Genomic DNA, 46118 nt, shown 5'->3' with positions numbered 1-46118 from the left:
TCTTCTGCCATTTGTTTTCATCTAAAAAAACCAACTTCATCCTCTTTCCTCTATAAATTATTCTCTCTATCCTAACATAAGATCAACACGACCTAGCACAACGGGACACGGTGCGCGCCCTGATTTTAGACAAAATTCCCCTGGTCAAGGACCTTTTTAGCTTTCATCTCTTTCAAACGCCCCTGGGCATTGATGGGGTCTTGTATGCGGCCAACAGCCAAATCGCCAGCGACCACGCCGCCATCCTCCTGGAAAATCTGGTGATCCAGGTCGCCAACGGGGTGGTGCAACCCCTGCTCAACTGCTTTCCCCACCATGAATCGGTGAAGCAACGGTTTTATCGCCGCAACCTGCTCTCTACCCGGGAAACCGAACGGCTCCGCAACCAACTTTCCCAACGCTACCGCTGGCAACGCTACTGGGACGAACCCCGGGCGATTTTTGAGAGTTGTTATCAACTTTTGCGTATCCAAGACCAGGCGATTGTCCTGTACCCGGTGTATGCGGGGCGCACGGCGGAACTGGCCCAACTCCGGGGCATTCCCTGGCTGGTCACCCTCTGGTTGGAGTTTCAAGATGCGGTGGCACCCATACTGCGGGCGGTGGCAAATTACATTGGCCGTACCAGCGCCTATCTGCTCACCCGGATCATTGGGCGGGGTTTGGGCTTGATTGGGCGGGGGATTTTGCAGGGCATTGGCAGTACCTTGCAAAACAATCGCTCCCAAGAATCCTCCCAGTTATAATCCATCCCATCCGTAATATTTGATAACAATTTGGCGTCCTGAGCATTAAAACTTGCTTAAGGCAGGGGCGCCGTCGGGTTGCCTTTGCGTTTTAATTTAATTGAATTGAGAATAATATTTATTATGTTCAGGTCTAAAGTTATTACAAACGCCACTAATAATCAAGGAGGTTCTGGTGCCACATTCAGGGAGTCAGCCGGGAAATAACGGTCAAAAACTGGGTTTTACCTATGTCAACGAGGCGGCAGTGAGCCGGGCTAAGCCGGGAATTGCTAGTGAAGGTAATTTGCAAATAATGCCCCTATCTCAAATGCGGGCAGGGGAACGGGTGCGGGTGGTGCGGGTGGATTGTGATGATGCCAATCCCCGGTTGGTGGGCATGGGCATTACCCAGGGGGCGGTGCTGACGGTGCTGAGCCATCTGGATTCCGGGTCGGTGCTGGTGGAATGTCAAGGTCAGCGGTGGGGGTTGGGGGCGGGTATGGCGGAACGGATTGGTGTCGAGCGATGGGAGGCGGCAATGCCCAGGATGACCTTGGGGGAGGCGACTATTGGCAGTCGGGTGCGGGTGGTGGGCTATGCGCCGGGAGCGGGGGATTACAAGCGGAAATTGCTGGGGATGGGCTTAACGCCGGGGACGATCCTGCAGGTGAAACGCCATGCGCCCTTGGGAGACCCGACGGAAATTGAGGTGCGGGGGTTTGCCCTGAGTCTGCGCAAAGGGGAAGCAGCGGCATTACAGGTAGTGCCGGTGGAGGGAGAAGCAAATTTAGGGAGCGATGGGCAATGAGCAAGCGGACGATTGCCTTACTGGGAAATCCCAACTGTGGGAAAACGACCCTATTCAATGCCTTGACGGGGGCGCGCCAACGGGTGGGGAATTGGCCCGGGGTGACGGTGGAACGCAAGGAGGGCACCTACCGGGATCAGGGGCAAACGGTGACGGTGGTGGATTTGCCGGGGATTTATTCCCTGGATGTGGCAGCGGGGGGCACGGGGCTGGATGAACAGGTGGCACGGGATTACCTGCTCAGCGGTGAAGCCAACCTGGTGGTGAATATCCTGGATGCCAGCAATCTGGAGCGGAATCTTTACCTGACGACCCAGCTTTTGGAAATGGGGGTGCCGCTGGTAATTGCCCTGAACATGATGGATCAAGCGGAAGGGCGGGGGATACGGATTGACGTGGCTGGTTTGCAACAGCGGTTGGGCTGTCCGGTCGTGCCTTTGTGTGCCCATCGGGGGCGGGGGGTGGCAGAACTTAAGGCAGTCATCCGGCAGGCATTGACCCAGCCGCAGGGGGCGGGGGTGCGCCCTGTTTATCCCCCGGTGATCGAGCAAGCCTTTACCGAACTTTCCTATACAGCAGGTCTGGGTTCCCCTTGGGCGGTGCTGTACGGGTTGCAAGCGGTGGATGGGGCGAACGTTGCACCGGTGTTAGAAACCCATCGGCAGGAGATTTTTCAAACCTTGGGGGAAGACATTGACCTCTTGGTTGCCGATGTCCGTTACACCTGGATTCGGGAGGTGATGGGGGCGACGGTCACTTTCGCTGGGCAGGTTAGCCAAACGCTTTCGGATCGGATTGACCGCTGGGTGCTGCACCGGTGGCTGGGGATTCCCATCTTCCTCGGGGTGATGTACCTCATGTTCTTCGTGGCGATGAATGTGGGGGGAGCCTTTGTGGATTTTTTTGATATAGGGGTGGGCACGATTGCGGTGAAGGGCACGGCGCATCTGTTGACCCAACTCCATGCACCCGGCTGGTTGATTGGGCTGTTGGCGGACGGGGTGGGGGGTGGCATTCAAACGACGGCGACCTTCATTCCCCAAATTGGCTTATTGTTTGTCTTTTTATCAGTGTTGGAGGATTCCGGGTATTTGGCGCGGGCGGCGTTTGTGATGGACCGGCTGATGCGGTGGATTGGCTTGCCGGGGAAGTCCTTTGTGCCGATGCTGGTGGGGTTTGGGTGCAATATCCCCGCCATTATGGCGACCCGTACCCTGGAAAATCGGCGGGATCGGTTGATGACGATTCTGATGAACCCGTTTATGTCCTGCGGGGCGCGGCTGTCCGTGTATGCCCTGTTTGGGGCGGCGTTTTTTCCGAAAAATGCCCAAAATGTGGTGTTTCTGCTTTACCTGATTGGTATTGGGGCGGCGGTGTTTACGGGTTTGGTGATGAAAAGCACCCTGCTACAGGGGATAGCGGCTCCCTTCATTATGGAATTGCCGCCCTACCATTTGCCCACGCTCAAGGGGGTAGCCATCCACGCCTGGGGACGGTTGCAAGCGTTTATTACCAAAGCGGGGCGGATGATTATCGTGATGGTGGTGATTTTGGGCTTTTTAAATTCGGTGGGAACGGATGGTTCCTTTGGGAAACAGGACAGTACCGATTCCCTGCTCAGTGCGGTTGGGCGGCAGATTACGCCGGTATTTGCACCGATGGGCGTGCGACCGGAGAATTGGCCCGCAACGGTGGGGATATTTACCGGGACGTTTGCCAAGGAGGTGATGGTGGGAACCATGAATTCCCTCTATGGGCAGTTGGCGCAGGCGGAAGCGGCAGATAGTGGGGAACCACCGGCGGCATTTGACCTGTGGGGTGGTCTCCAGGAAGCAGTTGCCAGCATTCCCCAAAATTTTGCCGCCCTAGGGGAGCAGTTGCTGGACCCGCTGGGGATGGGGGTAGTCCGCAGGAGTGGGGATGAGGAGGCAGTGGCGGAGGAGTTGGGGGTGCAGACGACTACCTTTGGGCAGATGGCTTCCCGCTTTGGCAGTACTACGGCGGCGATTGCGTTTCTGCTGTTTGTCCTGCTGTATTTCCCCTGTGTATCAGCGACGGCGGCGGTTTATCGGGAAACCAATCTAGGCTGGACGGTGTTTATCGCTTGTTGGACAACCGGGCTGGCCTATTGGGTTGCCACCTTTTATTACCAGTTCATGACTTTTAATGAACACCCCGCACGTTCCCTGTTGTGGGTATTGGGACTCATGCTGGTACAGTTGGGGGTTTTGTGGGGATTGCGTGCCGTCAGTAGCCCCCGTTTGCGGCGGGTACCCTCCGGGAGGTAAGGGATGCTCTTGCAAGACCTACAACGTTATCTGCAAACGCACCGGCAAGTTTCGTTGACCAAATTATGTCAACACTGGCAAATGGATGCCGATGCCCTCCGTCCGATCCTGGATGTATTAATTCGCAAAGGGCGGGTGCGCCCCGTACAACAGCGGAAGTGTGGGGGCTGTCACTCCTGCGCCTCAACGGATTTAGAACTGTATGAGTGGGTAGAAAAACCACCTTAATGGGGGATCAATTTTAGGGATAAGTCGTGTTGTTCAGAACGTTTTTCAGAATAAATTACGAGCCAACCGAATGTACCAATTAAGTGAATTGTTGGAATTTCTGAGTAATTTCTAAGTCAGCAAAACGGCGAATAAACCGCACAGCGCAATACCATCAAAAACCCCAGCCCCACCAATACTAAGAATGCCTGGAGTCATCCGCTCAATTTGGGGCAGGTGTAACAGGTCAGCCCCAATTAGTGTTCCCAATACACCGCCAGCAAAGGCAATCGGTGCTGCCACAACATCAGACCCCGCCGTTAATAGCACAGAAGTCATCGCCGCCGTTAGGGGAGCAATCAAGGCATTCATTTGAATCCCAATCCCCGGCACCACCTGGGCAGAATAATAACTAACTATTGTCACCACAGCCGTGACAAGCACAATCAAAATTGGCGAAACACAGGTAAACTGATAAATGGCCAATAGGGTTGGAATCAGACCACCCCCGACATTCAACGCCACAATCGTTTTCTGTTCAATTCGCCTTAAGGGAATACCTCAAAAGAAGCGCATCGTCCACAATCGATCCAAATCAGGTACCATAGCTACTTTGGAAACTCTCTCATAAAGGGGGATATTAATCGTACTCCCAATAATTACTAGGGTCAGCAGCACAAGAGATAGGTTAGGAGAAAATCCGAGCTTTGCAACAGCAACTTGAACCGCATCTAGGGTAACCACCAACCAGAGAAACGGGAAGGCTAAGAGCAGGAGTAAAAAGAGTAGATAGGCAGTCGCTTCCCTTCGGGGAAGTGGAATTAATGGAAACTCCCCATCACTTGGCCTACGTAAGCAGAGATTGGGTAGTCGCTTCCCTTCGGGGAAGTGGAATTAATGAAAACAAACAAACTATGGCAGCCAGGGAAACTGGCGAAAGTTAGGTGGGCGCTTTTCCAAAAAGGCGCGTTTGCCCTCAGCAGCTTCCTCGGTCATGTAGAACAGCAACGTCGCATCTCCGGCCAGCTCCTGCAGCCCCATCTGCCCATCGCAATCGGCATTGAAGGCGGCTTTGAGGCAGCGGATGGCCAAGGGGCTGTGCTGGAGAATCTCTTGCGCCCAGCGGATCCCTTCAGCTTCCAGCTCTTCCACCGGCACCACCGCATTCACCAGACCCATCTCCAGGGCTTGGGCTGCGGTGTATTGGCGGCAGAGGAACCAAATCTCGCGGGCTTTTTTTTGCCCCACCACTCGCGCCAGGTAGGCGGCCCCAAAGCCCCCATCGAAGCTGCCCACCCTAGGGCCGGTTTGCCCAAAGATGGCATTATCGGCGGCAATGGTCAGGTCGCAGATGAGATGCAAAACATGGCCACCCCCAATGGCGTAGCCTGCCACTAGGGCAATCACCACCTTGGGCAAAGAGCGGATGATGCGCTGCAGATCCAGCACATTGAGACGAGGGATCCCGGCCTCATCCAGGTAACCGGCCTCGCCCCGTACGCTTTGATCCCCGCCGGCGCAGAAGGCATACTTCCCATCGGTATGGGGCCCGGCGCCTGTTAAGAGCACTACTCCAATCCTGGGATCCTCTCGCACATCGGCAAACGCATCAATCAGCTCGGCAATGGTCTTGGGGCGGAAGGCGTTGCGCTTGTGGGGACGGTTGATGGTGATCTTGGCAATGCCATCCGTTTTTTCGTAAAGAATGTCTTCGTAGAGCTTGGCCGTCTGCCACATGGTGTCTGGGTGTATCTATTGGGATGCCGGGCCAGGAGAGTTCCGTTTGGCTGATGGGGGCTCACTATGAGGAGCACCTGGGTACTCTGCACCGCTACCGCGAACGGCCTGAAAAGGCTAGGTAGAACGGTTGGTCGCTTGGATGAGGGCTTCCACCAATCCTTCCAAAGTATACTCCTGGGCTGCGATGTCCACTCGACCAAATGCAGCCTTGCAGGTTGCGGCCGTCTTGGGGCCAATGGCGGCAATCTGCACGGGTGGATCCCAGATCTCAGGGCCTAGCCCTGCCTGCTGGATCAAGTGGGCAAAATGCTGTACTGTCTTGGAGCTGGCAAAGGTGAGGATGTCCACCTGGTGGGCTTTAAGAGCTTCCAGGACTTGGGGATCCGCTGTCGCCGGACAGGCGGACTGATAGGCGGCCACCTCCACCACCTCTGCTCCTCGCTGCCGCAACCCCTGTACCAGCTCCTCCCGCCCTCCTGACTCAACGCGGGGAAAGAGGATGCGCTGCCCCTGCACTGGCTGTGGCCAAATGGGTAGCAGGGCTTCGGCCACAAACTCGGAGGGCATCAGATCCGGGCGAATGCCGTACTGGGCCAGCACGGAAGCGGTTTTGGATCCCACCACCGCCACTTGCAGGGAGTGGAGTGCTCGGCTATCTCGCCCCTGCCGCTGCAGCCGCTCAAAGAAAGCCTGCACTCCATTGGCAGAGGTCAGCAGCAGCCAGTCGAATTGTTCCAGGTTGGCAATGGCTGTATCCAAGGGATCCCAGCTCGTGGGCGGCTGGATCACCAGGGTGGGCATTTCCAGCACCCGCGCTCCCTGGGCCTGCAGCAACTCACAAAAAGCTGGTGATTGCCCCTCAGAACGGGTAACCAGCACCGTCTTGCCTGCCAAAGGAGCCGGTGGCGGCAAGGGTGGGATCCCCGGCAAAAAGTCCTGCCGCAGCCGCACCACCTCCCCAACCACCAGTAGGCCCGGCAACTTTGCCTGACTCTCCCCCTGCTGCAGCTCCGCCAAGGTGCCTACCCACACCTGCTGCTCTGCTTGCCCCGCCCCCCAGATCAAGGCCACCCGTCGGTCTGCCGGGATCCCAGACTCCACCAGCCGTGCGCCAATGTGCTGTCGCTGCCGGGATCCCATCAAAATCACCAAAGTATCCAACTGGGCCAGGGCGCTCCAGGGCAAGGCCTCTAGATCGTGGGCAGTCAGCACGGCAAAAACGCGGCTTAAGTGCTTATCGGTCAGGGGGATCCCTGCCCAGAGGGGGCCAGCCAGCGCCGAAGACAGCCCCGGCCAAATCTCAAACGGACAGCCCGCCTCCCTGAGGGCTTGGATCTCTTCGCGGGCGCGGCCAAAAATCAGCGGATCCCCCGACTTAAGGTGAACCACCTGTTTGCCTTCTCGGCAGCGCTGGATGAGCCAGTGGATGCCCTCCTGGAGGCTTCCTGGCCCAGAGCGTCGCCACACCTGCGCCTGCGGCGGCAACTCTGCCAACAAGCGCTCATCCACCAGCTCGTCGATCCAGATAGCCTCAGCCTGCCGTAGGATCTCCAGTGCTCCCTGCGTCAGGCCCGCCCGCCCGCCCAGCCCTGCCCCCACTAGATACACCTTGCCCATGCCCTACCCCTTGGAATGTCGATCTTGCCCCTTGTAAGAAGGGGATCCCGCTTGCTTTGCAAATATAAATCGAAGACGCCTCCCAACAGCTCCTCTTCCAAGGGGTGGCCAGCCTGAGGAAAAACTGGTCTACTTGCGAGATACTGAAAGCGTGGCCGCCTGAGGATCCCTGCCTATGTCCGGTGTAACTCCAGAGCCTTGGCCGCGTCGGCGTTTTTTGGCCAGTGGAGCTGCTCTGCTAGCAGTAGGAGCGAGCTCCCGCCCCTCTTCGGCCAGATCCCGGCCCTTGCGACTGGTCACCAACTGGTACGCCCAGGCCGAACACGGCGGCTTTTACCAAGCCCTGGCCACCGGCATCTACGCCGACTACGGTCTGCAGGTGGAAATCCGCATGGGGGGAACGGCGGTTAACGTGCTGCAACTGCTAGCCGGGGGAGCGGCAGATTTTGTGCTCGGCGGCAGCCCCGACGCTCTGGCGGCTCTGCAAGCTGGGATCCCTGTTCTCACCGTGGCCGCCTTTTTCCAGAAGGATCCCCAGTGTCTCTTGGCCCATCCAGGGGTGGGCATCGAGCGCCTGGAAGACCTGCGGGGCAAGCCCATCTGGGTGTCACCGGGGGCCAACCTCACCTACTGGCCTTTTTTGCGGGCCAAATTTGGCTTTACCGACGAGCAGAAGCGCCCCTACAACCTCAGCCTCACGCCCTTCTTGCTGGACAAGTCTTCTGCCCAGCAGGGCTATGTGACCTCCGAGCCCTTCCGCGTGCGCCAGGAGGGGGGCTTTGATCCCGTCGTTTTTCTGCTGGCCGACTACGGCTATTCCCCCTACGCCACCACCCTGGAGACCACCCGCCCCTTTGCCGAACAGCACCCGGAGCAGGTGCGAAAATTTGTAGCTGCCTCCATCCAGGGCTGGCAGAGCTACCTAGAGGATCCCCGCCCCGGCAATCGCCTCATCCGCCAAGACAACCCCAACATGAGCGAGGCCCTCCTGGCCTACGCCCACCAAGCCCTAAAAGACTACGGCCTTCTCACCAGTGGAGATGCCGCCACGCTGGGGATCGGCGCCATGACCCACCAGCGCTGGCAAACCTACTTTCAGGAGATGGTGGCCCTGGGGATCGGCGCAGCGGGTCTGGAGGTTCGCCAAGCCTATACCCTCGACTTCCTCCCCGGCCCCACTGCCTAAGGGATCCCCACTTCCATCGCCGCCAAACTGTGCAAAAGCGGGGATCCCTGCATCCCCAGCTCATGGCGCCGGTGCATTTGGTTTGTCAGCAAGTAGGCCAAAGGTGGGTGGCCGCTCAGCCGTTGGCGGGGGTGGGGCAGATGGTCGTTGCCGAACTGGTGGCGGTACTCCTCCGAGTCGATAAAGGCATTGACCATGGCCTGCAAGCCCTGGTGCACCAAAATGTCGTGGTAGGCGGCCACCTCCTCCTTGCTGGCCGGGGCCCGTCCCAAAAAGTGCTTGAAGCCCTGCTCTACACAGCGGGTGTTGCAGCCGGCACTGAAAAACAGCCGCTGATAAAGACGGGATCCCCCAATCTGGCGAACCAAGCGCTTAATCCCGATCCGCCCCCGCAAGAAGTCCTGCTCGATTTTCTCCAGTTCTCCCGCTTTCTCGTGCTGGTAGGGCTGGCGTTCCAAAAGCTGCTGATAGGCAGCCCGCAACAGGTTTTGCAACGTTTGCGGATCCCGCTGGCGTGGTTCCATGGCAATAGCTCCCAATCGACAGAACTGACAAAAACAGACAAAACGAGGGGCTACTTTAAAGAAATGGCCAAGAGAGTAGCGAATGGCTCAATACGCTTTTACGGCAAACTTCAGCACATCCTTCTGTAACAAAATTGCCAATAAAAGACCGTGAAGGTTCTACTTAAGATTTACCTTGCCGACAGAACGACCGGGGGAGATCTGCGATAAATATTTACGAAAGGATTGTCATTTTCTCCAATTTACGTGATTTCACTTTGTAACTTTCTAGCCGATAAAAAAAATTCCGTGTTTATTCGTAGTTAAGTATTATGACACTTCCATCCAGAATAACCTGCTCCAGATCCAGAATAAATATAAGTTAAGTAAAGAATGCAGCCTCTCCCAGGGTCACAGGTGCAGGGCTCATCATTTGAAGTGCTCTGGTTTGATTGACTGGGGACTCAGGTGTTGCTGTAGACCTGCAAGGGGGCTGCAGGGGAAGGGAGTTAATTGTTGTGATTTGTTTGCGTTGCTTTTGCAGTAGATCTTGCCCGCCGGGGTTTCTTGCCTGCCCTTAGCGTTTGGATCCCATCTATGGTTAAACAAATCCGGCTAGAGCCTTTATCTCGTGTCTCGGAGGTCGATACCTACAGCAATCTGCTGTCGGCCATTTTGTCGGAGGAGCTGCAGGTTTCGCGGGAATGTAACGGTCGCGGCCTCTGCGCCACCTGTCATGTTTACGTCAAAGAGGGAATGGAAAGCCTCACTCCCATCACCCCCCGCGAGGCCAAGACTCTGGAGACCATTACCAGCGCCCGCAGCAATTCCCGGCTGGCCTGTCAGGCGCGGGTGGTTTCCGATGGCGTGGTGGTGGAGCTGCCGCCGGGGATGTACGTGAACTCGCTGAGGGATATCGAAGTGCTCATCGGTCGGCGGGCCGAACAAGACCTGCTGCACCCACGGACGGGGAAGGTTTTGGTGGAGCAGGGCAAGATCATCACTCGCTCTACTGTTAAGCAGCTAGAAAATGAGGACTTCCGCATCATTGGCAATACGCTGGCCCAAACTCGGGAAGTTTGATGGATTGTCGATATTCAGGGATCCCTTGGGCTCAGCGGGCATTGTCTTATAGACAATCAACCAAGATTGAACAATGTTGGATCCCTCAGATAGCTGACCAAGTTTATCGAATGCTTAGCCATTCATTTTGTTGACTCATTGGCATTGTCTGGCCCAGTTGATCCCTACAAATCCCACCAAATCCTGTTGCTTTGCAATCTAGAATTATCCATTTTTTATCAGGAGAGCGCCATGGCCACCACATCTCGACCGGATCCCCGTCCTGCAGTCACCCTGCCTGTGGGCCGCGACAAGCATGCCCACTACAGTTACCGCGATTTCTTCCGCTTCAACCGAGATCAGGGCACGATTATCGATTGGAACAACACCCAAAATCTGCTGTTGAGCGAAGACTTTATTGTGGGCTTGCAAACAGGCCTGGAACGGGAAGTGGGAGATGCTTCGGCGGCGGTGATGTACACCATTGGCAGAGATTGGGGCATCCGCGATGCCAAGCACTTCTCCGAGTGGTACGAGCGGGAGTATGGGATTGGCGTAAAACAGTCCAACCTTTTGTTTTTGCTGGAGACTTGGTGGTGGCCTTTTACGGCTCAGGGCTGGGGCAAGTGGGAGGTGGAAACCGAATCCAAACAAAAAGGCTTCCTGTTTATCAACTTGTTTGACTCGATGGTGGCTCGCACCCTTGGGGATGTGGGCAAGCCGGTTTGTCATCTCTATGCCGGGCTATTTGCCGGGTTTTTCACCGCTATGACTTCCCGCGAGCTGGCCTGCATCGAGATCCAGTGCTACGCCATGGGGGAAACCTACTGCAAGTTCCTGTTGGGCGGGCAAGAACGCATTGATGCCGCCAATTTTTGGATCACCGAAGGGGCCAGCGCCCGCGAGATCGAGCAGCGTTTGCACCAGTTGTGAGGCTTGCTTGTGGCTTTTGAAGGCTCTCTGGGATCCCTCGACACTTTGGAGAAACGCCCATGGTCACCTTCAACTTAGACACCGATCTGGACTTAACCCAGCCGCTGGCGGTCTTTTTGCAGGGGTTGAACTGGGATAACCGACCCCCGGCCAAGGCTCCCTTTGCTCAAGAGCCGCCGCCGCAGTCCCCCATGCTCTTTGCCCAATCGGTGGGACAGTTTTTTGCCGGCTTCAATTGGTCGGGCATCCGCCCATGGGTGGAGCCGGTGCCGGAATTGCTAGCGGAGGATCCCTTTACTCTTGAGGATTTTGCCGCTTTGTTTGGCGGAGCTTTGCTCTAGCTCTGGTTTGTTCAGGGATCTCGGTTTTGTTTTGCCCTCTGTTTTTAAGGAGACTTCACCCATGGATGACCTTCACTCTTGGCCGGAGCGCATTGCCGATCGAGAAGGGGGTTACCTAACACCCGACGATCTGCAAGACCTGATTCGTTACTCGCTCTCTTTTGAAGAACGGCTGGAGCTCTACCAAGTCTTACAACAGCAAGAGCTGACCTGGATCCAAAAGGTTTTGCAACAGCAGGGGCCAACCCCCGTCGCGACAGCGTTGCCCAGCAGCAATCCCGCCAGAGAGGGGGCAGAACCTTCTCTAACCCCGGCTCAGCGCCTCTTGGCTCGTCAATTGGCCTTTTGTTTGCGCTCCCTGGGCCTGAGTCTGTTGCTGGGGGATCCCACCCCTGTGCAGCAGGTAACTCTTGGTGCGATGGAACAGTACCTAGGGTTGCCGCAAGCGCTCGCTCAGCTACGGGCAGTGGTTCAGGGATCCCTGCCAGCGGATCAGCAGGGTTTGCTTGCCCCCTACTGGCAAGAGCTACAAGCTGTCTGCGCAACTTCTCAGGCCCAATCTCCTTCCCCTTCTTCTTCTGAGATGGAGGTTGACCTGCCCACAGTTCCGCCGGAGAGGGCTCTCACCTTGGCGGAAATGTTTGTGTGAAGCCCACTGAAGGAGGCTCTATCTATGAATTCAAGGGTTGCCGAGCTGATGCAACAAAGCGAAGGCCGCTATCTGCGCCCGGACGAGTTGAAAACTCTACACGCCTACGTGGAAGGGATCCCGAAGCGGGTCCGCCTTTACCAGGTTCTCCAGGCCAAAGAACAAGAGTTGCTGGATCGGGTGATGGAGAAGTTTCAGCCGATGATGCCGAATTTGACCCGCCAGCATGGTCACCTGGCCTGGGAGCGCTGCCGCCGGGATCTGAGCATGGTGTGGCGCTACTGCTGCATGGCTATGCTGCTCAACGACGAAGACTACCTGAGGGATAAATTGCTCTACTGGCTGGAGACGATCCTGAAATCGTTCAAGATGCGCGACCAATGCCAGCCTGCCTACAAGTTAATGCTCGACTCCCTGACCTACATCTTTGGGGCAGAAGAGAGCGAGATGATCCGTCCTTATCTGCTTTTGGCCAAATCCATGCTGGTTAACTGAGTCCATTCGCCCTCAATGGATTCCCTAGTTTTGCCAATCCACCGGACATTCATCCCTTCACTCCAAAAGGCCAAGTTCCAGCCGCCCTCAAATCCGTCCATCCCCCTGTGAGATAGCCATGACTACCCTGCAAGAGATTCTGCAAGACCAGATCTTGCCTGGGCACTGCTTTAGCCCCGCCCACTACATCCGCCCTGACATCCACACCGGACTGCTCTACAGCCGCGGAGGATACCGCTTGGCGGCCTTTCCCATGCCCCTGCTGGAAGCTCTCTACTCCGGCCTGCGCTACGAAACCGGCCAAGCCACCCGCGTCATTCTCTACAACTGTGGCCGCGATTGGGGAGAGGCGTTTTTCCGCCGTGTTGAAGACGAGCTTTCCGGCTACTACCAGCAGCCGCTGCAGGAATTGCCGATGGGGATCTTCCTGGATGCCCTCAGCGACCTCTGGGCCACCCACGGTTGGGGACGCCTGGAGCTGGATTTTTCCGCCGCCGACCACGGCTTGGTTCAGGCCGGGATCCGCAATTCCGGGTTTGCCCTTGCCGCTCGCGCCAGCTTCAACCCGGAGGAACCTTCTGCACGGCGAGAGCCTGCCGGATATTTGGAGGCGGGAATGCTGGCCAGCCTCTTCTCCTTGCTTTCGGGGCGGGATCTCATCTGCGTGCAGACCACCTGCGAATCCCTAGGGGCCGACCTCAACCGCTTCCTCATCGGCACGGCTCAGCGGCTGCACCACTGCGAGGAATGGGTGCGCAAGGGCCTCTCCCACGACGAGATTTTGGATCGGCTCACGGCCAGTCCCTAGAAAGGGATCCCTGGCCAGAGCTGTTTTCAGGGGCTCGCTAGGGCAGGTAGGGCTGAAAATCTTGGGTGACCGTCAGAGTCAAGTTGGCATTGGCGTCGATCACCGCCACTTCCGGCGCCGTTACATTGCCGATGACAGCCCCTGCCGCCGCTCCACCCAGCACTTTCTCCGTCGAGATCACGCGGTCGCCGAAGAGGCCCCCCAAAATCGCTCCTGCGGCTGCCCCGATCAAGGCATCCTGCACAATCGCTTCCCCGGAAGTGTGGCGGGGATCCTTGCGCAGCGGGATAACCTGGCTCTGAGCGTAGAGGGGGTAGGATTGGCCGTTGAAAATCAAAGCCCGCGAAACAAACTGGGTGCCGCCGCTCACCGGCTGAAATTGGCCTTCCAAAACGGCCCCCGCCGGGACGACCGTGTTGCCGTAGATGTCCCGCAGAGGAGTATCCAGGCTGAGGCTGACGGCACGGGTTTCCCCAGGGGCAATCAAGAGGGTTTCTGGGGAGCGATGCACCGCCTGGATCAGATCCCCAGAGCGCAATAGCAACGTGGTTTGCAGTTGAAAGGGCTGGCCAGGTTGCAGGGGTTGAGGGCCAGGGGGAAGGGGGCGAGGATTCACAGGACGCCATCCCTCACCGGCAGGCGGTGGTGGCAAGGGCCCCATTTGGGCCAAAACTGGGGCGGCCATCTGCGCTGAGAGCAATCCGCCAAGCAGAGGAGCCAACAGGCGGCTGGCTGGGTTGGTCATGGTCTTACCCCCATTCATTATTCCTACGTTAGCTGCAAACCGGACAAAACCGGGAGCCTTTCGGGCCTTACCTATCTTTTACCTATCTTGATCAAAGCCAACTGAATGGAAATGGGCTACCTCAGGTGAGCAGATTCCGCTGCTCTTCGCTCCAGATAGAAGTACGGAAAAACGCTAGGGTTGCCCACTCTGGGATCCCTGCTGTCCATGTTAGATTAGGCTCTAGGTTTCTTCCCCTGCGTGGGGCCGAAGTCTTGCAGCATCCCAACCCTCTTCTTGTAGCTATGAAGCGCAGCACATCCATACCGGGCCAGCCCTCTCCCGGGTCAGAAGCTTCCGCCCAACCTGCTCAATCCTCTTTCCAGCCTTTTGCCATCTCCACTTGGAAGTCTCTTCTCTCGTCAGTGCTGCTGGTGCTGCTGGGCATTGGGCTGGGAGCGGCTCTAGTGGGGGGCAAGGGGGTATCTGCCCAGACGACGGCAACCCCGCCCCAACTGAACCTGAATTTCATCGCCGATGTGGCGCAAAAGGTGGGGCCGGCGGTGGTTCGCATTGATTCGGAGCGGACGGTGCGCGCCCCTGCCCCTTTTCCGGAGGAGTTTTTCAGCGATCCCTTTTTCCGGGATTTCTTTGGCCAAGCGATCCCTTCCATCCCTCGGCAGCGGCGACAGCAGGGAACCGGCTCTGGGTTCATCATCAGCCCAGACGGCCAGATCATCACCAATGCCCATGTGGTCGAGGGATCCGACAAGGTAACGGTGACGCTCAAGGATACCCGCAGCTTTGATGGGCAGGTAATCGGTTCGGATCCGGTTACGGACATCGCCGTGGTGAAGATCAACGCCCAGAACCTGCCGACCGTGAAGCTGGGGCGCTCGGAAACCCTGGAGCCGGGCCAGTGGGCCATTGCCATCGGCAACCCCCTGGGTTTGGATAACACCGTTACGGCTGGGATCATCAGCGCTTTGGGCCGTTCCAGCGGGGAGATTCGGGTGCCTGACAAGCGGGTATCTTTTATCCAAACGGATGCGGCCATTAACCCCGGCAACTCCGGCGGCCCGCTGCTCAACGCTCAAGGGGAGGTGATCGGGGTGAACACCGCCATCATCCAGGGAGCGCAAGGGTTGGGCTTCGCCATCCCCATTGAGACGGCCCAGCGGGTGGCCAATCAGTTGATCACTCGCGGCAAGGTGGATCACCCCTACCTGGGCATCCGCATGCTCACGCTGACTCCAGAGCTGAAGGAGCGCCTCAACCAGGATCCCAATAGCCGCATTTTGATAACGGTGGATCAGGGTGTACTGATTGGCGAAGTCATCCAGGGATCCCCGGCGGAACGGGCAGGGCTGCGGTCTGGGGATGTCATTCTCTCCATCAATGGTCGTGCCGTAACCACAGCCGATCAGGTGCAACAGGAGGTGGAGCGCACTGAGGTGGGCAGCACCCTGGAGCTGGAGATCGAGCGAGCCGGGCGGCGACAGAAGATCCGCGCGGTAACAGGCTCTTTCCCGGCCCCCAGCGGAGGCTGATCGCCCCAGCGGGACGGAGTCCTTTCGCGCTACTCGGACGGAGTCCTTACACTTGGGCTATTTCAAACCAACTTGCAGTGACCGTACTGGCGATCTCTACGGTTGGTTCTTGCAGTTACGGCTCAGGGAAAATAATGGTTTAATGGTGACTTAACAGTCGAAACTTCTTGACCCAGGCCGGAACGCTCTCGGCAGGGCCTCTTGTCATTAGCCTGGGATCCCTTCTCACCTTGTCTATGCTGAAAACCACTCGTCGCTTGGCTTTGCTGGCCCTGTCGGGGCTGGCGGTTCTTGTTCTCGCTCCCCAGAGGGGCCTCGCCAAGCCCATTACCGTCGGCTCCAAGGACTTTACCGAGCAGTTTATTTTGGGGGAAATGTACGCCTTAGCCCTGGAGGCGGCAGGGTTCACGGTGGAGCGCAAGCTCAACCTGGGCGGAACACCGGTAGCCCATGCGGGCTTGTTGAGCGGCGAGATCGATCTCTACCCCGAGTACACCGGCACTGGCCTGCTGACAGTGCTCAAGTTGCCCAGCAGCGGCGACCCGGCAGAGGTGTACGCGACGGTGGCCCGCGAGTACGAGAGCCAGTTCCAACTGATTTGGCTGGATCCCGCCCCCCTGAACAACACCCAGGCCCTGGCCATGACCCGAACTAGAGCGGCTGAGCTGGGCATCGCCACCATCTCGGACATGGTGGCCAAAGCGGGCGAGCTGGTGATGATCGGGCCGCCAGAGTTTCAAGCCCGCGAGGATGGCCTACCTGGGATCCAAGCCGTCTACGGTAATTTCCGGCTCAAGGCCTACAAAGCAGTGGATCCCGGCCTCCGCTACCAGGGCTTGGTCAATGGGGAAGCGGATGTGGCAGTGGCCTTCGGCACCGATGGAGAAATTGCCGCCTTTGACCTGGTGCTGCTGGAGGATGACAAGCAGCTTTTCCCCCCCTACCAGGTGGCGCCGGTGGTGCGCAAGGACACCCTAGAGGCCAACCCCGGCATTGCCGCTGCCTTAAATGCCCTTTCCCCCCTGCTGACGGACGAGGTGATGCAGCGGTTGAACTACGAGGTGAGCGGCAACCGCAAGGAGCCGGCGGAGGTGGCCAGAACTTTCTTGGTGGAAGCCGGCATTCTCAAGAAATAACCTTGCCTGTTGCATGAGACCCTGAGGTGAGCACCGTCGAGTTCGAGCGGGTATCGCTGCGCTTTCCCCACAGTTCCCAGCCGGCTGTGGAGGAGTGCAGTTTTTCCATAGAATCGGGCCAGTTGGTGGTCATCCTGGGGCCTTCTGGCTGCGGCAAAACCACCCTTCTGAAAATGGTGAATCGCTTGCTGGATCCCACCCAGGGGCAGATTCGCTTGGACGGGCGGGATATCCGCCAGTTTCCCATCACGGCTCTGCGGCAGCGGATCGGCTATGTTATCCAGCAATCGGGGCTGTTTCCCCACATGACGGTGGCCCAGAATGTGGCGGTAGTGCCGCGACTTTTGGGGTGGCCGAAGGAGCGCATCCGCGAGCGGGTGGACGAGCTGCTCAGCTTGGTTAATTTGCCCCCCCACGAGTACCGCCACCGCTACCCTGCCCAACTGTCGGGTGGACAACAGCAGCGGGTGGGGCTGGCGCGGGCCCTGGCCGGGGATCCAGGGCTGCTGCTGATGGACGAGCCTTTTGGGGCCATCGATGCCATTACCCGCAGCAAGCTGCAAGAGGAGATCCTGCGCCTGCAACGGCAATTGAAAAAAACCATCCTGTTCGTCTCCCACGATGTGGAAGAGGCGCTGCGCCTGGCGGATCGCATTTTGGTGATGCAGAAGGGGCGGGTGGTGCAGTTCGACACTCCCTTTCGGCTGCTCACCCAGCCGGCTACTCCCTTTGTCAGGGAACTGCTGGGGGCAGATGACATGGTACGGCAGTTGAGTGTGCTGCGGGTGGAAACGGCGATGGCCGGGATCCCGCACAACCACAAAATCCAAGAGGGAGCGATGGTGAGGCCCCAGGCCACTTTGCGGCAAGCCTTGTCCCTGCTGTTGCGCACAGGGGCGGCAGCCCTGACGGTGTGGGAGGACGGGCGGGCCATCGGCGTCTTGACCTTGGATCACATTCGCAGCTTGGCCATGCTGGAGGGGGGATCCGCGTGAGCTATCTCCTCAACCACCCCGGCCTGATGTGGCAGCTCACCCAAGAGCATCTGGCGATGGTGGGGATGACCTTGGGCATGGCGGTGGTGCTGGCGGTGCCGCTGGCTCTGCTGGTTCACCACGTGCGCTGGTTGGCCCTGCCGGTCATGGGGATCCTCAGCATCCTGTACACAGTGCCCAGCCTGGCTTTGATCATTTTGTTGGTGCCCTGGCTTGGCCTCAATGCCCGCTCGGTGGTGGTGGCGATGGTGATCTACACGCAGGTGATCTTGGTGCGCCATTTTTGCGTGGGCCTGCGCTCGGTCGAGCCTGCCATCCTGGAAGCTGCCAAGGGCATGGGGATGAACCTCTGGCAACGGTGGTGGCAGGTGCAGGTGCCGCTCATGCTGCCCATTGTTTTGGCAGGGCTGCGGCTGGCGGCAATTGTGGCCATTGCCATTGCCACCGTGGGCGCCAAGTTTGGGGCAGGGGGACTGGGAACCCTGCTGTTCGATGGCATTGCCCAGGCCGGTCGCTACGACAAGATCTGGGCCGGATCCCTGGCGGTGGGATCCCTGGCCTTGCTGGTGAACACGGCCTTGCTCAGCCTGGAATGGGCGGCCCGTCGTGGCTGAGGGGGTAGACTTAAGGACTCCGTCCCGCTGGCGCGATCGGGCAGGTTTATCCTCTAGTTGTGTGGGGCGAAACTGGGTGTAGCATGGGTGAGCAACCAGGGACTCCGTCCCGCTGGCGTGAGCGGGTGAGAGATTGGTCATCCCGCGCCGATTGGGAGCTGATGGAAGCGCTCAAGGCGGGGCAACCTGCTGCTCTGGCTGCGCTCTACGATCGCTATGCCGGCTTGGTCTATGGGCTGGCCTTCAAGATCCTGGGCCACGTGGCCGAGGCAGAAGACCTGACTCAGGAGGTGTTTGTCGAGCTGTGGCGCAAGGTTGGCTGTGATCCAAGGACTCCGTCCCGCTGGCGCGAGCGGCGGGGATCCCTGAGCAGTTTTTTGTGCATCCTGACCCGCTCGCGGGCCATTGACCGTCTGCGTTCTCAGGGCAGCCATCAACTTCTGTTGAAACGCTGGCAAACCCTTCTCAGCGCCGTTCGTGTTGACGGAACGGAGTCCCATAGCAAGATCCCGCTCCCTTTTGAGCAGGTTTCCATCGAGGAGCGGCGGCAAGCAGTGCAAGCGGCCCTCGGCCAACTGCCCGAAAGCCAGCGGCAGATCCTGGAGTTGCTCTATTACCAAGGGTTGAGCCAGGCGGACATTGCTCGCCAATTGGGGATCCCGTTGGGGACGGTTAAGACCCGCTCTCGCCAAGCTCTCTGCAAATTGCGGGGATCCCTGCGCGCCCTTCTGGGTTTCTGCTCGCGTTAGCGGGACCGCGTCCTTTCGCGTTAGCGGGACGGAGTCCTAGGTTTGGAGTTGAGTTCTGGTGTCGGGATGGCCATGTCTGATCGCGTCAGCGGGACGGAGTCCTTTCGCGTCGGCGGGACGGAGTCCTTATCCACCTCGCCCCCTTTAACAGAGGAACGGGAAGAACTGGCCGGCTATCTGCTGGGGGACTTATCTCCTGAACAGGTGAGTGCTCTAGAGGCACGCCTAACTCAAGACCCTCGGCTGGTGGCCGAACTGCAAGCCTTGCAAGAAACCTTGGAATTGTTGCCCTACGGATTGCCAGGAGTACTCCCGCCTGCCAGCTTGCGCGACCAGGTGATGGCAGAGGTGGGGGCTATCGGCTTACGCGAGCAGGAGATGGCAGTCCCCCTTCACTCTCCACTGCCTGCTTTTGGGGTGGGGTGGCGCTGGTTGGGAGGCTTGGTGGCGGCAATTTTGGTTCTGCTCAGCTTGGACAACTGGCGACTGCGGCAAGCTCTGCAACTGGCCCAGCTAGAATCGGTGCGGGCATTATCCCATCTCCTGCAACAGCCGGGATCCCGTCTGGTGCATTTGCAGGGGGAGGTGGGGACGGCCAATGTGCTGTTTCGCCCAGGAGACTGGCAGGAGGTTATCTTGGCCGCACGGGATCTGCCCCAACCGGTGGCGGGGGAGCGCTACTCCCTCTGGCTCAAGCTGGATAATGGCGAGTTCCTCCACTGTGGTGACTTTCAGGTGGATGCCCAAGGCTCTGCCCTGGTGGCCCTACGCCCATCCCGCACGTTGCCGGCAGGTACCCGCGCCCAAGAGCTGGTGATTGCGACCGGCTCCCGCCAACTGCCCGCTCGCGCTACTCGGACGGAGTCCTTGAAACCCCTTCTGACGGGCAAAGTGTGAGGTGAGAGGAAGGGTTGACCTGCGGAGGTTGGCTGTGCTGGTGGGGGCGCTACTGGCCCTTCTGGCCTTGTGGTGGACGGATCCCACGCCAACAACCCTAAGCCAATACGTTACTTCTTTGCAGGAGCGCACTCCTTCTCAACTCCACAACATTCGCCGAGCCGTCCAAAGCCTGGATGGAGTTTACATCATGCCTGCGACACGCTCACAGGAACAGGCAGAAGTGATTTTTTCCTTCAACCAAGTGGTGGGGCCGCGCAGCCTGGAACGAGGCTATGTGCCCGCGCCGGTGTTTATGGTGGCCGAAACCCTGGATTCGGTTGGGGGAGGAATCTGTCAGGTGTCCTCTAGCCTTTACAATGCCGCTCTGTTGGCAGGGCTGGAGGTGGTGGAGAGGCACCCCCATTACCGGCAGGTAGAGTCGGTGCCCCCTGGCTTAGATGCCACCGTTTGGTACGGCTTGGCCGACCTCAAGCTGCGCAACCCTTTCCCCTGGCCGGTGCGCCTACGAGTTCAGATCCGCGGCCAAAACCTGATTGTGTCCGTGCTGGGACGGGGATCCCGCCACGCCCTGAGGATCCCACCCATCCGTGTAGAGGGGCACCGGCTGGATCCCCAGCATTTGCAGGTGAGCGTGTATCGGGGCAACGAGCGCCTCTCCCAGGATCGCTATGTCGTCGCTCCCTAGCCTCTCATCGCGCCAGCGGGACGGAGTCCTTTGTCGCTACGCGACGCTAACGCGAACGCGCCAGCGGGACGGAGTCCTTTTTTCGCCCCATTGGCCCCCTACTTCAGCGTCTCAGGAGCAGCTCCCCAGCAACCTCCACACAGGGATCCATGTTAATTTCTACACCAACATGGTTAGCGACAGGGTCGGCGACAAGCCTCAAACCCTGATTCTTCCGTTGACCCGGTCGATCCCGCTCTGGGCAAGGGTTTCAGGCCCCTCGGCGGAGAAAAATAAGGGGAAATTGCAGCCGTTCGCGCCAGCGGGACGGAGTCCTTTCGCGCCAGCGGGACGGAGTCCTTAAACGAGACCCTGTCGATCTAGGCCCCTGGATCCCGCTCTGGGCAAGGGTTATAATCGGGGGGAGTCGCTTCCCTTCGGGGAAGTGGAATTAATGGAAACAATGGAAACAAAAACAACTAAACGGAAACAGACGAAACATAAAGCTGCAGCTCTGCCTGGGCTTCCCGAGCCATCTGTTCCCGGTAGGCCAGGGGAGCGATGACCTCGCCGTTGGGCCGCCAGTCGCGCAAACGCATGGTGAAATTGGTATCTCCCACCCGCACCCAGGCCCGAAAATAGCGGTCGCTGGCCGGCCTTTGCCGGACAATGTTCAAAATCTGTTGGCGTTCCCGCACATCCGCCACTGCCTGCTGCACCAAAGCCGGGATCCGCTCGTAGGCAATGGGCTGGAAGGTGGGATGTCGCACTGTGCTTTCCACATAGCGACGGGCAAACTCCGGGGAAAATCGAAGGATCAACAATGCCTTGGGCAGGTAAAAATCGGATCCCCAGGCCTCTTCCCATGCCGCCTGGACTTCTTCCGGGCTGGGCAGCTTCCTCTGCCGTTTGCGGGTTGCCAGCTCTGCCGGGATAGAAGGATCGCCCCAGGGGATCACCGCCAAGCGCTTAGACTGGATCCGATCCAGCCGAAAATTGTGCCAGCCCAGGGATCCTTCGGGGGTGGGAAGCTGGCCAAAGGCTGCCAAATACTTGGCGCGGCGGGCATAGAACAAACAGACTGGGTAAGTGAGAACGTGTCGGATCCCATGTTGGCGGGTGGCGTAGTCAAAACCGATCACCCCTGCTTCTGGGTTGGCCCAAAGGGCTTCTAGCTGGCTTTGATATTCATCCACCCGTTCTTGCTGTTCGTCTGAGAGGATGTACTCAAACCAGACAAACAGCCGCCGCTGCGAGTGCTGATCGCGCCAGCGGGACGGAGTCCTTTGGTTGGCCCAGATTTCATCCAGCAAAACCTGGACATCTGGATGCACAAAGGCTACATCGCTGAGGATGTGATAAATCTGCTCAAGCTGCTTGCCCGATAGAGTCCAAGTGGATGAAGGTGCCGGCAACTGGGGATGAGCCCCTGGGGCGCAGCAGCGGAAGTTGTCTCTTCGCTTGGGGTTGGCCTGAATTTGCTGCAGCCAACCCTGGGCGGCCAGGTAGTCCAGCTCTTTGCGCAGGGTGCGGTGGGTCTTGTGAAAGGGTCGGGCAGCTAGCAGCGTTTCCAGATCGGGAACTTCTGCTTTTAAGGCGGTCAATAGGTTGGCATCCTTCAGCCAAAAACTCAAGGGTTTCCAGCAAATGCAGTTAGAATCGCTACAGTCAGAATCGCCATAGGGTGAAGGGATCCCTTGTGCCAGATCCTGCTTGGGGTGCCGTGGTGAGAGCAAGCGATCCCGAATGTGGGTATAGCCAAAGGTTTCCGGCAGGTCTGGCCAGCGGTTTTCGCCATAGAGGCAGTGGAGCAGTACCCACAGGCGCACGGCCCGCTCCAGGCGCTCGGCCAACTGACCGCCCGCTAACCAACGCAACACTTCCACCGTCAAAGGCAGCTCAAATCCGCTCATCCGACAGTTCCCTCGGTTCTTAGGTCAACCAGTTGATGGCACTCCAGGCCAGGGATTTTTTTGAAGTAAGGCGCAAACGAGAGCCTGACCACTCTGCCACGATTTGGAATCCCCCACTTCCAATCTCTTCCATACTGAAGTCAACCTGTCTCGTCAAATCTGCCCATGGCTGCTGTGGCACTGCATTTGCTTTCCGGCTGTCTGGCCGCTCGCGCCAGCGGGACGGAGTCCTTTCGCGCCAGCGGGACGGAGTCCTTGGACCCTCGAAGATCCCATTCTTCGGAACTGTCTTTTCAGGTCATCGAAATTGAGCTGACCCGACCGGATCGCCTGGTTTTTCCAGAGGATTTGGCTCAGCTTCAGCTGCCTGCCGGGATCAATGCCCAGCTGGGGGTGGTTCTGACGGGGCGGGCCCCCATTTGGCTGTATGGCTGGCTGGTGCATGAGTGCCACTTCACCCGTTGGGTGGCCTGTTATGACCCACGCTTGGGCGCGGTGGTGGTCTCCAGCCATACCCCCGAAGTGCGGGTGGGCCAGGTCATCCCCTGGGTGCAGGGAAGGCCGGGCAAGGCCTACGGCCCGCTGACGCGAACAGAATTGGCAGCGGCGGTGATGGTGGTGGGCCCCCCCGACAGTGGCAAAAGCCGTCTTGCCCGCGCCCTCTTCGAAGCTCTGCTGCCGGAGCATCCCGATATTTATCTGCAACGGGCCCATTGGGATGGGGAAGGCAATTGGACTTTAGACTTGCCACCAGAAGAGGCGAAGATCCTCAAGCACCAGTACCGGGGCTCTTTTACCCCCGAATTTTTCAGCTTCCATGCCCAGGCCATTCTGGCTTTGCGCCGGCAAAAGAGTTTGGTGATTGTGGATGTGGGCGGCAAGGTGGATCCGCAAAAGCAGCCGATCCTGGAAGCCTGCTCCCACTACCTGGTGGTCAGCCGGGATCCCGAGGCTATCCCTCTCTGGCACGAGTTTTGTCGAGACCGGGGCAATTTGCGCTGTGTGGCCATCCTGCACACCTCGCCCGGCCCTCCTCAAGTGCTCAAAGACTCACCTGAGTTGGAAATTCGCTGGGATCCCAACTCTCCTCCCCCCGCGGAGCTGCTTCGGGCGGTGCGCCGCTTGATTGCCTAGGGGTGCGGATTCAGAATTGGATGGGCGGGCGAGCCTTTTCGGAAACGGCGAGATTGAGAACCGGGAGATTGAGAACTGGGAAAAGAAAAAGGAGAGGGTACTGATGCTGGGAGCCATTGCCGGGGATGTTATCGGCTCTGTCCATGAGCACTCGGGCACCAAAACGAAGAACTTTCCGCTGTTCGTCGAGGCCAGCCAATTTACCGATGACACGGTTCTGACGGTCGCTGTGGCCGAGCGGCTGCTGCGGGGCGGTAGCTACGTCGATTGGTACCATGAGTACTTCCACGCCTACCCAGAGGCTGGGTACGGGAGCAGCTTCATCCACTGGGCCGAGCATCGCTGCCGTGAGCCGTACTACAGTTGGGGCAACGGAGCCGCCATGCGGGTTAGCCCCATTGGCATCGCCTGCAACACGCTGGAAGAAGTGCTGGCCCAGGCGCGGGCCAGTGCCGAGGTAACCCACAACCACCCGGAGGGCATCCGCGGCGCTCAGGCTACGGCAGCCGCCGTGTTTCTCGCCCGGTCAGGGTACACCAAGGCCGACATCAAGACGTACATCGAGCAAGAGTTCGGATACTGCCTATCCGAGCGGCTGGACGATATCCGGGAGCACTACTGCTTCGATGTCTCCTGTCAGGGCTCGGTGCCCCAGTCGATCATCGCGTTCCTAGAGGCAGACGGTTTTGAAGACGCGGTGCGCAACGCCATCTCCCTTGGTGGAGACGCAGACACCATGGCCTGCATTGCCGGGGGCATTGCGGAGGCGTTTTTCGGCGGCGTGCCGGACGAGATCGCATCCCAGACGCTGGCCGTTTTGGACGAGCGGTTGCGCAATGTTGTGGGCGAGTTCCAAGAGAGGTTTGCGGATCGCCTGCCCAAGCGCTGCCCCTGACGGCCAAGGGGTTCCGGCTGCCCGGTCACCCTCTCGCTCCGCCAACTGCTCTAGGTTTGATTTATCGGCTCATCGGCAAGCCGCCTCTGGGTTGGCTTCATGGCCGTAGAGATAGCTGAGAACCGAGTTGCGCAGGCGGTAGTACTGCGGATCTTCAAGAATCCGCTCGCGATCCCGAGGGCGCGGGAAGGGAATGGTCACGATCTGCCCGATGGTGGCTGCAGGGCCATTGGTCAAAGGACTCCGTCCCGCTGGCGCGATCAGCACCAGGCGGTCGGCCAAAAACAGCGCCTCATCAATGTCGTGGGTAATCATCAAAACCGTGCAGCGATGTTCATCCCAAATGCGTAACAGCTCCTCTTGCAGCTCCTCTTTGGTGATGGCATCCAAGGCTCCGAAAGGTTCATCCAAAATCAGCACTTCCGGGCGGATGGCCAGTGCACGGGCAATGGCTACTCGTTGTTTCATCCCTCCCGAAATTTGCGAGGGATATTTCTGAGCAGCTTCCCCCAGCCCCACCAAATCCAAATGTTCTTCCACAATTCGATGCTTTTCCGACTGGCTCTTGTGGGGAAATACCGACCGAACGGCCAAATAAACATTTTCATAAACCGTGAGCCAAGGCAACAGGGCATACCCTTGAAACACCACCATGCGCTCCGGGCCAGGAGCTGTAATCGGCTGCCCTTTCAGCTTCACCGAGCCACTGGTGGGCTGGGCAAATCCGGAAACCATATTCAGCAGGGTGGTTTTGCCACAGCCGGAATGCCCAACCAAGCAGACAAACTCTCCCTCGTTCACACTGAGGTTGATATCTCGCAAGACGGGATAATCCCCCTTGGGAGTTGAGTAGGTCTTGCTGACATTCTCAAGGCTTAGGTAGGGTTCTGCGGCTACGTTCGCTGGGGTAGAGGTTGTCAAGAGGGCAGTCATCGTAGGGTGCTCCAACTCATGATTTTCTCACAACGGGGAATGTGCTTTTGCAAGGGCGCCCAAGTGGGTATCTAGAGCAACACAGGACGACGATCTAAGGCAACCTCGGCTACATAAATATCGTGCTTAATCGCCAAACTGTTGAGGTAGGCCAGGGGATCCTCGCCATTAAAAGGGATCCCGTCGAACAACTGAATGGGCTGCCTTTGGTAGGAGACATCCAGTCCCAGCTCGCGGGCTGCCGTACTGAATACCCCCACCTGACACACCCGCTCCACGATCTCCACCCAGTTGCGAGGGAAGGGCAGCTCCCCCCAGCGGGCCATTTGGCTCATCATCCACAGATGCTCGGTGCGGCTGGGACGGTTGCCGGCGCCCAGAAAGAAGCGGTGGTGGGCATATTCCCGCATCGGCCTGTCCAAGTCACAGATCAGACGCTGGGGATCCCCCAGATGAATGTAGGATGGGTCGGTGCTCAGGTAGGCGCGGCGGCTGAGCAGCTCGCGAATCTCGTCGTGATGGGCCGGATCTTCGCAGTAGCGGCAGGCTTCCAACAGCGCTTTCACCAAGGCAATGTGGGTGTTGGGGTAGGCCCTGGCCCAATCTTCTCGCACCCCCAACACTTTGCCGGGATGGCCCAGCCAAATCTCCAGATCCGTAGCCACCGTAAAGCCACTGCCCTCCAGGGCGGCCCGCAGATTCCAAGGCTCTCCCACACAGTACCCATCGATGTTGCCGGCTGTCAGGTTGGCCACCATCTGAGCCGGGGGCAGCGTTTTCAGTACCACATCGTGATCCGGGTGGATCCCACCGGCTGCCAGCCAATAGCGCAACAGCAAATTGTGCATAGAGCTGGGATGCACCACCCCAAAGGTAAGCCGACGGCTGGGACTATCCAGAATGTAAGCCTTCAACTGGCTGAGGGTGTGGATCCCTTGCTCGTAGAACCGCTTATGCAAGGTGATGGCATTGCCGTTGCGGGTCAAGGTGAGGGCCGTAACCACCGGCTGAGGCGGGTTATCCCCTCCGCCCAAAGACATCCACACCGGCATACCGGCGGGCATTTGGGCCGCATCCAGATAACCTCCCTGAATGCCGTCTTGGATCCCTCGCCAACTGGTTTCCCGCACCAAGTTCACTTCTTCCAAGCCGTGTTTGGCAAAGAACCCTTTTTCTTTGGCCACAGCCAACGGAGCGCAGGCAGTGAGGGGCACAAAGCCGATCTCCAAGTTGATCTTTTCCAAGCCATGCCTGGCCACCACAGTGCTGCGGCGAGCACGCCATTGCTTGATGCGTTTTTGTTGGTTCAAAAAGTAGATGATCTCGCTGCGGTAGCTGTAGTAGCTGGGATGGTTGACCACCTCCAGCCGACGGCGGGGGCGGGGAATATCGATGGTTAAAATGTTGCCAATTCGGGATCCCGGCCCGTTGGTCAGCATCACCACCCGATCCGAGAGCAGGACGGCTTCGTCCACGTCGTGGGTGACCATGAGGGTGGTCATCTGGTGTTCTTCGCAGATGCGCATCAACTGCTCCTGCAAATTCCCGCGCGTGAGCGCGTCCAAAGCGCCAAATGGCTCATCCAACAACAACACTTTGGGCCGCAAAGCCAGGGCACGGGCAATGGCCACCCGCTGCTTCATACCCCCGGACAATTGGGCTGGGAGCTTATCTGCTGCGTGGCGCAAACCCACCAGATCAATGTGCTCTTCCACGATCTGCTGACGCTCAGCCGGAGAATGGTTTTTAAGAACGGCATTCACCGCCAGCGCAATGTTTTGCCGAACCGTTAGCCAGGGCAAAAGCGAGTAATGCTGAAACACCACCATGCGATCGGGGCCGGGAGCCGTAATGGTATGTCCATCCAAAGCCACGATCCCTCCGGTAGGCAGAGACAACCCCGCCACCATGTTCAGTAGGGTGGACTTGCCGCAGCCGGAGTGGCCGATTAAGGAGACAAACTCCCCGCGGTGAATTTGGAGATCGATCCCTTTGAGGGCTAGATATTCTTGGCCTCCAGGCAGACCAAACGCTTTTTCCACTTGCTCTACACTGACCAATACAGACACAGAAGACCTCCCCACCTGTAGATATTGCTCAGCAACTCGGATCCCAGACCTCAGTTCTACTCTTTTTGAAGAGCTGATTGGGGCTAACACTCAAAGACAATGTAAGAGGGATCCCAACTCAATTGGATGGACATGCAGTGAAAAGATCTGCAAACGAGGCTAGCGATTGGCTATTTTGTTTTGCAGGGCAGCCACCAGTCGATCCAAAAGCAAGCCCACCGCCCCAATGTAGATGACAGCAACGATGATCTCAGTCACGTAGTTCTGCTGGTAGGCATCCCAGATGAAAAAGCCGATCCCTGGCACACCCGACATCACAATCTCTGCGGCAATAATGGCCAGCCAAGACAGGCCGATGCCGATGCGCAGACCTGTGAACATGTAGGGCAGGGCTGAGGGCAGCAACACCTTAAAAAAGAAGTCCACTTTGGAGAGCTTGAGCACTTTGGAGACGTTGATGTAGTCTTCCGGGATCTGTCTCACCCCCACAGCCGTGTTGATGAGAATGGGCCAAATTGAGGTAATAAAAATAACGAACAGGGCAGCCGGCTCATTGCGTTGCAAAGCAGCCAAAGATATGGGCACCCAAGCCAAGGGAGCTACCATGCGCAAAAATTGGAAAATGGGATCCAAAGCTCGGTTGATCCACACACTGCTTCCCACCAAAATGCCCAACGTGATGCCCACCAAAGCGGCACTGCAATAGCCGATGGCCACCCTTTGTAGGCTGGCCAAGGTTTGGCGCAGCAGCCCTTGGTCGAGGTCGCTGTTGCGGTACAAAGGATGCAGGATCAGATATCGGCTGCGCTCATCCATCCACACATCCCAGGGCCCCGGCAGCCGAATAAGGTTGGCACTGGCCAAGAGCTGCCAGATGAGCAGGAATCCAACAATACCCACCACAGGGGGGAGAATCTGATCTCGGTACTTCGCCAAATCGAGCTTCGCCGTTGCAGATTTTGCCGGAGAAGAAAGTGTTGTCGTCATAGCTCCTAGAGGAGGATAGGGTTTTACAAGGTTCTCTGTTGTCGCGCTCTCAGAACATTCCAGCCGCAGGGTTCTACAACGTGTTGGAAACAGAGCATGAACTGGGATTGGCCTTGCCTTTTCTTTGGATGGGCAAACACAGGGATTGCAAACTCAACAAAACTCTCACGACAATCAGAAAACTCAGGATTCCTACGGCTATTGAAAGGATGAGCTTGTCCCAGCGAGGCTGGGCCGGCCTCTCAAAAGGAGGATCCCTGAAGAGTTCGCGCGGAACGTGAAGTAGAGCCAACATAGCCGATCCTCAACATGGCATTTAAAGTTATTCAAAAAGTGCGAGGCTCATAGCATCCATCAACTTTCCATCGTTTGGGCAGAAAGCTCGGCACCGCTTTTTTCGACCTCGTGGGATCCCACAGGTAGGCAGGATCCCTGTCGCGCGAGAGATTCGAACAAGGAAACGGTAAGCCATGGACTTCCTGCGAAAGAAGGTGAGGAACTTGGCCCAATCAAGCTATTCAGCTAGACCCTTTTGATTTTCAGGCTGTTCAGGTAAGCCTGCGGATTCTGTGGGTCAAACACCACACCGTCAAAGAAACGCTCTGTTCCCCGCGAGGTGTTGTTGGGGATGTTCTTCACCCCCAGTGCCTTGGCGGCCTCACGCCAGAGATCTTCACGGTTCACTTCATCCACCAGACGACGGGCAGTATCCAGATCGGGAAGGAAGCGAGCGTGAAAGCCCCAACGCAGGGATTCCGTCAGGAACCAAAGGTCATGGCTCTTATAGGGGTAAGAGACGCTGCCCCGGCCATCTTCCCAGTACAAGGGCCCGGCATTGAAATCTTGAACAGCTGGCTTGCCGTCTCCCAATTCGTAGTTGCCTTGAAAGGGAGGGGTGAGAACTTCAACCGGCACATTCAGGTAGGCACGCCCTGAGAGAATGCGTGTCAGTTCTTCTCGGTTGGCCGGATCGTCGCACCATTGCTGCGCTTCCATCACCGCCATCAAAGTGGCTTGTGTGGCCCTGGGGTTTTGCTCTACCCAATCGGCGCGAATGGCCAAGTATTCTTCGGGGTGAAAGGGCCAAATCTGTTGGGTAAGGGCCGCCATAAACCCGATCCCATCGGCCACAATCCGGTAGGGCCAGGGATCCCCCGTGCTAAAAGCATCCATGGTGCCATTGCGCATTCCCTGCACCGTTTCGGCAGAGGGAACCGCCAACAGGTCGATGTCTTGATCCGGATCTACCCCCCCAGCAGCAAACCAGTAACGGATCCAAAAATCTTGATTGACGTTGGGGAAGGTATGAGCGGCCTTGAATTTGCGTCTGTTGCTGGCGCTGAAGTTTTTGATGTAATCCGCGGCTCCCGAGATATCCAGCCCCAAGCCCTTGCCAACGTGCATTCCGGCAATGGCAATTCCGTTCCCCTGGGTGATCAACTGACACAGAACTGCCATGCGCACCGGCTGATTGTTGGTGATGGCGCCAATGTGGATCATGTGAGGCATCGGCATCTGCCACTGGCCGCCGTCAATGCCCCCACCTGCTGAGCCGATGACCACGTTGTCACGGGCTGCCGGCCAACTGGCCTGCTTTAACACCTCTACACCGGTCATGCCGTGCTTGTCGAAAAAGCCCTTTTCCTTGGCGATGATCAGGGGGGCAGACTCCACAATCGGTATAAAGCCTAACCTGAGATTGGGGGTTTCTGGGCCGCTGGCCTGGGCAACCCAGTAGCCTGTGCTGGCCCGTGCTAAGCTGCCACTCACGAGTCCACCCACGGTGGCCGCACCCGCAGACAGCAAAAAGTTACGACGTGACGTCATGCTCACCTCATCGAAAGGATATGTGAAGGCAAGATGGAAGCTTTCCGGTTCAAGTCGCCTGACCCATGGATTTCCTTCGTGAAATCTCAAGAAATCCTTAAATCTCAGCTTGGTTGATATCCTAAGGGCAAATAAATATAGAAACAATACAATTATTATTTTGGTAAGCATAGACTTCCGTTTATCATTGTTGCGATGGCTTAGGTCTCAATGGCGTTTCCTCCAACGGCGGCTTGCTCTGGGCAAAACAACTCAACAGATTGGGGATCCCTGCCCCATGCCGGCTATCACTGGGATGGCTGCACAGAGCGGTTTTTCGAGGGCTGGTACAGCCGCGTCACCTTGCCCGGGGATCCGCCCATCAGCTTTGCCTTCATGTACGCCATCGATCCCAAGCGTGGGGGCATGGCTCAGGTGTTGGGGCCAGAGGAGGAGCTGCATTGGCGCACCTTCCCCAATCCCCGCCGCTTTTGGGCCAGCTCAACCCATCTGGCCTTGGGGCACTCAGGGATCCCAGACCCTGGCTGTCGCGGCCTTCAGGATCCCTTCACCTTCTTCCAGCGCACCGCCAGTGGCTACCAATACACCGCCCACCTCAATCAGGGGATTTTGCCGGATCCCTTGGTCTCTGAGCCTATTCGCTGGCTCTACCGCATTCAACCTCGTTTTGCCTATGGGATCCCACCCCGAGCCACCATGGGAGCCTGGTCTTATCTGCCCATCTTTGAGCCGGGCTGGCAGATCCTCATGAGCCATGGCTTGGCCACCGGCTGGGTGGAGTGGAGAGGCAGGCGCTATGCATTTCAGCAGGCTCCCGCCTACGCCGAAAAAAATTGGGGCCAAAGCTTTCCTCGCCGCTGGTTTTGGATCCAGTGCAACGCCTTTCCCCAACATCCCGGCCTTAGCCTCACCTGTGCCGGAGCTGAGCGGCAGGTGCTCACCCGCCCCGAAGAAGTGGCCCTAATCAGCCTGCATGGATGGGGATCCCAGCCCTTTTTGGAATGGCGGCCTGGGCAAGCTCATCTGACTTGGCAAGTGGATCCCTGGGGATCCTGGCGAATCTGGGGAGAAAGTGCCCTCTGGTGTATTCGGCTAGAAGGGCACACGCGGCGGCCTGGCCAAACTGTATTCGCCCCTGGCCCAGAAGGGATGCAGCGCAACTGTCGGGATACCCTGGCAGGACATCTGCACCTGCAGCTTTGGCAGCGCAACGGCCAAGTCTGGACGCCGGTGATCAAGGCCACCAGCCCCCAAGCCGGCCTCGAAGTGGGGGGAGAAGTCCGGCAACCTTGGCAAGGGCAATGTTAACGCTGGCGGATATCTACACCCCCGCTGGACTTTCCAAAGAACGCTCTTGTGCTAGAATGCCTAAGCCACATTGATAGATGTCCATCTCTGTCTCTGGATAGTACTGGATAGTATCTGAGTAACTATGGACAGATAGTATGGACAGACAGTCAACCGTGGTTGGCCCGCCCCTTTTGCGCCTGTAGCTCAGTGGACTAGAGCACGTGGCTACGGACCACGGTGTCGGGAGTTCAAATCTCTCCAGGCGCGTTTTGGCCCCAGACAGCTTCCGTCTGGGGTATTTACCGTCCCTTGGTTTCGCCAGAACTTGTGCTAGGATTACCCCTATCAAGTCCGCCTTGATGCAGGCGTAGGGAGCCCGAGGATCATGTTTGAACGCTTTACAGAAAAAGCCATCAAGGTGATCATGCTGGCCCAAGAAGAAGCCAGACGGTTAGGTCACAATTTCGTTGGCACCGAGCAAATTTTGTTGGGGTTAATCGGCGAGGGCACTGGGGTCGCCGCCAAAGTTCTCAAGTCCATGGGAGTGAACTTGAAGGACGCCCGCATTGAAGTCGAGAAAATTATCGGTCGGGGATCCGGTTTTGTGGCCGTCGAGATCCCTTTCACTCCCCGCGCCAAGCGAGTGCTGGAACTCTCCCTAGAAGAGGCCCGCCAGCTCGGCCACAACTACATTGGCACTGAGCACCTGCTCCTGGGCCTGATCCGAGAAGGGGAGGGAGTAGCGGCCCGCGTCTTGGAAAACCTGGGGGTGGATCTGTCCAAGGTGCGCACCCAGGTGATCCGCATGTTGGGCGAGACCGCCGAAGTGACGGCAGGGGGGGGATCCTCCAGCCGCACCAAAACGCCCACCCTGGACGAATTCGGCTCCAACCTCACCCAACTGGCCCAGGAGGGCAAGCTGGATCCGGTGGTCGGTCGGACGCGGGAGATCGAGCGGGTGATCCAGATCTTGGGCCGCCGCACCAAGAACAACCCCGTCCTCATTGGCGAGCCAGGGGTGGGCAAAACCGCCATCGCCGAGGGTTTGGCCCAGCGCATCGTGCAGGGGGATGTGCCCGATATTTTGGCCGACAAGCGGGTGATCAGCCTGGATATTGGCTTGCTGGTGGCCGGCACCAAGTACCGCGGCGAGTTTGAAGAGCGCCTCAAGAAAATCATGGATGAGATCCGCAATGCCGGCAACATCATCCTGGTCATCGACGAGGTACATACCCTGATCGGGGCCGGGGCTGCGGAAGGGGCGATTGATGCCGCCAACATCCTCAAGCCTGCTTTGGCCCGCGGCGAGCTGCAGTGCATCGGCGCCACCACCCTGGATGAGTACCGCAAGCACATCGAGCGGGATGCTGCTCTGGAGCGCCGCTTCCAGCCCATCATGGTGGGCGAGCCGACGGTCTCCGAGACCATCGAGATCCTGTTTGGCTTGCGGGAGCGCTACGAGCAGCACCACAAGCTGAAGATCTCCGATGCCGCCTTGGATGCGGCAGCCAAGCTGGCCGACCAGTACATCTCCGACCGGTTCTTGCCAGATAAGGCCATCGATTTGATCGACGAGGCTGCTTCGCGGGTGCGCCTGATCAACTCTCAACTGCCCCCGGCGGCCCGGGAGCTGGATCAAGAGTTGCGGCGAGTGCTCAAGGAGAAAGACGCTGCGGTGCGGGCCCAGAACTTCGACAAGGCTGGTGAGCTGCGGGATCGGGAGATGGAGATCAAGCAGCAGATCCGCGCCATTGCCGCTGCCAAAAAAGCCGAGGAGAGCAGCCGCAGCGAAATGCCTGAGGTAACCGAAGAGGACGTGGCCCAAGTGGTCAGCGCCTGGACGGGGGTGCCGGTGGCCAAGCTGACCGAGAGCGAGTCAGTGAAGCTGCTGAACATGGAAGAAACCCTGCACCAGCGCATCATCGGCCAAGACGAAGCGGTGCGGGCCATCTCCCGGGCCATCCGCCGCGCTCGGGTGGGGCTGAAAAATCCCAACCGCCCCATCGCCAGCTTCATCTTCTCCGGCCCAACAGGGGTGGGCAAAACCGAGCTGACCAAGGCTTTGGCAGCTTACTTCTTCGGCTCCGAGTCGGCCATGATCCGCCTCGACATGTCGGAGTACATGGAGCGGCACACGGTCAGCAAGCTGATTGGATCCCCGCCGGGCTATGTGGGCTACAACGAGGGGGGTCAGCTCACAGAAGCGGTGCGGCGTCGCCCCTACACGGTGGTGCTTTTCGATGAGATCGAGAAGGCGCACCCGGATGTGTTTAACCTATTGCTGCAAATCCTGGAGGATGGCCGCCTGACCGATGCCAAGGGCCGCACGGTGGACTTCAAGAACACCCTGATCGTGATGACCTCTAACATCGGCTCGAAGGTCATCGAGAAGGGCGGCGGCAGCCTCGGCTTCGAGTTCAACACCAACGACGAGGATGCCAACTACAACCGCATCCGCAACTTGGTGAACGAGGAGCTGAAGCAGTACTTCCGTCCGGAGTTCCTCAACCGCGTGGACGAGATCATCGTCTTCCGGCAACTGACCAAGGATGAGGTGAAGCAGATTGCCGACATCCTGCTCAAGGAAGTGTTTGACCGCATGACGGAGAAGAAAATCCGCCTTACGGTCAGCGACCGCTTCAAAGACTTGGTGGTGGAGGAGGGGTATAACCCCAGCTACGGGGCACGCCCGCTGCGCCGCGCCATCCAACGCCTGCTGGAAGACATCCTGGCGGAAGAGATCCTGACTGGGCATGTCCAGGAGGGATCGGAGGTGCTCATCGATGTGGATGAGGAGCGCAAGCCCAAGGTGCTGGTCACGGAGCCGGAGCGGGTTCTCTTGCCTCAAGGGGCGGAGTAAAGCTGGCTTTGAGAGGTCCTCAGACTGCAAGGGATCCGTTGGGATGCTGCGGATCCCTTGTGGTCCTCAAGTGTTGTTTTTTTGGTGTTTTTCAGTTGAACAGACCCAGGCGTAGGAGAACTCTGGCATGGTGCAATCGACCTACTACTACTATGGCGGCGCTCCGGTTCGTACCCCGCCTCCGGATTTGGCTTCGCTGCTGTTGCAGGAGCGCATTGTCTACCTGGGCTTGCCCCTTGCAGAGGAGTCGAATGCCAACGTCACCAAGCTGATCATCGAGCAACTGCTGTATCTGCAGTACGAGGATCGGGAAAAGCCGATCAAGATGTACATCAACTCGACGGGCACCTATAACTACGACACAGCGGCCTTTGCCATTCTGGACACCATGAACTACATCAAGCCGCCTGTGCATACTATCTGCATCGGCAATGCGATTGGGATGGCGGCCATGTTGTTGGCAGCAGGAGCCAAAGGATTTCGGGCCAGTCTGCCCAATGCCACGATCGTGCTCCACCAGCCCTATGGGGGCACCCGTGGACAGGCCAGCGACATCGAAATTCGCACCCGCGAGATTCTGACTTTGCGCAACATGATGCTGGAGCAACTGTCCCGCAGCACGGGCCAGCCTATGGAGCGGATCAAGAAGGACACAGAGCGGCTGTTTTTCATGACACCAGAGGAAGCCAAAGCCTACGGCCTCATCGATCAGGTGCTGACCAGTTCCAAAGGCGTGCCGAAGTTGGCAACAGCCAAAAACTGAAGCAGAGGGATCCGTCGATGGTTCAAGTTCCCGTACAGCCTTTAACGGCGGAGGAGTACCTCCACCTCACGGACGGGCTTTATGAAGGACGGGTTGAACCTGAAGACGGGTCCATTCGGGAAGCCGAGGAGCGTATGAACACCCTCATTGAGCTGTTTCTGGTTGCGGAATTGCCCAAGTTTTTGCCCATCCAACGCCTGAGCTTGGGCCAAGTTGAGGTCGAAGTGCCCGCAGCCAAGGCTCGGTTGCGCAATCCAGAGGTGATGGCTTTGCATCCCGCTATGTGAGCTTGCTGGGAAACGGTTGCGGAATCCTTGCCTGCACATGCCCCTGCCGCTGTTGGTGGTGGAAGTCGTTTCCCCCGGAGTAGACAATGAAAAACACGATTATCAAGACAAGCGCAAAGATTACGCTGCCCGTGGGATCCCAGTGGATCCAGCCAAGCAGTCCGTTTCCGCGGTGCGCTGGGTTGGCGGAGAATACGAAGGCGAGGTCAAAACTGGATCTGGACGCATTGTTTCCTCGGTTTTGCCCCAGCTGGATTTGAGCGCGGAAGATATCTTACAAGCGCGTCGTTCTGTGTTTCATACTTTGCCAGGAGAAACTTATGCCGATTGGAGTGCCTCGGGTTCCCTACCGTTTGCCCGGCGAGCCCTATAGCCAGTGGATTAGCCTTGACGATCGCCTGTACCAAGAGCGGATTTTGTTTATCGGCGAGCCCATTGACGATAGCTTGGCCAATACCATCGTGGGGGTGATGCTCTACCTCAACTCGCAGGATCCGCAAAAGGACATTGTGATGTACATCAATTCTCCCGGTGGCTCTGTGACGGCGGGCATGGCCATCTACGACACCATGAACCACATCAAGCCAGATATCGTTACGGTTTGCGTGGGCCAAGCAGCTTCAATGGGAGCCTTTTTGTTGGCTGCTGGCACCAAGGGCAAGCGGTTTGCCCTGCCCCACTCCCGCATCATGCTGCACCAGCCTTCGCTGGGCACGATCCAAGGCCAAGCCAGCGACATTGAAATTCGCGCCCGCGAAACTCTGCGAGTCAAACGACGCATGAACGAGATCTTGGCGCAAACCACCGGCCAACCGCTGGAGAAAATCGAGCGGGATGTGGAGCGAGACTTTTACCTCTCGGCCACGGAAGCTCAGGCTTACGGCATCGTGGATCGGGTGATCCAAGAGCGCTCGGAAGCCATGGCCAGCTAAAGGGATCCCCCCCTTTCCCCCAGCAACAGGTCGAGGGGTTGGGAAAGGTTGGGAGGGATCCCTTCAAGGGGTGGAGTTCAGCTAGAAATCGCAGGAGCCCCGTACTGTACCCGTAGGGTCAGTGTCGGGAGGAATGCGGAAGTTATGATAGAACCATGACCCAAGTCCTGACCGTCTCCTGCAAGCTCAAGGTGTCCCAGTCGCAAGCCGCCAAATTGGACGCGACTTTGGAGGCTTTTGGCCAAGCCTTGAATTGGGTCAACCAGAACACGCCGGAGAAAGTCGCCAACGCCGTTAAGCTCCAGTCTCTGTGCTACCGCGAAATCCGTGCCCGGTTCGGCTTATCCAGTAACTTGGCTCAGCAGGTCTGCAGACGGCTGGCCGGCGCCCGTAAAGTTGCCCAACAGAAAAACCGCCCCGTCAAAGCGTTCAAAGGGGGCTTCGCTACCTACGATGCACGTATCTTTTCGTTTCGCGAGAAAGACTGGTCGGTGTCGCTGACCACGGTGGAGGGTCGGGAGCGCTTTGAGCTGGCGATTGGCCGCTACCAGAGAGAACGGCTGGCGGGCTCCAATCCCAAATCCGCCACTCTGGTCAAGCGTAAAGACGGCTCCTACTCCATTCAAATCTGTGTGGAAGCGGAGCCATCCCCACCGCAACGCACGGGCAGAGTGCTGGGGGTGGACCTGGGGAGGACAGATATTGCCCATACGTCAGAGGGTGATAACTGGAATGGACAGCAGTTGAACCGAATCCGAGACCACTACTCCAAGCTGAGGGCGGCACTCCAACGCAAAGCCAGTAAGGGCACACGCAGTTCGCGGCGCAGATGCCGTCAACTGTTGCAACGGCTGTCTGGCAAGGAGAGGCGCTTTCAGGCGTGGGTCAATCATCGCATCTCCAAAGCTATTGTCTCTAGGGCAAAGACCACAAACAGCGCTATTGCCCTGGAAGACCTGACAGGGATCCGGGAAAGAGTCAATCAACAACCCCGCAGCAAAGCCGAGCGGCGCAGGGCCAACAGTTGGGCGTTCTACCAACTACGCCAGTTTCTGGAATACAAGGCGAGGGTTGCAGGGGTTTCTCTGATTCTTGTGCCGCCTGCCTACACGTCGCAGACCTGCCACCGGTGTTTGCACATCCATCCCGACCCTGCGCAATCCTATCGCAGTGGTAAGTCGTTCAAGTGTGGGCACTGTGGATGGGAAGGAGATGTGGACTTGAATGGTGCAAACGTAATTGCGCTCTTGGGGGCTGCCGTAAACCGGCCTAGAGGTTCGGGCCTGTTTTGTTCTCTGGTAGAGCAGAGCAGGCTCAGGGCTACTGAAAGCCCGCTCCGTACCGCTTAGCGGTCGGAGTCGGGTAGTTTACTGGACAACGCTAGGAGAACCGGTCGGATGGGCCAACGGCTCTGGAGTGCAGGACTGGGCTGCTGCGCGGGTCTGCTGCTGCTTTGGCCGGAAGCTTGGGCACTGCCCCCTGCCGATGAGATCCCGGAAGAGGTGTTGCGGGCCCAGCCCGACTTGCGGGCTCGCTCTCCGGTCGATAATCAGCCCCTCACCGCCGACGAAGCTCTGGAACTCCAGGAAGCCTTGGCAGCTCGGCCCGAAACCGGATCTGTCTCTCCAGAGGTGGAGCGGCTGATCTTTTTGCTCAGGCTGCGCAAAGGGTTTCGAGATCTGTTTCCCTTCCTGTTTTGAAGGTTCAGACCTGAAGAGGAGCCGGTGGGATCCCTTTTTGGTAACGGTAGGGTCCGGCGCGGGATCCCCAGGTTTGTTGGCCAGTGGCGGCGTCAAAGCCCCGATCCCAGGTGATGAATTCGCTGGGGGTGAGGTCGAACTCGATGTGGATATAGGTGCTATCCCCGGGGTTCAGACGACATTCTCCACCTGGCAGCATTTCGCCGTGGTAGCAGTCTGGGCGCTTTTCCACCAAAATGCGACAACCGGGCAAATGCTCCAGGTCGGCCAAGGAGAGCTGCGCCAAGCGCTGCGGATCCTGAGAGGCACCTGCCCAAGCTGCTTGATCCCGCAATTTGTAGTTCTCGATCCGCAAGGGATCCCCCAATACCTGGAGCACCCGGCTGCGATAAAACTGGCCCGGCGTGTGCTGGTTAAATTGCTCGGTAAAAAAGCCGATCCCCTCCGAGAACAGGTGGGGAAGGCGCACGTACCAAAGGCTGACCGGCACAAACCACACCGGCTCTGCCATCGCCTGGGCGCGGTTGCTGTAGTAACCCTCCAGCCAGTTGGCCAGGGTGTGCAAGTCGGAAGCGGATTTTTCGTCTACCATAGGGAGCTATGACAAAACTCACCCCCAGCTCCAGCTATAGCATTGCCCTGCGCATTCGCCTGCTCAACCAGCCGGGAGCCCTAGCCCGCGTCACCCAGGCCATTGCGGAAGTGGGAGGCAGCCTCAGCCAGATCGATCTCATCCACCAATCCCCTGCGGAGACGGTACGGGAGATCGCGGTGGATGCCGTCAGCAGCGAGCATGCCCAGCAAATTCGCGCCGCCGTGGCTGCCCTACCCAATGTGAAAGTGGAGCGGGTGGTAGATCGCACCTTTGAGCTGCATCGAGGGGGAAAACTGCAAGTGGTGGCCAAAAGCCCCCTGGAGAGCGCCGCCGATCTGGCCATGGCCTACACGCCGGGGGTAGGGCGGGTTTCTCTGGAAATTGCTGCCAACCCCGCCGCGGTCTATGAGTACACCATCAAGGGCAACAGTGTGGGCATTGTAACCGATGGCAGTGCGGTGCTGGGCTTGGGGAATGTCGGCCCGGAGGCAGCTTTGCCGGTGATGGAGGGGAAGGCGGCGCTGTTCAAGCGCTTTGCCGATATCGATGCCTTTCCTCTGTGCCTGGCCACTCAGGAGGTGGGGGAAATTGTAGAGACGGTGGTGCGCCTGGCGCCGGGATTTGGCGGCTTTAACCTGGAAGACATCAGCGCCCCTCGCTGCTTTGCCATTGAGTCTCAGCTCAAGGCCCGCCTCAACCTGCCGGTGTTTCACGACGATCAGCACGGCACCGCCATTGTGGTGCTGGCGGCGCTGCTGAATGCCCTGAAAGTGGTGAAAAAGAGCCTAGACGAGGTGCGCATTGTCCTCAACGGGGCCGGGGCAGCCGGCATTGCCGTGACGCAACTGCTGCGGCGGGCCGGGGCAGCCCACATCCTGGTCTGCGACCGCCAAGGGATCCTCAGCCGCTCCCGTTCCGATCTCACCCCCGAGAAGGCGGCCATTGCCGTCGAGGAGAAGGGATCCCTGGCGGAAGCCTTGGTGGGAGCGGATGTGTTTATTGGGGTGAGCGTGGCCAATGCCCTGACAGTGGAGATGGTAGAAAAAATGGCACCGGATCCCATCCTGTTTGCTTTGGCCAATCCGGTGCCGGAGATTCAGCCCGAGCTGGTGAGCGATCAGGTGGCGGTGATGGCCACTGGGCGGAGCGACTACCCCAACCAGATCAACAACGTGCTGGCCTTTCCGGGCGTGTTTCGCGGCGCCCTCGACTGCCGGGCCAAGCAGATCAACACCGAGATGTGTGTGGCTGCCGCTCAGGCCATTGCGGCTTTGATCCCTGCCGAAGACCTGGATCGCCACTGGATCATCCCCTCGGTCTTCGACGGGCGGGTGGTTCCCCAGGTGGCCGCTGCGGTAATCCAGGCTGCCCGCCAAACCGGCGTGGCCGGGATCCCTTGAGGGCTACCTAGGGCACCAGGTGACAAGCCACAAAATGCCCCGCGCTCACCTCGCGAAAGGCCGGGGGTGGATCTTGGCCTGTTCCTTCCCTGGGGGGAACTCACACCAGACGACCCAAGCGCTCCCGCAACTCAGCGGCGGCCTGCTCCAGGTGCTCAGGGGTGTAACCGGTGGTCTCTACCCTGACAGCAAGGTGGGTGTCCTGGCTCTGGTGGAGATGGATCCACAAGGGCCGTCCTCTGTTTTGCGGTTTGCAGCTTTGACGCTGTTTTTGGGGGCAGAGTAAGCGTGCGGGTCGTAGCGGACCAGATCCACCCAGGGAATGTCTCGCAGGAGTTTTTCCACCTTGACCCAGCTGCGAGGACGGTGGTGGCTGCTGTCGACCTGCAGCTGGATGACTTCGGAGCGAGGTCGGCCTGAAAAGGACTCCGTCCCGCTGGCGCGATAGGACTCCGTCCCGCTGGCGCGATCGGGAAGACCTGCCCGAGGGATCCGGGGCTGAACTTCCGGCTGTAGGTAGGGCAGGTAGACCAAAGACTTGTATTGCTCATGGATGTAGCAAACTGGGATCCCCAATTGGCTGCCCACCACAGCCATGATCATGGCTTGGGCTTTGAACCCACCGGTGGCGGCAAAGGTGACGATCCCCTTGGCGCTCTCTGCCAACTGTTTCAACAGCTCGGCCATCCGCTCCAGAGAGGATCCCTCTAGCTCGTAGTCGATGCCGGGAAGGGGCACCAGAGAAACCTGTTGTTGGCCCAGTTCTCTTTCAAAGAAGAGCTTCAAAATCCGGGCACACTCCAGCCCATGGGGGGTTGCGGAGTGCAGCAGAACCAAAGCATCGCCGGGGGTGGGATCCAGGCGGTAGTAGGTGTTGGTTAAGGACTCCGTCCCGCTGGCGCGATCGGCGCTGATCAGCTCCAGATCGGTTCTTTTCATCCAGGCCAGCGCTTGCTCCGGATCCCCGATGGTTTTTTGTCCCACCCAGGGGCGCTGCGGCTGCAGGTCTTTGTCAAGGTTGGTGAGCAAGGAGGTGCCCACAGTCATGATGATGGTCTGCATGATAGGCGGTTAACTCAAATTTTTCGAGAGCTCTGTCTTGCTTTGCGCCCAGAGCAGCTGGACTTTGCCGATTCTGCTATCTTCTCTGATATCTTCAAATCTGGAAAGTAACTTCGTTGCCCTTGATGTTGGTGATGGTGGCCTTCAGTTTTTGACCAATCTGGAAGCAGGCTTGGCGGGCCCGCTGTTGGGTCTAGTCTTGTGGGTATTGGTTGTTTTGCTGTGGTCTGTCCTACTGGGGCTCGTTTGCCGCGCCTTGGGGAACGGCGTCCCTGCGACCAGAGTGGCTGTTGGGCTGGGATCCCTGGTGTGGCGGAGTCTCGCCAGCAGGCATCCCCCCATTCCCGTAGTAGCGGGCCATGCCTAGCCCAGGATCTGCAGCACCTCTGCCGGCCTGTCCTGTAGGGCTACATCTTCAGAGACTACCGCAAGTGGAACATTCATACTGAACAGTATCTGCGCGACCTTTGCTTCGAGACTGTTGAAGAATCTAATCACATCAAAATTCGGTTTTATGGAGATCCGCGCTATCAAATCGTTATGGCTAAAACTCCTGGCGACTGGAGGGCTGGCCGCAATATTTCAAGGACTCCGTCCCGCTAACGCGATCGGGATATTCGCAACCTCATTTTTGGCCTTTGAGATCCTGAAACGAATAAAGTTTAGTTGCAAACCTAACTTTCTCAGGGGGCACGCAGCTGAGAAAAGTTGAACCGAGTCCTGATAGGCTGAAGAAAAGTTGGGATCCCTGCCATGTTCTACTTACCGGTCTCGCTGTTGTTGTTTGTAGTGCTGTTGCTGCTGCTGCCGCTGGTTTGGTTGGGGTTGGCGGTGGATGTGGTGGCGCTGGCAGTGGGGAAATTGGGCTTTTCCCGAGATGGGGCGTTGTTGCTGCTCTTGGCAGTGCTTGTGGGCAGCTCGGTCAATATTCCCCTCTATCGGGTGAAATGCGAGGTGACGCTGGTAGAAGACCTAGCTAGCTTGTGGATGCGGCAGTTCTGGGGGATCCCTTTGACCAAGCTTTCCCAGGAGACGGTGATTGCCTTAAACGTGGGCGGGGGGCTGATCCCGGTGCTCTTGGCCCTATACCAATTTGGGCGGGCCGATAGCGTGCTGATCCTGGCGGTAACGGCGCTGGTAACCTTGGTCAGCTACTATGCTTCCCACGTGGTGCCGGGGATCGGCATTCAAATGAACCCCTTGATTGCCCCGGCTACGGCAGCCTTAGCCGCTCTGTTTTGGGCAGGGGATCAGGCGCCAGCGGTGGCCTTTGCCGGCGGGGTTTTGGGTACCCTTATCGGGGCGGATCTCCTGCACTTGCCGGAGGTGTTGCGGCGCAATTGCTCAGGCATTCTCAGCATTGGCGGGGCCGGGGTTTTCGATGGTATTGCCCTCTGTGGCTTGTTTGCCCTGCTGCTGAGCTAAACCAGCAAATAGGTAAGGGAAAGGGTGATGGATTGGGCGGGATCCAGCCAACGCAAGTCGGGATCCCCTAAGGACTCCGTCCCGCTGGCGCGATCGGGGGCACGCTGAGTCAACTCCTCGAGGAGCGTTTGCGTCCATTCCAGCGGCCCATTGAGCAACATCGGCGAACGGGCTACCCCCAGTTTGCGGGCCATAGCCTTGAGGGCTTCCAAGCTGGCGGACAGGGGTCGGGTGCTGGCCACAAACAACAGCTCCGTCAGCCCTTGGGCATGACAGGTGAGCAAGTCAGAGCTCACAGCAGAGCGCAGCTCGCCATCGACCTCCGGCAAGGGTGGCAAAGTTAAACTGCCCTTGGCTTCCAGGCGAAGAGGTGTGGTGAAGTTGTCCTGAGGCAGGGGGGCCAGCAGGTGCAGTTGTCCGGTCGGGTCGATCAGCAACAGGTAGCCGAACAGATGCTGATCGCTGTTGTTGCAAAGGGTGAGATGCAAGGGATCCCCTCGCGTAAACCGCTGCATACCCACCTCAGCAGGAGCGGAAGTTGCGGACTGGACAAGGCGTGCCGCCAACGGGGGAGCTAAGGACTCCGTCCCGCTGGCGCGATTGGCAGCTCTACCTTTGACAGCCAACTCCGCCACCACCGCCAAGGAAGAGGAAACAGCATTGAGAGTGGTGCGCAAACGTTTGGCAGCCAGCAGATGGGCAAGACGGGGAGCTAACCGCTGGACGGCCATTGCTGCAGCCTCTCCTGCTGGGCCACAGGAATTCAGGAGCAATTCTCGCCCCGGCCAGAACAGGCTGTAGCTGTTCACTTCCAGGGGTTTGAGCAGGGTATCCGACCGTTCGCGCCAGCGGGACGGAGTCCTAAAAGCAGTGGCCATTTCCGGGGTGATGCGGCCCAACAAACAGTCCACCTGTCGCTCGCGGGGGTTGGCCGTTTCCATCCAGCTGTAGCCGGCAATGGCATTGGTCAGATCCACCTTTTCAATGCGGCCCAGGTTCTCCTCTAGGCCAACCAAAAGCTTGAGCGTGCTGGAGAGGCCGCGCAGCTGCTCCCGCAAAGGTGTGCCCACAGGGGGAAGCTGCCCTTCCGGACTGGCCATCTGAACCTGAGCCAACAGCCCACTGCGAGAACGCATGAGCAGCGGCGTCGGCGAAGAGGCGGAAGGATCGGCGGGAATGGGAACCAAAAGAGTACCCGGCTGCAAACCACACAGGGCCGCCGATGGGATCCCGCCTAACCACACCTGAGCCCGATTCCCCTTCACTTCTTGGACTACCCCGCTCACCCCTGCCTGCGTGGGCGCAAGAAAATAGGGGTGGATGTGTCGAGCAGTGTCTTGGCCTTCCAAGGTGGGGCGTTGGCAGGCGAATAGGCCCAGCTCTCGCCGGCTAACCACTTGGTTAAAGGCCACCAGCAGACGAGTGGCAGGCGTGGTTTCCCACAGGTACTGCGTCAGCAGATAGGTGAGTACCCCAGCATAGAATCCTGGCCAAGCGGCTTCTGCTGCCAAGTCTTGCGGGGTGGTGGCCGAAATCAGCAAGCCCTTGGGCGGAGACGGCCAAACCCGCTGCGGCTCCGATCGCGCCAGCGGGACGGAGTCCTTGGAGTCCGAGATCGCGGCTGGGGGACGGGAACGCAGTTGCAAGTTGCCTCGCACCGACGGCGAGACATAGGTAAAGCCACAGTCCAGAAGGGTGGTGATCTGGGCAGTGCCCAAGCCTTCCAAAAGCCGGAAAAAGCTGTCTAGCTCCATTGCTGCCACTCCCTCAGAGCCAGACAACAGCAGCACCGGCTGCCAACAGTTGGGCGCGGATCCCAGCCGCCACTGGCCATAGCCGCTAAACTGCACCACTACCGTTTCAGCCGTGTGACCTTGACCCCCCAAGTGCTCTGCAAAGGCCGATTGGATCCCAGCCGGCGTGGCTGCCCCATCGGTAAGGGTGAGAATGTCTGCCGGGTCAAAACCAAAGCGATAGAGGAGTAGCTCCCGCTGCAACTCCACATCTGTCAAACACCCTTGTAGCGCGGATCCCTCGCCAAGGTAGCGGTTAATACCGATGAGAACAGCCAGCTTGCGGGAGCCAGCCGCCAAAGCTTGCCCATATCGCTCAGCCCGGCCCCTCAACCAGCCAGGGGATAGGCCAAGACCGGCAGCAACCAGGAGGAGTTTTTGCAGAAAAGACCGCCTTTCCATGTTGACCCTCTGGGCTGACCCCCGGCCCAACGACTACCCCATCGGCCGGCGAGCCACAGCTAAACTTTGCACTGGAATCTGTTGCTGCCTATTTCAGGATATCCCCATCCACACAGCTTTTTCCCGAGATCGAGTGACAGTTTTTGGCGTTTTCTTTGCATTCCTTATCAATCAAACCTCCGCTACTTCCCATGGGGATCCCACGGCAGCGCTCTTCTGTCAGACAAGTCCGTCAGACAGGAGGGAAAGTGTGAGGAAGTCAATACTCAGCGGTTCAGGAAATAGGGCAAGCAAGCCCCACGCTCCGGCCAATGGAAGCGGACGAAGGGAACCAAAATGAACCCAGCTATCCCCAGACAGAACAGGCCGAAGTAGAGGTGGAAAGCCCCGACTGGATCAGCTGGTTCCATCCTTCCCCCTCCTAGGGATCCCAGCGCTAAAGCCAAGAGATTGTTCAAGGCATGAGCCAAGACAGGCAAGGTCAGGGAGCGGGTCTGCAGGTAGAACAGGCCCATCACCAGGCCGAACACCGTCAACCCGACGGGGTTGGGGTGCAGCAGGCCAAATACCCCAGAAGAAGCCAGCAGACCTCTGGAGAGGCCCCACTTGAGGCCCCAGCGGTGTAGCAAGATGCCGCGAAACAGCCACTCCTCCGTTATGGGGGCCACCACCCCAATCGAGAGCCAGCGCAACCCCTGATACACCTGCGGCCAGGCCGTTTCCCTATCCTCTTCCCCCAGTGAGTGCAGCATCGACTCCGCCAGCTCTGGTGCAAGCCAAGATATCAGGTAGATCATCAGTAAAGTTGTGCCGATGGAGAGCACTACCAAAGCCGGCACCACCCGCAGCAGGGATCCCCAAGGAATAGCAGCCCGCCAGTTGCCCCACAGCCGTCTCATCTGCAGATGGGCTTGCTGCCCCCGTCGCCAGCTCCAGATACAGGTGAGGACAAATGTAGCGCAATAGACAAAGTCGGCCAGCAGAGGATCGTCAGCTAGAAATTGCAGGAGCCCCGCACTGTACCCGTAGGGTCAGTGTCGGGAGGAATGCAGAAGTTATGATAGAACCATGACCCAAGTCCTGACTGTAGCTTGCAAACTCAAGGTGTCCCAGTCCCAGGCCGCAAAGTTGGATGCGACAATGGATGCCTTTGT

The 46118-nt window shown here is 58.4% G+C and carries 43 protein-coding genes, 1 tRNA gene and 1 pseudogene; 31 read left to right on the top strand and 14 right to left on the bottom strand.

Translation table 11 applies throughout. The features are described from left to right. Positions 1–110: 110 nt before the first annotated feature. The 4 genes from ACVW0C_RS09765 (at position 111) to ACVW0C_RS09750 (ending at position 4052) form a co-directional block, all read left to right on the top strand. Entirely contained in the window at positions 111–746 is a 636-nt protein-coding gene (locus tag ACVW0C_RS09765; protein ID WP_457385170.1) for a DUF3685 domain-containing protein, read from the top strand. Between the two features lie 295 nt (positions 747–1041). Further along, positions 1042–1536, top strand: a complete 495-nt coding sequence (locus ACVW0C_RS09760; RefSeq protein WP_099812437.1) for a ferrous iron transport protein A — start codon at positions 1042–1044, stop codon at positions 1534–1536. Continuing rightward, the gene (gene feoB, locus ACVW0C_RS09755) at positions 1533–3824 is read left to right on the top strand and encodes a Fe(2+) transporter permease subunit FeoB (protein WP_457385168.1); all 2292 of its coding nucleotides are present in this window, start codon (positions 1533–1535) and stop codon (positions 3822–3824) included. Before ACVW0C_RS09760 ends, feoB begins: the two co-directional genes overlap by 4 nt. Positions 3825–3827: 3 nt before the next feature. Further along, entirely contained in the window at positions 3828–4052 is a 225-nt protein-coding gene (locus tag ACVW0C_RS09750) for a FeoC-like transcriptional regulator (protein WP_457385166.1), read from the top strand. Between the two features lie 111 nt (positions 4053–4163). On the opposite strand, the pseudogene ACVW0C_RS09745 reads toward ACVW0C_RS09750, so the two are convergent. The 3 genes and pseudogenes from ACVW0C_RS09745 to cobA form a co-directional block, all read right to left on the bottom strand. After that, a pseudogene (locus tag ACVW0C_RS09745) lies at positions 4164–4853 on the bottom strand (DUF1614 domain-containing protein). 90 nt (positions 4854–4943) lie between these two features. Next, positions 4944–5768, bottom strand: a complete 825-nt coding sequence (gene menB, locus ACVW0C_RS09740) for a 1,4-dihydroxy-2-naphthoyl-CoA synthase (protein ID WP_457385164.1) — start codon at positions 5766–5768, stop codon at positions 4944–4946. Positions 5769–5885: 117 nt separating this feature from the next. Further along, positions 5886–7388: a uroporphyrinogen-III C-methyltransferase gene (gene cobA, locus ACVW0C_RS09735; protein WP_457385162.1), complete on the bottom strand. Its 1503-nt coding sequence runs from the start codon at positions 7386–7388 to the stop codon at positions 5886–5888. A 175-nt stretch (positions 7389–7563) separates the two neighbouring features. On the opposite strand from cobA, the gene ACVW0C_RS09730 reads away from it, so the two are divergent. Next, positions 7564–8574, top strand: coding sequence for an ABC transporter substrate-binding protein (locus ACVW0C_RS09730; protein WP_457385160.1), 1011 nt, complete (start codon positions 7564–7566; stop codon positions 8572–8574). Here the strand turns inward: ACVW0C_RS09730 and ACVW0C_RS09725 are convergent. After that, positions 8571–9098 (bottom strand): phycobilisome rod-core linker polypeptide, encoded by a 528-nt coding sequence (locus ACVW0C_RS09725; protein WP_457385158.1) that lies wholly within the window; start codon positions 9096–9098, stop codon positions 8571–8573. The two genes, ACVW0C_RS09730 and ACVW0C_RS09725, sit on opposite strands and share 4 nt — an antisense overlap. Before the next feature lie 576 nt (positions 9099–9674). On the opposite strand from ACVW0C_RS09725, the gene ACVW0C_RS09720 reads away from it, so the two are divergent. The 6 genes from ACVW0C_RS09720 to ACVW0C_RS09695 all read left to right on the top strand — a co-directional run bounded on the left by ACVW0C_RS09720 (position 9675) and on the right by ACVW0C_RS09695 (position 13365). Next, the gene (locus ACVW0C_RS09720) at positions 9675–10160 is read left to right on the top strand and encodes a 2Fe-2S iron-sulfur cluster-binding protein (RefSeq protein ID WP_414331883.1); all 486 of its coding nucleotides are present in this window, start codon (positions 9675–9677) and stop codon (positions 10158–10160) included. A gap of 231 nt (positions 10161–10391) precedes the next feature. Further along, positions 10392–11072 (top strand): V4R domain-containing protein, encoded by a 681-nt coding sequence (locus ACVW0C_RS09715; RefSeq protein WP_414331881.1) that lies wholly within the window; start codon positions 10392–10394, stop codon positions 11070–11072. A 59-nt stretch (positions 11073–11131) separates the two neighbouring features. Further along, positions 11132–11413: a hypothetical protein gene (locus ACVW0C_RS09710; protein ID WP_414424582.1), complete on the top strand. Its 282-nt coding sequence runs from the start codon at positions 11132–11134 to the stop codon at positions 11411–11413. Between the two features lie 61 nt (positions 11414–11474). Then, the gene (locus tag ACVW0C_RS09705) at positions 11475–12062 is read left to right on the top strand and encodes a hypothetical protein (RefSeq protein WP_457385156.1); all 588 of its coding nucleotides are present in this window, start codon (positions 11475–11477) and stop codon (positions 12060–12062) included. 24 nt (positions 12063–12086) lie between these two features. Continuing rightward, on the top strand, positions 12087–12557 hold the full coding sequence (locus tag ACVW0C_RS09700; RefSeq protein WP_414355984.1) for a globin family protein: 471 nt from the start codon (positions 12087–12089) through the stop codon (positions 12555–12557). Between the two features lie 118 nt (positions 12558–12675). Beyond that, positions 12676–13365, top strand: a complete 690-nt coding sequence (locus ACVW0C_RS09695; protein WP_457385154.1) for a V4R domain-containing protein — start codon at positions 12676–12678, stop codon at positions 13363–13365. 37 nt (positions 13366–13402) lie between these two features. On the opposite strand, the gene ACVW0C_RS09690 is transcribed toward ACVW0C_RS09695, so the two are convergent. Further along, positions 13403–14110, bottom strand: a complete 708-nt coding sequence (locus ACVW0C_RS09690) for a hypothetical protein (protein ID WP_414407806.1) — start codon at positions 14108–14110, stop codon at positions 13403–13405. 284 nt (positions 14111–14394) lie between these two features. On the opposite strand from ACVW0C_RS09690, the gene ACVW0C_RS09685 reads away from it, so the two are divergent. The 7 genes from ACVW0C_RS09685 (at position 14395) to ACVW0C_RS09655 (ending at position 20718) form a co-directional block, all read left to right on the top strand. Then, positions 14395–15639, top strand: coding sequence for an HhoA/HhoB/HtrA family serine endopeptidase (locus tag ACVW0C_RS09685; protein ID WP_457385152.1), 1245 nt, complete (start codon positions 14395–14397; stop codon positions 15637–15639). Between the two features lie 236 nt (positions 15640–15875). Continuing rightward, a complete protein-coding gene (locus ACVW0C_RS09680; protein WP_457385174.1) occupies positions 15876–16775 on the top strand; it encodes a glycine betaine ABC transporter substrate-binding protein in 900 nt (299 codons plus the stop codon). A 26-nt stretch (positions 16776–16801) separates the two neighbouring features. Then, positions 16802–17770 (top strand): ABC transporter ATP-binding protein, encoded by a 969-nt coding sequence (locus ACVW0C_RS09675; protein ID WP_414344040.1) that lies wholly within the window; start codon positions 16802–16804, stop codon positions 17768–17770. Next, complete coding sequence (locus tag ACVW0C_RS09670; protein WP_414344038.1) at positions 17767–18384, top strand: ABC transporter permease; 618 nt, start codon at positions 17767–17769, stop codon at positions 18382–18384. Before ACVW0C_RS09675 ends, ACVW0C_RS09670 begins: the two co-directional genes overlap by 4 nt. A gap of 83 nt (positions 18385–18467) precedes the next feature. Next, positions 18468–19133, top strand: coding sequence for a sigma-70 family RNA polymerase sigma factor (locus ACVW0C_RS09665; protein ID WP_457385150.1), 666 nt, complete (start codon positions 18468–18470; stop codon positions 19131–19133). 72 nt (positions 19134–19205) lie between these two features. Further along, complete coding sequence (locus ACVW0C_RS09660) at positions 19206–20030, top strand: anti-sigma factor domain-containing protein (protein ID WP_457385149.1); 825 nt, start codon at positions 19206–19208, stop codon at positions 20028–20030. 34 nt (positions 20031–20064) lie between these two features. After that, the gene (locus ACVW0C_RS09655) at positions 20065–20718 is read left to right on the top strand and encodes a VanW family protein (protein ID WP_457385172.1); all 654 of its coding nucleotides are present in this window, start codon (positions 20065–20067) and stop codon (positions 20716–20718) included. Positions 20719–21176: 458 nt separating this feature from the next. Here the strand turns inward: ACVW0C_RS09655 and ACVW0C_RS09650 are convergent, their stop codons facing one another. Further along, the gene (locus ACVW0C_RS09650) at positions 21177–22610 is read right to left on the bottom strand and encodes a TIGR03985 family CRISPR-associated protein (protein ID WP_457385147.1); all 1434 of its coding nucleotides are present in this window, start codon (positions 22608–22610) and stop codon (positions 21177–21179) included. 165 nt (positions 22611–22775) lie between these two features. On the opposite strand from ACVW0C_RS09650, the gene crn3 reads away from it, so the two are divergent. Then, positions 22776–23744 (top strand): CRISPR-associated ring nuclease Crn3/Csx3, encoded by a 969-nt coding sequence (crn3, locus tag ACVW0C_RS09645; protein ID WP_011432248.1) that lies wholly within the window; start codon positions 22776–22778, stop codon positions 23742–23744. Positions 23745–23847: 103 nt separating this feature from the next. Continuing rightward, positions 23848–24639: an ADP-ribosylglycohydrolase family protein gene (locus ACVW0C_RS09640; RefSeq protein WP_457385145.1), complete on the top strand. Its 792-nt coding sequence runs from the start codon at positions 23848–23850 to the stop codon at positions 24637–24639. 69 nt (positions 24640–24708) lie between these two features. Here ACVW0C_RS09640 and ACVW0C_RS09635 read toward each other — a convergent pair whose 3' ends face one another. From ACVW0C_RS09635 to ACVW0C_RS09620, 4 genes are all read right to left on the bottom strand, one after another. Continuing rightward, positions 24709–25572: a nitrate ABC transporter ATP-binding protein gene (locus ACVW0C_RS09635; protein WP_457385143.1), complete on the bottom strand. Its 864-nt coding sequence runs from the start codon at positions 25570–25572 to the stop codon at positions 24709–24711. Between the two features lie 71 nt (positions 25573–25643). Continuing rightward, positions 25644–27641 (bottom strand): nitrate ABC transporter ATP-binding protein, encoded by a 1998-nt coding sequence (locus ACVW0C_RS09630; RefSeq protein ID WP_457385141.1) that lies wholly within the window; start codon positions 27639–27641, stop codon positions 25644–25646. Between the two features lie 159 nt (positions 27642–27800). Next, on the bottom strand, positions 27801–28628 hold the full coding sequence (ntrB, locus tag ACVW0C_RS09625; protein WP_457385139.1) for a nitrate ABC transporter permease: 828 nt from the start codon (positions 28626–28628) through the stop codon (positions 27801–27803). A 522-nt stretch (positions 28629–29150) separates the two neighbouring features. Next, positions 29151–30461 carry a CmpA/NrtA family ABC transporter substrate-binding protein gene (locus ACVW0C_RS09620; protein WP_457385137.1) on the bottom strand — a complete coding sequence of 437 codons (1311 nt, stop codon included), beginning with the start codon at positions 30459–30461 and terminating at the stop codon, positions 29151–29153. A gap of 204 nt (positions 30462–30665) precedes the next feature. Here ACVW0C_RS09620 and ACVW0C_RS09615 point away from each other — a divergent pair, with 204 nt between their 5' ends. The 9 genes from ACVW0C_RS09615 (at position 30666) to ACVW0C_RS09575 (ending at position 38287) form a co-directional block, all read left to right on the top strand. Then, the gene (locus ACVW0C_RS09615; protein WP_457385135.1) at positions 30666–31763 is read left to right on the top strand and encodes a tocopherol cyclase family protein; all 1098 of its coding nucleotides are present in this window, start codon (positions 30666–30668) and stop codon (positions 31761–31763) included. Positions 31764–31938: 175 nt separating this feature from the next. After that, positions 31939–32012 (top strand) — tRNA-Arg (locus ACVW0C_RS09610). A 118-nt stretch (positions 32013–32130) separates the two neighbouring features. Continuing rightward, a complete protein-coding gene (locus ACVW0C_RS09605; RefSeq protein ID WP_457385133.1) occupies positions 32131–34605 on the top strand; it encodes an ATP-dependent Clp protease ATP-binding subunit in 2475 nt (824 codons plus the stop codon). Positions 34606–34732: 127 nt separating this feature from the next. After that, positions 34733–35368, top strand: coding sequence for an ATP-dependent Clp protease proteolytic subunit (locus tag ACVW0C_RS09600; RefSeq protein ID WP_414349574.1), 636 nt, complete (start codon positions 34733–34735; stop codon positions 35366–35368). Between the two features lie 17 nt (positions 35369–35385). Then, on the top strand, positions 35386–35655 hold the full coding sequence (locus tag ACVW0C_RS09595; protein WP_414328712.1) for a hypothetical protein: 270 nt from the start codon (positions 35386–35388) through the stop codon (positions 35653–35655). Between the two features lie 37 nt (positions 35656–35692). After that, positions 35693–36028, top strand: coding sequence for a Uma2 family endonuclease (locus ACVW0C_RS09590; RefSeq protein WP_049749557.1), 336 nt, complete (start codon positions 35693–35695; stop codon positions 36026–36028). Further along, positions 35976–36587, top strand: coding sequence for an ATP-dependent Clp protease proteolytic subunit (locus tag ACVW0C_RS09585; RefSeq protein WP_011432257.1), 612 nt, complete (start codon positions 35976–35978; stop codon positions 36585–36587). Before ACVW0C_RS09590 ends, ACVW0C_RS09585 begins: the two co-directional genes overlap by 53 nt. Positions 36588–36742: 155 nt before the next feature. Further along, positions 36743–37936 carry an RNA-guided endonuclease InsQ/TnpB family protein gene (locus ACVW0C_RS09580; RefSeq protein WP_457385132.1) on the top strand — a complete coding sequence of 398 codons (1194 nt, stop codon included), beginning with the start codon at positions 36743–36745 and terminating at the stop codon, positions 37934–37936. A gap of 48 nt (positions 37937–37984) precedes the next feature. Continuing rightward, a complete protein-coding gene (locus ACVW0C_RS09575; RefSeq protein WP_414423903.1) occupies positions 37985–38287 on the top strand; it encodes a hypothetical protein in 303 nt (100 codons plus the stop codon). Positions 38288–38291: 4 nt separating this feature from the next. Here ACVW0C_RS09575 and ACVW0C_RS09570 read toward each other — a convergent pair whose 3' ends face one another. Beyond that, positions 38292–38879, bottom strand: a complete 588-nt coding sequence (locus tag ACVW0C_RS09570) for a chromophore lyase CpcT/CpeT (RefSeq protein ID WP_414423904.1) — start codon at positions 38877–38879, stop codon at positions 38292–38294. An 8-nt stretch (positions 38880–38887) separates the two neighbouring features. Between ACVW0C_RS09570 and ACVW0C_RS09565 the strand changes: the two genes are divergently transcribed. Further along, on the top strand, positions 38888–40282 hold the full coding sequence (locus tag ACVW0C_RS09565; RefSeq protein ID WP_457385130.1) for a malic enzyme-like NAD(P)-binding protein: 1395 nt from the start codon (positions 38888–38890) through the stop codon (positions 40280–40282). Between the two features lie 177 nt (positions 40283–40459). Here the strand turns inward: ACVW0C_RS09565 and ACVW0C_RS09560 are convergent, their stop codons facing one another. Beyond that, entirely contained in the window at positions 40460–41329 is an 870-nt protein-coding gene (locus ACVW0C_RS09560; RefSeq protein WP_457385128.1) for a putative CRISPR-associated protein, read from the bottom strand. Between the two features lie 768 nt (positions 41330–42097). Between ACVW0C_RS09560 and ACVW0C_RS09555 the strand changes: the two genes are divergently transcribed. After that, positions 42098–42769 carry a DUF1614 domain-containing protein gene (locus ACVW0C_RS09555; RefSeq protein WP_457385127.1) on the top strand — a complete coding sequence of 224 codons (672 nt, stop codon included), beginning with the start codon at positions 42098–42100 and terminating at the stop codon, positions 42767–42769. On the opposite strand, the gene ACVW0C_RS09550 is transcribed toward ACVW0C_RS09555, so the two are convergent. Continuing rightward, a complete protein-coding gene (locus ACVW0C_RS09550) occupies positions 42766–44964 on the bottom strand; it encodes a caspase family protein (protein ID WP_457385125.1) in 2199 nt (732 codons plus the stop codon). The genes ACVW0C_RS09555 and ACVW0C_RS09550 overlap by 4 nt on opposite strands. A gap of 266 nt (positions 44965–45230) precedes the next feature. Beyond that, positions 45231–45863 (bottom strand): CPBP family intramembrane glutamic endopeptidase, encoded by a 633-nt coding sequence (locus tag ACVW0C_RS09545; protein WP_457385123.1) that lies wholly within the window; start codon positions 45861–45863, stop codon positions 45231–45233. Positions 45864–46118 lie beyond the last annotated feature (255 nt).

Source organism: Thermostichus sp. OS-CIW-26, from assembly GCF_054058395.1.
Note: the sequence above shows the minus strand (reverse complement) of the source record. Positions and strands in the feature narration are given on the sequence as shown.

Coding starts and splice junctions, on each gene's coding strand:
- ntrB (WP_457385139.1), bottom strand. CDS start 28,628: ATGACGACAACACTTTCTTCTCCGGCAAAATCTGCAACGGCGAAGCTC.
- ACVW0C_RS09650 (WP_457385147.1), bottom strand. CDS start 22,610: ATGAGCGGATTTGAGCTGCCTTTGACGGTGGAAGTGTTGCGTTGGTTA.
- ACVW0C_RS09685 (WP_457385152.1), top strand. CDS start 14,395: ATGAAGCGCAGCACATCCATACCGGGCCAGCCCTCTCCCGGGTCAGAA.
- ACVW0C_RS09720 (WP_414331883.1), top strand. CDS start 9,675: ATGGTTAAACAAATCCGGCTAGAGCCTTTATCTCGTGTCTCGGAGGTC.
- ACVW0C_RS09705 (WP_457385156.1), top strand. CDS start 11,475: ATGGATGACCTTCACTCTTGGCCGGAGCGCATTGCCGATCGAGAAGGG.
- feoB (WP_457385168.1), top strand. CDS start 1,533: ATGAGCAAGCGGACGATTGCCTTACTGGGAAATCCCAACTGTGGGAAA.
- ACVW0C_RS09590 (WP_049749557.1), top strand. CDS start 35,693: ATGCCCCTGCCGCTGTTGGTGGTGGAAGTCGTTTCCCCCGGAGTAGAC.
- ACVW0C_RS09665 (WP_457385150.1), top strand. CDS start 18,468: ATGGGTGAGCAACCAGGGACTCCGTCCCGCTGGCGTGAGCGGGTGAGA.
- ACVW0C_RS09560 (WP_457385128.1), bottom strand. CDS start 41,329: ATGACTGTGGGCACCTCCTTGCTCACCAACCTTGACAAAGACCTGCAG.
- ACVW0C_RS09725 (WP_457385158.1), bottom strand. CDS start 9,098: ATGGAACCACGCCAGCGGGATCCGCAAACGTTGCAAAACCTGTTGCGG.
- ACVW0C_RS09595 (WP_414328712.1), top strand. CDS start 35,386: ATGGTTCAAGTTCCCGTACAGCCTTTAACGGCGGAGGAGTACCTCCAC.
- ACVW0C_RS09695 (WP_457385154.1), top strand. CDS start 12,676: ATGACTACCCTGCAAGAGATTCTGCAAGACCAGATCTTGCCTGGGCAC.
- ACVW0C_RS09730 (WP_457385160.1), top strand. CDS start 7,564: ATGTCCGGTGTAACTCCAGAGCCTTGGCCGCGTCGGCGTTTTTTGGCC.
- menB (WP_457385164.1), bottom strand. CDS start 5,768: ATGTGGCAGACGGCCAAGCTCTACGAAGACATTCTTTACGAAAAAACG.
- ACVW0C_RS09550 (WP_457385125.1), bottom strand. CDS start 44,964: ATGGAAAGGCGGTCTTTTCTGCAAAAACTCCTCCTGGTTGCTGCCGGT.
- ACVW0C_RS09605 (WP_457385133.1), top strand. CDS start 32,131: ATGTTTGAACGCTTTACAGAAAAAGCCATCAAGGTGATCATGCTGGCC.
- ACVW0C_RS09615 (WP_457385135.1), top strand. CDS start 30,666: ATGGCGTTTCCTCCAACGGCGGCTTGCTCTGGGCAAAACAACTCAACA.
- ACVW0C_RS09635 (WP_457385143.1), bottom strand. CDS start 25,572: ATGACTGCCCTCTTGACAACCTCTACCCCAGCGAACGTAGCCGCAGAA.
- ACVW0C_RS09690 (WP_414407806.1), bottom strand. CDS start 14,110: ATGACCAACCCAGCCAGCCGCCTGTTGGCTCCTCTGCTTGGCGGATTG.
- cobA (WP_457385162.1), bottom strand. CDS start 7,388: ATGGGCAAGGTGTATCTAGTGGGGGCAGGGCTGGGCGGGCGGGCGGGC.
- ACVW0C_RS09600 (WP_414349574.1), top strand. CDS start 34,733: ATGGTGCAATCGACCTACTACTACTATGGCGGCGCTCCGGTTCGTACC.
- ACVW0C_RS09580 (WP_457385132.1), top strand. CDS start 36,743: ATGACCCAAGTCCTGACCGTCTCCTGCAAGCTCAAGGTGTCCCAGTCG.
- ACVW0C_RS09570 (WP_414423904.1), bottom strand. CDS start 38,879: ATGGTAGACGAAAAATCCGCTTCCGACTTGCACACCCTGGCCAACTGG.
- ACVW0C_RS09660 (WP_457385149.1), top strand. CDS start 19,206: ATGTCTGATCGCGTCAGCGGGACGGAGTCCTTTCGCGTCGGCGGGACG.
- ACVW0C_RS09555 (WP_457385127.1), top strand. CDS start 42,098: ATGTTCTACTTACCGGTCTCGCTGTTGTTGTTTGTAGTGCTGTTGCTG.
- ACVW0C_RS09680 (WP_457385174.1), top strand. CDS start 15,876: ATGCTGAAAACCACTCGTCGCTTGGCTTTGCTGGCCCTGTCGGGGCTG.
- ACVW0C_RS09565 (WP_457385130.1), top strand. CDS start 38,888: ATGACAAAACTCACCCCCAGCTCCAGCTATAGCATTGCCCTGCGCATT.
- ACVW0C_RS09750 (WP_457385166.1), top strand. CDS start 3,828: ATGCTCTTGCAAGACCTACAACGTTATCTGCAAACGCACCGGCAAGTT.
- ACVW0C_RS09760 (WP_099812437.1), top strand. CDS start 1,042: ATGCCCCTATCTCAAATGCGGGCAGGGGAACGGGTGCGGGTGGTGCGG.
- ACVW0C_RS09545 (WP_457385123.1), bottom strand. CDS start 45,863: ATGAGACGGCTGTGGGGCAACTGGCGGGCTGCTATTCCTTGGGGATCC.
- ACVW0C_RS09640 (WP_457385145.1), top strand. CDS start 23,848: ATGCTGGGAGCCATTGCCGGGGATGTTATCGGCTCTGTCCATGAGCAC.
- ACVW0C_RS09715 (WP_414331881.1), top strand. CDS start 10,392: ATGGCCACCACATCTCGACCGGATCCCCGTCCTGCAGTCACCCTGCCT.
- ACVW0C_RS09710 (WP_414424582.1), top strand. CDS start 11,132: ATGGTCACCTTCAACTTAGACACCGATCTGGACTTAACCCAGCCGCTG.
- ACVW0C_RS09700 (WP_414355984.1), top strand. CDS start 12,087: ATGAATTCAAGGGTTGCCGAGCTGATGCAACAAAGCGAAGGCCGCTAT.
- crn3 (WP_011432248.1), top strand. CDS start 22,776: ATGGCTGCTGTGGCACTGCATTTGCTTTCCGGCTGTCTGGCCGCTCGC.
- ACVW0C_RS09575 (WP_414423903.1), top strand. CDS start 37,985: ATGGGCCAACGGCTCTGGAGTGCAGGACTGGGCTGCTGCGCGGGTCTG.
- ACVW0C_RS09585 (WP_011432257.1), top strand. CDS start 35,976: ATGCCGATTGGAGTGCCTCGGGTTCCCTACCGTTTGCCCGGCGAGCCC.